This is a genomic window from Tenacibaculum sp. TC6, from assembly GCF_050606265.1.
Classification (GTDB): domain Bacteria; phylum Bacteroidota; class Bacteroidia; order Flavobacteriales; family Flavobacteriaceae; genus Polaribacter.
Window position 1 is genome coordinate 1 of the sequence record NZ_JBOCUK010000010.1, and the last position, 57,671, is coordinate 57,671.

The 57,671-nt window shown below is 31.0% G+C and carries 53 protein-coding genes (1 of these 53 running past the window's edge); 27 read left to right on the top strand and 26 right to left on the bottom strand.

Annotated features, from left to right (window positions below):
- Positions 1-127 precede the first annotated feature (127 nt).
- Positions 128-2,251, bottom strand: coding sequence for a carboxy terminal-processing peptidase (locus ACQY1Q_RS07475; protein WP_431004679.1), 2,124 nt, complete (start codon positions 2,249-2,251; stop codon positions 128-130).
- Positions 2,252-2,330: 79 nt separating this feature from the next.
- Complete coding sequence (locus ACQY1Q_RS07480; protein ID WP_431004680.1) at positions 2,331-2,843, bottom strand: hypothetical protein; 513 nt, start codon at positions 2,841-2,843, stop codon at positions 2,331-2,333.
- Between the two features lie 115 nt (positions 2,844-2,958).
- On the opposite strand from ACQY1Q_RS07480, the gene surE reads away from it, so the two are divergent.
- Genes surE through ACQY1Q_RS07505 form a run of 5 tightly spaced genes read left to right on the top strand, consistent with a single transcriptional unit; the run spans position 2,959 to position 6,227 of the window.
- A complete protein-coding gene (surE, locus tag ACQY1Q_RS07485) occupies positions 2,959-3,729 on the top strand; it encodes a 5'/3'-nucleotidase SurE (protein ID WP_431004681.1) in 771 nt (256 codons plus the stop codon).
- Complete coding sequence (locus tag ACQY1Q_RS07490; protein WP_431004682.1) at positions 3,717-4,004, top strand: hypothetical protein; 288 nt, start codon at positions 3,717-3,719, stop codon at positions 4,002-4,004. The genes surE and ACQY1Q_RS07490 overlap by 13 nt, the downstream gene beginning before the upstream one ends.
- A 56-nt stretch (positions 4,005-4,060) precedes the next feature.
- Positions 4,061-5,179 (top strand): lipid-A-disaccharide synthase, encoded by a 1,119-nt coding sequence (gene lpxB / locus ACQY1Q_RS07495; protein ID WP_431004683.1) that lies wholly within the window; start codon positions 4,061-4,063, stop codon positions 5,177-5,179.
- Positions 5,180-5,692 (top strand): C40 family peptidase, encoded by a 513-nt coding sequence (locus ACQY1Q_RS07500; protein WP_431004684.1) that lies wholly within the window; start codon positions 5,180-5,182, stop codon positions 5,690-5,692.
- A 43-nt stretch (positions 5,693-5,735) separates the two neighbouring features.
- Positions 5,736-6,227, top strand: coding sequence for a C40 family peptidase (locus tag ACQY1Q_RS07505; protein ID WP_431004685.1), 492 nt, complete (start codon positions 5,736-5,738; stop codon positions 6,225-6,227).
- Positions 6,228-6,333: 106 nt separating this feature from the next.
- On the opposite strand, the gene obgE is transcribed toward ACQY1Q_RS07505, so the two are convergent.
- The 3 genes from obgE to secDF form a co-directional block, all read right to left on the bottom strand.
- A complete protein-coding gene (obgE, locus tag ACQY1Q_RS07510) occupies positions 6,334-7,323 on the bottom strand; it encodes a GTPase ObgE (protein ID WP_431004686.1) in 990 nt (329 codons plus the stop codon).
- Between the two features lie 47 nt (positions 7,324-7,370).
- Positions 7,371-8,489, bottom strand: coding sequence for an adenylate kinase (locus ACQY1Q_RS07515; RefSeq protein ID WP_431004687.1), 1,119 nt, complete (start codon positions 8,487-8,489; stop codon positions 7,371-7,373).
- An 87-nt stretch (positions 8,490-8,576) separates the two neighbouring features.
- The gene (gene secDF / locus ACQY1Q_RS07520; protein ID WP_431004688.1) at positions 8,577-11,594 is read right to left on the bottom strand and encodes a protein translocase subunit SecDF; all 3,018 of its coding nucleotides are present in this window, start codon (positions 11,592-11,594) and stop codon (positions 8,577-8,579) included.
- Positions 11,595-11,802: 208 nt separating this feature from the next.
- On the opposite strand from secDF, the gene ACQY1Q_RS07525 reads away from it, so the two are divergent.
- On the top strand, positions 11,803-13,503 hold the full coding sequence (locus ACQY1Q_RS07525; RefSeq protein ID WP_431004689.1) for a formate--tetrahydrofolate ligase: 1,701 nt from the start codon (positions 11,803-11,805) through the stop codon (positions 13,501-13,503).
- A gap of 84 nt (positions 13,504-13,587) precedes the next feature.
- Here the strand turns inward: ACQY1Q_RS07525 and ACQY1Q_RS07530 are convergent, their stop codons facing one another.
- Positions 13,588-14,382: a DUF2797 domain-containing protein gene (locus ACQY1Q_RS07530; protein WP_431004690.1), complete on the bottom strand. Its 795-nt coding sequence runs from the start codon at positions 14,380-14,382 to the stop codon at positions 13,588-13,590.
- A 116-nt stretch (positions 14,383-14,498) separates the two neighbouring features.
- On the opposite strand from ACQY1Q_RS07530, the gene ACQY1Q_RS07535 reads away from it, so the two are divergent.
- The 3 genes from ACQY1Q_RS07535 to ACQY1Q_RS07545 all read left to right on the top strand — a co-directional run bounded on the left by ACQY1Q_RS07535 (position 14,499) and on the right by ACQY1Q_RS07545 (position 17,167).
- Entirely contained in the window at positions 14,499-16,007 is a 1,509-nt protein-coding gene (locus ACQY1Q_RS07535) for a GH3 auxin-responsive promoter family protein (protein WP_431004691.1), read from the top strand.
- A 1-nt stretch (position 16,008) separates the two neighbouring features.
- Positions 16,009-16,569, top strand: coding sequence for a Crp/Fnr family transcriptional regulator (locus ACQY1Q_RS07540; RefSeq protein WP_431004692.1), 561 nt, complete (start codon positions 16,009-16,011; stop codon positions 16,567-16,569).
- 67 nt (positions 16,570-16,636) lie between these two features.
- On the top strand, positions 16,637-17,167 hold the full coding sequence (locus tag ACQY1Q_RS07545) for a hypothetical protein (protein ID WP_431004693.1): 531 nt from the start codon (positions 16,637-16,639) through the stop codon (positions 17,165-17,167).
- Here ACQY1Q_RS07545 and ACQY1Q_RS07550 read toward each other — a convergent pair.
- Genes ACQY1Q_RS07550 through ACQY1Q_RS07565 form a run of 4 tightly spaced genes read right to left on the bottom strand, consistent with a single transcriptional unit; the run spans position 17,136 to position 20,822 of the window.
- Positions 17,136-17,612: a hypothetical protein gene (locus ACQY1Q_RS07550; RefSeq protein WP_431004694.1), complete on the bottom strand. Its 477-nt coding sequence runs from the start codon at positions 17,610-17,612 to the stop codon at positions 17,136-17,138. The genes ACQY1Q_RS07545 and ACQY1Q_RS07550 overlap by 32 nt on opposite strands.
- 36 nt (positions 17,613-17,648) lie before the next feature.
- The gene (locus ACQY1Q_RS07555) at positions 17,649-18,902 is read right to left on the bottom strand and encodes a tetratricopeptide repeat protein (RefSeq protein ID WP_431004695.1); all 1,254 of its coding nucleotides are present in this window, start codon (positions 18,900-18,902) and stop codon (positions 17,649-17,651) included.
- A gap of 25 nt (positions 18,903-18,927) precedes the next feature.
- The gene (locus ACQY1Q_RS07560) at positions 18,928-20,457 is read right to left on the bottom strand and encodes a M56 family metallopeptidase (RefSeq protein WP_431004696.1); all 1,530 of its coding nucleotides are present in this window, start codon (positions 20,455-20,457) and stop codon (positions 18,928-18,930) included.
- 5 nt (positions 20,458-20,462) lie between these two features.
- Entirely contained in the window at positions 20,463-20,822 is a 360-nt protein-coding gene (locus ACQY1Q_RS07565; protein ID WP_431004697.1) for a BlaI/MecI/CopY family transcriptional regulator, read from the bottom strand.
- Between the two features lie 148 nt (positions 20,823-20,970).
- Between ACQY1Q_RS07565 and ACQY1Q_RS07570 the strand changes: the two genes are divergently transcribed.
- The 6 genes from ACQY1Q_RS07570 (at position 20,971) to ACQY1Q_RS07595 (ending at position 27,580) form a co-directional block, all read left to right on the top strand.
- Positions 20,971-21,474 carry a DUF456 domain-containing protein gene (locus tag ACQY1Q_RS07570; protein WP_431004776.1) on the top strand — a complete coding sequence of 168 codons (504 nt, stop codon included), beginning with the start codon at positions 20,971-20,973 and terminating at the stop codon, positions 21,472-21,474.
- 257 nt (positions 21,475-21,731) lie between these two features.
- Positions 21,732-23,429 carry a lysine--tRNA ligase gene (lysS, locus tag ACQY1Q_RS07575; RefSeq protein ID WP_431004698.1) on the top strand — a complete coding sequence of 566 codons (1,698 nt, stop codon included), beginning with the start codon at positions 21,732-21,734 and terminating at the stop codon, positions 23,427-23,429.
- Positions 23,430-23,594: 165 nt separating this feature from the next.
- A complete protein-coding gene (locus ACQY1Q_RS07580) occupies positions 23,595-24,713 on the top strand; it encodes a hypothetical protein (RefSeq protein WP_431004699.1) in 1,119 nt (372 codons plus the stop codon).
- A 96-nt stretch (positions 24,714-24,809) separates the two neighbouring features.
- Complete coding sequence (locus ACQY1Q_RS07585) at positions 24,810-25,886, top strand: ABC transporter permease (protein WP_431004700.1); 1,077 nt, start codon at positions 24,810-24,812, stop codon at positions 25,884-25,886.
- 441 nt (positions 25,887-26,327) lie between these two features.
- On the top strand, positions 26,328-26,774 hold the full coding sequence (locus tag ACQY1Q_RS07590) for an acyl-CoA thioesterase (protein WP_431004701.1): 447 nt from the start codon (positions 26,328-26,330) through the stop codon (positions 26,772-26,774).
- Positions 26,771-27,580, top strand: coding sequence for a DNA/RNA non-specific endonuclease (locus ACQY1Q_RS07595; RefSeq protein WP_431004702.1), 810 nt, complete (start codon positions 26,771-26,773; stop codon positions 27,578-27,580). Before ACQY1Q_RS07590 ends, ACQY1Q_RS07595 begins: the two co-directional genes overlap by 4 nt.
- A 63-nt stretch (positions 27,581-27,643) precedes the next feature.
- Here ACQY1Q_RS07595 and ACQY1Q_RS07600 read toward each other — a convergent pair whose 3' ends face one another.
- From ACQY1Q_RS07600 to ACQY1Q_RS07615, 4 genes are all read right to left on the bottom strand, one after another.
- Positions 27,644-28,894, bottom strand: a complete 1,251-nt coding sequence (locus ACQY1Q_RS07600) for a hypothetical protein (protein ID WP_431004703.1) — start codon at positions 28,892-28,894, stop codon at positions 27,644-27,646.
- A 365-nt stretch (positions 28,895-29,259) separates the two neighbouring features.
- Positions 29,260-30,435, bottom strand: coding sequence for a hypothetical protein (locus tag ACQY1Q_RS07605; protein ID WP_431004704.1), 1,176 nt, complete (start codon positions 30,433-30,435; stop codon positions 29,260-29,262).
- A 105-nt stretch (positions 30,436-30,540) separates the two neighbouring features.
- Positions 30,541-33,267 (bottom strand): TonB-dependent receptor domain-containing protein, encoded by a 2,727-nt coding sequence (locus ACQY1Q_RS07610; RefSeq protein WP_431004705.1) that lies wholly within the window; start codon positions 33,265-33,267, stop codon positions 30,541-30,543.
- A 135-nt stretch (positions 33,268-33,402) separates the two neighbouring features.
- Positions 33,403-35,736, bottom strand: coding sequence for a TonB-dependent receptor (locus tag ACQY1Q_RS07615; RefSeq protein WP_431004706.1), 2,334 nt, complete (start codon positions 35,734-35,736; stop codon positions 33,403-33,405).
- Positions 35,737-35,839: 103 nt separating this feature from the next.
- On the opposite strand from ACQY1Q_RS07615, the gene ACQY1Q_RS07620 reads away from it, so the two are divergent.
- Both ACQY1Q_RS07620 and ACQY1Q_RS07625 read left to right on the top strand, forming a co-directional pair.
- Positions 35,840-36,496 (top strand): metal-dependent transcriptional regulator, encoded by a 657-nt coding sequence (locus ACQY1Q_RS07620; RefSeq protein WP_431004707.1) that lies wholly within the window; start codon positions 35,840-35,842, stop codon positions 36,494-36,496.
- 15 nt (positions 36,497-36,511) lie between these two features.
- A complete protein-coding gene (locus ACQY1Q_RS07625; RefSeq protein WP_431004708.1) occupies positions 36,512-37,348 on the top strand; it encodes a ZIP family metal transporter in 837 nt (278 codons plus the stop codon).
- Positions 37,349-37,537: 189 nt separating this feature from the next.
- Here ACQY1Q_RS07625 and ACQY1Q_RS07630 read toward each other — a convergent pair whose 3' ends face one another.
- Positions 37,538-37,798, bottom strand: coding sequence for a hypothetical protein (locus ACQY1Q_RS07630; RefSeq protein WP_431004709.1), 261 nt, complete (start codon positions 37,796-37,798; stop codon positions 37,538-37,540).
- Positions 37,799-37,905: 107 nt separating this feature from the next.
- Positions 37,906-38,043: a hypothetical protein gene (locus ACQY1Q_RS07635; protein ID WP_431004710.1), complete on the bottom strand. Its 138-nt coding sequence runs from the start codon at positions 38,041-38,043 to the stop codon at positions 37,906-37,908.
- Between the two features lie 70 nt (positions 38,044-38,113).
- On the opposite strand from ACQY1Q_RS07635, the gene ACQY1Q_RS07640 reads away from it, so the two are divergent.
- A protein-coding gene (locus ACQY1Q_RS07640; RefSeq protein ID WP_431004711.1) for an IS3 family transposase occupies positions 38,114-39,234 on the top strand; the annotation gives its coding sequence in 2 pieces (ribosomal slippage) (positions 38,114-38,366 and positions 38,366-39,234; 1,122 coding nt in all).
- Between the two features lie 38 nt (positions 39,235-39,272).
- On the opposite strand, the gene ACQY1Q_RS07645 is transcribed toward ACQY1Q_RS07640, so the two are convergent.
- From ACQY1Q_RS07645 to ACQY1Q_RS07675, 7 genes are all read right to left on the bottom strand, one after another.
- The gene (locus ACQY1Q_RS07645) at positions 39,273-39,695 is read right to left on the bottom strand and encodes a hypothetical protein (protein ID WP_431004712.1); all 423 of its coding nucleotides are present in this window, start codon (positions 39,693-39,695) and stop codon (positions 39,273-39,275) included.
- A complete protein-coding gene (locus ACQY1Q_RS07650; RefSeq protein ID WP_431004713.1) occupies positions 39,695-41,308 on the bottom strand; it encodes a hypothetical protein in 1,614 nt (537 codons plus the stop codon). Before ACQY1Q_RS07650 ends, ACQY1Q_RS07645 begins: the two co-directional genes overlap by 1 nt.
- Before the next feature lie 578 nt (positions 41,309-41,886).
- Positions 41,887-42,273 carry a hypothetical protein gene (locus ACQY1Q_RS07655; protein WP_431004714.1) on the bottom strand — a complete coding sequence of 129 codons (387 nt, stop codon included), beginning with the start codon at positions 42,271-42,273 and terminating at the stop codon, positions 41,887-41,889.
- A gap of 2 nt (positions 42,274-42,275) precedes the next feature.
- Positions 42,276-43,070: a hypothetical protein gene (locus ACQY1Q_RS07660; RefSeq protein ID WP_431004715.1), complete on the bottom strand. Its 795-nt coding sequence runs from the start codon at positions 43,068-43,070 to the stop codon at positions 42,276-42,278.
- Positions 43,071-43,074: 4 nt separating this feature from the next.
- On the bottom strand, positions 43,075-43,473 hold the full coding sequence (locus ACQY1Q_RS07665) for a hypothetical protein (RefSeq protein WP_281979685.1): 399 nt from the start codon (positions 43,471-43,473) through the stop codon (positions 43,075-43,077).
- 2 nt (positions 43,474-43,475) lie between these two features.
- On the bottom strand, positions 43,476-44,342 hold the full coding sequence (locus ACQY1Q_RS07670; RefSeq protein WP_431004716.1) for a hypothetical protein: 867 nt from the start codon (positions 44,340-44,342) through the stop codon (positions 43,476-43,478).
- A 102-nt stretch (positions 44,343-44,444) separates the two neighbouring features.
- Positions 44,445-45,035 (bottom strand): hypothetical protein, encoded by a 591-nt coding sequence (locus ACQY1Q_RS07675; protein WP_431004717.1) that lies wholly within the window; start codon positions 45,033-45,035, stop codon positions 44,445-44,447.
- Positions 45,036-45,409: 374 nt separating this feature from the next.
- Between ACQY1Q_RS07675 and ACQY1Q_RS07680 the strand changes: the two genes are divergently transcribed.
- The 9 genes from ACQY1Q_RS07680 to ACQY1Q_RS07720 all read left to right on the top strand — a co-directional run bounded on the left by ACQY1Q_RS07680 (position 45,410) and on the right by ACQY1Q_RS07720 (position 56,405).
- Complete coding sequence (locus tag ACQY1Q_RS07680; RefSeq protein ID WP_431004718.1) at positions 45,410-46,102, top strand: hypothetical protein; 693 nt, start codon at positions 45,410-45,412, stop codon at positions 46,100-46,102.
- 26 nt (positions 46,103-46,128) lie between these two features.
- On the top strand, positions 46,129-47,235 hold the full coding sequence (locus ACQY1Q_RS07685) for a helix-turn-helix domain-containing protein (protein ID WP_431004719.1): 1,107 nt from the start codon (positions 46,129-46,131) through the stop codon (positions 47,233-47,235).
- A 1-nt stretch (position 47,236) separates the two neighbouring features.
- Positions 47,237-48,064, top strand: a complete 828-nt coding sequence (locus ACQY1Q_RS07690; protein ID WP_431004720.1) for a DUF2911 domain-containing protein — start codon at positions 47,237-47,239, stop codon at positions 48,062-48,064.
- Positions 48,065-48,148: 84 nt separating this feature from the next.
- A complete protein-coding gene (locus tag ACQY1Q_RS07695; RefSeq protein ID WP_431004721.1) occupies positions 48,149-51,283 on the top strand; it encodes a UvrD-helicase domain-containing protein in 3,135 nt (1,044 codons plus the stop codon).
- 47 nt (positions 51,284-51,330) lie between these two features.
- On the top strand, positions 51,331-52,524 hold the full coding sequence (gene kbl / locus ACQY1Q_RS07700) for a glycine C-acetyltransferase (protein ID WP_431004722.1): 1,194 nt from the start codon (positions 51,331-51,333) through the stop codon (positions 52,522-52,524).
- 121 nt (positions 52,525-52,645) lie between these two features.
- Positions 52,646-54,004, top strand: coding sequence for an OmpA family protein (locus tag ACQY1Q_RS07705; RefSeq protein ID WP_431004723.1), 1,359 nt, complete (start codon positions 52,646-52,648; stop codon positions 54,002-54,004).
- A 177-nt stretch (positions 54,005-54,181) separates the two neighbouring features.
- Positions 54,182-55,693, top strand: coding sequence for a F0F1 ATP synthase subunit beta (gene atpD / locus ACQY1Q_RS07710; RefSeq protein WP_431004724.1), 1,512 nt, complete (start codon positions 54,182-54,184; stop codon positions 55,691-55,693).
- A 40-nt stretch (positions 55,694-55,733) separates the two neighbouring features.
- Positions 55,734-56,027: a FoF1 ATP synthase subunit delta/epsilon gene (locus ACQY1Q_RS07715; RefSeq protein WP_431004725.1), complete on the top strand. Its 294-nt coding sequence runs from the start codon at positions 55,734-55,736 to the stop codon at positions 56,025-56,027.
- 96 nt (positions 56,028-56,123) lie between these two features.
- Positions 56,124-56,405, top strand: coding sequence for a Sec-independent protein translocase subunit TatA/TatB (locus ACQY1Q_RS07720; RefSeq protein ID WP_431004726.1), 282 nt, complete (start codon positions 56,124-56,126; stop codon positions 56,403-56,405).
- A 2-nt stretch (positions 56,406-56,407) separates the two neighbouring features.
- Here ACQY1Q_RS07720 and ACQY1Q_RS07725 read toward each other — a convergent pair whose 3' ends face one another.
- The 3 genes from ACQY1Q_RS07725 to ACQY1Q_RS07735 all read right to left on the bottom strand — a co-directional run.
- Complete coding sequence (locus tag ACQY1Q_RS07725; protein ID WP_431004727.1) at positions 56,408-57,049, bottom strand: O-methyltransferase; 642 nt, start codon at positions 57,047-57,049, stop codon at positions 56,408-56,410.
- A 108-nt stretch (positions 57,050-57,157) separates the two neighbouring features.
- Positions 57,158-57,418, bottom strand: a complete 261-nt coding sequence (locus ACQY1Q_RS07730) for a hypothetical protein (protein ID WP_431004728.1) — start codon at positions 57,416-57,418, stop codon at positions 57,158-57,160.
- 7 nt (positions 57,419-57,425) lie between these two features.
- Positions 57,426-57,671 carry the end of a sigma-70 family RNA polymerase sigma factor gene (locus ACQY1Q_RS07735; RefSeq protein ID WP_431004729.1) on the bottom strand. The gene runs 327 nt beyond the window's last position, so 246 of the gene's 573 nt are visible here — the last part of the coding sequence; its start codon lies beyond the right edge, outside the window; its stop codon occupies positions 57,426-57,428.

The following is a 57,671-nucleotide window of genomic DNA, read 5'->3' on the forward strand; positions in this document are numbered from 1 at the left end:
GTCTTTTTGAGTACGTTTTACATGTTTGTTTTTCATGACACTTAATTTTTAGTGTAACGCTATTTCAGGACGGGACATATACTCTATAAAAAAACTCTTAACTGTTCAGTTAAGAGTTTTTTTATAATTAGTGTTTTACAATTGAATATTCTTTTTTCATTTGTAGCTCACTCAATACATTTAGAGCTTCATTCATATAAATATCTTTTTTAAGATTTTTATGCCATGCTACTCTTTTATCTTTTAACACGGTATCTTTTTTAAACAACTGATATTCATATTTAGGTGAGTTGAACGTTAAGTTAGATTCAAACTTAAATACTTCTTGAAACTTCTTTACCTCTTCTTCTCTTCGTATACTTTCCTTTTTAAATTCACGGTAGTCTAATGATAAAATATTATCGTCTTGGTTAGATTTTAGCCATTTTGCATATTCATTAATCTTTTGAAATCTTTGATCATTAAGAACTCTCTGATTACTATTATATACCACATCTGCAAAATTACTATACGAATTTTTAGGGGTATAACTTGCTTGTTTTACCTTATCCCAAGGTAAGGCTCCATCTAAATCTCTTTCTCCAAACTCCATATAACTATATCTAGAGGGTAACGATATATCTGAATACACTCCTTCTTTTTGAGTTGAACCTCCGTTAATTCTATAAAACTTTTGTATAGTCATTTTTAAAGCTCCAAGATCTGTTGGATATTGCTCATAAAAACGATTGATAGGAAGTATGTTTTGAACTGTTCCTTTACCATACGTTTGTTTACCTCCTATAATAACAGCTCTTTTATAATCTTGCATGGCTGCAGCAAAAATTTCAGAAGCAGAGGCTGAAAATTCGTTTACCATAACAACTAATGGCCCGTCCCATTGTATTTTTTCATCAGTGTCATTTTTTACTAAAGGTTCTTCTCCTCTATATTTCACCTGCACAATTGGTCCTTTATCTATAAACAACCCTCCTATTTCAATGGCTGTTTTTAATGATCCTCCTCCGTTATCTCTTAAATCTACAATTAAACCGCTTACATTTTCAGCTTTTAATCGCTCAATTTCTTTCTCCATATCTTTAGCAGCATCTCTACTGTCTAAGTCACTAAAGTCAATATAGAATTTTGGCAGGTTTATAATACCATATTTCTTCCCGTTTTTTTCAACTATACTAGATTTTACAAATGTTTCTTCTAGCTCCACTACATCTCTAATAATTGAAATTACTTTTGTTGAACCATCTATTTTTTTCACCGTTAACTTTACCTCGGTTCCTTTATTCCCTTTTATAAATTTTATGGCGTCATCTAATCTCATTCCAACAATATCCAAAGGTTCTGCATCACCTTGAGCCACTTTTAAAATAATGTCTCCGGCTTCTAACTCACCTTGTTTCCATGCCGGTCCTCCAGAAATCAGCTCAACAATATGTGTGTACATTCCTTTTTTTTGTAATCTCGCTCCAATTCCTTCTAATTTACCTGACATATCTTGATCAAAACGTGATTTTATTTTTGGCGACATGTATGAAGTATGCGGATCAAATCCTGTTACAATACTATTTAAGAAAGTAGAATACCAATCTGAATTTTCAAGTTCATCAATACGAACATATAAGTCGTCCATATTTTCCAATACTTTGGTTCTGGCTTCTTTTTCAAGTTCTGTAAAACTCTTTTTCTTAAATGTTTTATCTTTTTCTGCTTTCTCAGCCTGATCACTTTCAGCACTTTCAATTCTGCTTATGATAGATAATTTTAATTGTTTTCTCCAGTAATCTAACAGCTCATCTTCATTTTTTGCAAATGGTATCTTTTCATAATCAACATCTATTATCTCATTTTTGTTGTAGTTAAAAGGCTTTTTCAACAACGTTCTATAAGTTGTTTTTGCTTTTTTTAGTTTCTCTAAGAATCTACCATAAACCAACTTGTAAAAATCAATATTTGATTCTCTTATCTGATCATCAATTAAATATTTATACTGTGAAAATTCTTTTAAATCATTTTGAGTAAAATACCTTTTACTTGGATCTAAACCATCAATGAATGTGTTATATACATGTTCAGAAAAATTATCATCTAAATCTTTTTGAACATAATGGTACCTACTTAGTATATTTTTTAACACATAAACAATAATCCTATCTTTGTCAGGATCTTCTTTTTGATTTTTATAAACTGATGCAGTGGCTACATTGGTAAATAAAATTGCGGCTGTTAAAAAATGAATAATATATTTCGTCTTCATAAATCGTCTGTCGTTTAATTTAGGGTACAATTACACTAGTTGCTAAACTACTAAAATAATGCCAGTTTTACTAACTCTGTTATTTTTTATAAATCCCTTTAAATAGTTTTTTAATTTCTTTTCCTTTTTCATCAACCCAAACCCATTCCTGAGTTACAGATTTGTCTTTATTTAATTGCCAAGAAATCTTATTCCGATATTTTTGAATTTTATCTTGCACAAAATCGCTCATCAACACCATCACTCCTTTTTCAAACTTTCCTTTTAATACAAGAGAGCCTCCTCCGTTATCAATCCAAACCTGATGCCATGAATTATCTTTTTTATCAAAATAATTATAACTGGTTCCTTTACTTTTAGAGGTTTCAGAAGTCCAATTTTCTTGAATAGCACATGCATTTGGCATTTTAACAACGGTATTATTCCCTATAAGCTTACCTGTATCATTGTAAACTTTCCATTTTCCTACCCAAAAATCAAATTGTGAATATTCTATTGAACTACATGGTGTTTCAACTTTATTTTGTGCGAATAGAATAGAAAAAAAAGTTGAAACAATAAAAACTGTTAGATAAACAATAACGCGAATCATATTTTTCTAATTGATAACTACAATTTTACGCAATAATTCACCACTACTATCTTTACAAAATGTTAAAAATAGTATCCTTTTTTTATCTTACATTTGTTCTAAAACTAGATTTCACATGGAAGACAGACCCTTAATTTTAGTAACCAATGATGATGGTATTACCGCTCCCGGTATACGAATGTTAATTGAAATCATGAATAAAATAGGTGATGTTGTAGTGGTAGCTCCTGATAGTCCGCAAAGTGGAATGGGACATGCTATTACCGTAAACAACGTACTTCATTGTAATCCTATAACTATTGACGATGGCCCTCAAATTGAATATAGCTGTTCCGGTACTCCTGCCGACTGCGTAAAGATGGCCAAAAATGAAATATTAAACAGAACTCCCGATTTATGTGTTTCAGGAATTAACCATGGTTCAAACTCATCAATAAATGTAATTTATTCAGGAACTATGAGTGCTGCCGTTGAAGCCGGGATTGAAGGAATTCCTGCTATTGGTTTTTCTTTATTAGATTTTGATTGGCATGCTGATTTTAGAGCGGCCAAAAAGTTTATTGAAAAAATTGTTTTAAATGTTCTTTTAAACGGACTACCGGAAGGAGTGGTTTTAAATGTTAATATTCCTAAACTAAAAGAACAAGATATAAACGGCATTAGAGTTTGCAGACAAGCCAACGGGTATTGGAAAGAAAATTTTGACAAGCGTAAAAGTCCTTACGGAAAAGAATATTACTGGTTAACCGGTGAATTTGTAAATAAAGACAAAGGGCAGGATACTGATATTTGGGCTTTAGAAAATGGTTTTATTTCTGTAGTTCCTGTTCAATTTGATATGACAGCGCATCACGCGATACAAAAACTTAACTCATGGGACATATAAGAAAAGAAATAGCAATTGGTTTTTTAATATCTCTTTTTGCTACTGCTTGTGGTTTTTTTATCTATTTACATTATATATCACAATCAGATATAAGCACAACTCTTACTCAGGTAAAAGAGGGTGGAGTGTTAGGAACTGTTATCGCTTTAGCTACAATACCTAACTTATTTGTTTTTTTCGTTTTTCTAAAAAAGAAACAAGATTACAGAGCAAGAGGAGTGTTAATTGCAACCATTATGATTGCTCTGCTTACCTTTATTTTAAAATTTGTGTAACTAAAAAACATTCTTTTTACTATTAGCAAGCATAAAACTTCAGTATTTTTAATGTAATGAAATATTATATACTAGCCGGTGAAGCATCCGGAGATTTACATGGCGCTAATCTTATGAAAGCGTTACTTAAAGAAGACCCAGAAGCTGAAATACGTTTTTGGGGTGGTGATTTAATGGAAGCGGTTGGAGGCTCTTTAGTTGTACATTACAAAGAAAGGGCTTTTATGGGGTTTTCTGAAGTTATTACGAACCTTAAAAAGATTTTAGGTTTTATTTCTTTTTGTAAAAAAGATATTGCTCAATTTAACCCGGATGTGCTTATTTTTATTGATAATTCCGGTTTTAATCTTCGTATTGCTAAATGGGCTAAACAGCATAATTTTACAACTAATTACTATATTTCTCCTCAAGTTTGGGCCAGTAGAGCAGGAAGAGTTAAAAGTATAAAACGTGATATTGATGCCATGTTTGTTATTCTTCCTTTTGAAAAAGAGTTTTATAAAAAATATGATTATGAAGTTCATTTTGTAGGACATCCTTTAATAGATGGTATTGAAAACAGAAAACAGATTGATGAACAAACATTCAGAGAAGAATACAATTTAGGTTATAAAAGAATTATAGCACTATTACCCGGTAGCAGAAAGCAAGAAATAACCAAGATGTTATCTGTTATGCTTTCTTTAGTTGATGATTTCCCTGATTATCAATTTGTTTTAGCAGGAGCTCCCAGCCAATCATTTGATTTTTACAAACCTTTTATAGCGGAAAAAAACATTCCTTTTATTCCTAACAAAACATATGATTTACTAAGTATTTCTTATGCCGCTCTTGTGGCTTCAGGAACTGCTACTTTAGAAACTGCTTTGTTTAAAGTGCCGCAAGTAGTATGTTATAAAGGAAGTGCTGTTTCTTATCAAATAGCTAAACGAATTATAACACTAGAATACATTTCTTTGGTAAATCTTATTATGGATAAAAAGGTAGTTACCGAATTAATTCAAAATGATTTTACCCGTAAAAACCTTAAGAAAGAATTAGAATTTATTTTGGACGAAAAACACCGTGAAGAAATTTTTTTAAATTATTTTGATTTAGAAAAAAAATTAGGCGGTAGAGGAGCTTCAGAAAAAACCGCTAAATTTATTGTTGAAGGTTTAAAAAATAATGCATAGATGATAAAAAAAATACTTACCCTACTTTGTTTACTTTTCCTTATTTCATGTGGTTCTGCCTCAAAAACTGTTAGAAACACTAAACAAAGTAGTACTTCTTCTCCTACATCATCTACTGAAAAAGAACCTACACTGGCCGACAAGGTAGTTTGGACTGCTGTTTCGTATAAGGGAATTCCTTATAGGTTTGGTGGATTAAATGAAGACGGCATGGATTGTTCGGGATTAGTTTATGTGTCTTTTAAAAAAAGAGACATTGATCTTCCACGTTCATCAAGGCTTATGTACACTAAAGGACATCCTATTTCTTTAAATGAAGTGAAAAGAGGAGATTTATTATTTTTTAAAACCTCCAGTAAAAGCGGAAGTGTTAATCATGTAGGATTAGTCACTTCGGTAAAAAGAGGCGATATTCGTTTTATTCACTCTACTACTTCTAAAGGAGTATTGGTTAGCTCATTACGTGAACGATACTGGAAACGAGCATTTATAAAAGCAAAAAGAGTTTTATAATTCTTTTCTTATATTAAGGGAGTCATAACGAACCCTTTACTTTATGAAAAGACAACTACTCTTGTTTTTTAGTATCCTAAGTTTCATTCTATATTGTTTTATAAAAACAAACAGCTCTTCTAACAAGACTGTTACTAAAGAAACTACACCACCTCGTGAAAAAGTTGTTTCTATAGCTACTTCTTATTTAGATGTTCCATATAAAGCTGGCGGCACCAGTAAAAAAGGCATGGATTGTTCTGGTTTGGTTCAAACTTCCTTTAAACAAATTCATATTCAACTTCCTCGTTCTTCTGCATTAATGAGTAACTACGGAAAAATAATTACCATTGAAAATGCACGTATTGGCGATTTAGTATTTTTTAACATTGATCGTCTTCAGGGAGCTATTAATCATGTAGGGCTTATTAGTAAACTGGAAGATAAAACAGTTTATTTTATTCATTCTTCTACTTCAAAAGGAGTTGTCATCAATTCTTTAGATGAGGAGTATTGGAAAAAAGCGTACGTAAAAGCTTGCCGTGTGATTAATTAATAAGGTATTGTTATAATTTCACACTAAAATTTTAGTAAATGATATTTCTGAACAAGACAGTTACATAAACAAAACCCCAACTTTTCAAGTTGGGGTTTTGTTTAGTTTAATTTAGCATTTTCCAGAGTTTATCTTTTAGTTCTGTTAAACCTGTTTGTGCTACTGAAGAAATAAATACGGTATCAATTCCTTCAGGTAATTCTTGTTGTATTTCTTTTTGAAGCTCGTCATCTAACATATCACATTTAGAAATTGCCAATAAACGATGTTTATCTAACAATTCAGGATTGTGTTTTCGGAGTTCATTTAACAAAATTTCGTATTCCTTTTTAATATCATCACTGTCTGCCGATATTAAAAACAACAATACAGAGTTACGTTCAATATGGCGTAAAAAGTAATGTCCTAAACCTTTGCCTTCCGAAGCTCCTTCTATAATTCCAGGTATATCAGCCATCACAAAACTTTGATGGTTTCTGTACTCTACAATTCCTAAGTTAGGTTTTAATGTTGTAAAAGCATAATCAGCAATTTTAGGCTTTGCTGCTGTTATAACCGATAATAGGGTTGACTTTCCTGCATTAGGAAATCCTACTAATCCAACATCTGCTAATATTTTTAACTCTATGCGATACCAACCTTCTTCTCCTTCCAATCCCGGTTGTGCATAACGCGGTGTTTGGTTAGTTGCTGATTTAAAATGCCAGTTTCCTTTACCTCCTTTACCTCCTTTTAGTAAAATTACATCTTCATCGTGTTGAGTAACTTCAAACAGCACTTCATTGGTTTCGGCATCTCTAAAAATAGTTCCTAAAGGTACAGGTATAACAATATCTGCACCGTCGTGTCCGGTACTTCTACTGCTACCTCCTTCTCCACCATGTTCAGCTCTAAAATGACGTTTAAACTTTAAATGGAAAAGTGTCCACATATTTTTATCTCCTCGAACAATTACGTGTCCTCCTCTTCCTCCATCACCTCCATCTGGTCCTCCTTTTGCAATATATTTTTCTCTATGCAAGTGAGCAGAGCCTCTTCCTCCTTTTCCTGAAGATGCATATACTTTTATGTAATCGACAAAATTTCCTTCAGTCATTTTTACTTGTTTACTGTAAAAGACACTAAAAAAAGTATCTTTTTAAATTATAATGTATCAAAAATATCTGATAAACGTTGTGTAATTTCTTCTATAGTTCCTACACCGTTTACTCCGTAATAGCTATCTTGTTCTTGATAATACTCTTTTAAAATCGCAGTTTTAGTATTGTATTCATTAAAACGATTTCTAATTTTTTCTTCATCCGTATCATCAGATCTTCCACTGGTTTTTCCTCTTTCTAAAATTCTTTCAACCAATAAATCTTCCGGTACTTCTAACGCTACCATTCCGTTGATTTTCTCTCCTTTTTCAGCTAAAAAAGCGTCTAGTGCTTCTGCTTGAGACTGTGTACGAGGAAATCCGTCAAAAATAAATCCGTTAACTCCTTCATTTTTTTCAACCTCTTCCTTAAGCATGCTAATCGTTACTTCATCCGGAACTAAATCACCGGCATCAATATATTTTTTTGCTAACAATCCAAGTTCAGTTTCGTTTTTAATATTATAACGAAATACATCCCCGGTTGAAATATGTACTAAATTGTACTTATCCTTTAAAATAACGGCTTGTGTTCCTTTTCCTGCTCCCGGAGGGCCAAATAATACAATGTTTTTCATTTTTGGTTGTGTTGTTAATTGATAAACAGCCGGTAAATTTCTTCCTAAACCATCGTAATCCAGACCATACCCAACAATAAAAGTATCCGGAATACTCTTTCCGATATAATCGATAGGCAGTTCTTTTCTATATACATCCGGTTTGAAAAAGAGGGTGGCTATTTTAAGCTCTTTTAGGTTTTTTGTTTTAAATATTTCGTAAATTTCTTGTAGGGTAGTTCCTGTATCGATTACATCTTCTAAGATAACAACAGTTCTTCCCGTTAGGTCTTCATTAATACCAATTAACTTTTTTACCTTTTCAGTTGAGCTTGTTCCTTCATAAGAAGCTAGTTTTACAAAAGAAATTTCACAATCTCCTTTGTAAGCTCTTAAAAAGTCGGCAGTAAAAACAAAGCACCCGTTTAGTATTCCTATAAAAAGAGGCACCTCATTTTTAGGCATTTCATTTTTAACTTGTATAGCTAATTCTTTAACTATATCTGCGATTTCGTTTTTTGAAACGAATTCTTTAAAATATAAATCGTGAAGTTTTGTAATTCTCATCAGACTGCAAAGATAGTTGCTTGATATTAAATGAAAAAACCGTTTTGAATTTAGTTCAAAACGGTCTTATTTTGATTTATTCTTTTTTTAGTTCTTTTTTCCTTTTCTAACTGAATCAAACATGATTGGCGTAGCTACAAATAAAGATGAATAAGTACCTACAACCACCCCTACAATTAATGCAAACATAAATCCTTTAATACTATCACCTCCAAAGAAGAAGATAGCTAACATTACTAATAAGGTAGTTAATGACGTATTGATTGTTCTTCCTAAAGTACTACTCAATGCTTTATCAACTAAGTTTGAAGTTAATGAATTATTTGTACTTACATACTCTCTAATTCTATCGAAAATAATTACGGTATCGTTTAACGAGTATCCAACCACTGTTAAGATTGCTGCGATAAATGACTGACCGATTTCCATGTCAAACGGCATAATTTTATAGAATATTGAGAATACTCCTAAAACAACTAACACATCGTGGAATACAGCTACAACTGCTCCGATAGAGAATGCCATTTTTCTAAAACGTAATAAGATATATAAGAACACTACTAATAACGATCCTAATACTGCTAAAAAGGCAGCTTGCTTAATATCATCAGCAATTGTAGGGTCTACTTTCATGTAACTCATGATACCACCTCCGTTATTTACTTTTTCAAAACCTGGTTTAAAGCTTTCGTAAGAAACGCCCTCTAAATATGGTTTTAATCCTTTATATAAAGTGCTTTGTACTTCTTCATCAACTTGTTTACTCTTATCATCAATTTTAAAAGCTGTTGTTATTTTTAACTGGTTGTCTGCTCCGTAGGTTTTAACCTCAGGCGCTGTACCAAATACATCTTTTAAAGCTCCTGCAATCTCATTTGCTTTCATTGGCTTATCAAAACGAACAACATAAGAACGACCTCCTTTAAAGTCAACTCCTTGTTTTAATCCTATAGTAGCCATTGAAACTAATCCGATAACAATTAATGTTCCTGAAACAATATAAGCTAACTTACGTTTCTTCATGAAATCGAAACTAATGTTATTAAACCAGTTCTTAGAAAGGTTGGTATTAAATGTTAACTTAGTTCCTTTTTCAACCGCTCTATCAATAAATAAACGTGTAATAAATACAGCTGTAAATAATGAAGTAGCAATACCAATCATTAAAGTTAAAGCAAAACCTTTGATTGGTCCTGTTCCAAATACATATAAAATAATACCTGTTAATAATGTTGTGATGTTAGCGTCTAAAATTGCTGATAAAGCTCCTTTAATACTAAATCCTTCATCTACAGCTAAACCTAATCCTTTTCCTTCTGCTAAACCTTCTTTAATTCTTTCAAAGATAATTACGTTTGCATCTACAGACATACCAATAGTTAAGATGATACCTGCTATTCCCGGTAATGTTAATACCGAATTAAACGATGCTAAGATTCCGAAGATAAATAAGATGTTTACCAATAAAGCTATGTTAGCGTATACTCCGGCTTTTCCGTAGTATAAAATCATCCAACCTAATACTAGTAAAATAGCTAATGCAAACGACCACATACTTGCGTTGATAGATTCTTTTCCTAAAGATGGTCCTACAACCTGTGCTTCAATCATTCTTGCCGGTGCCGGTAATTTACCAGCTTTTAATACAGTAGCAATATCTTTTGCTTCGTTAACAGTCATATTTCCTCCTGAAATTTGAGTACTACCACTAGTGATAGGCTCGTTTACAGATGGAGCTGTGTACACATAATCATCTAATACTACCGCTACAAATTTACCTGCATTTTCAGTAGTCATTTTACCCCATAACTTAGTACCTAATCCATTCATTTGCATATTTACAACTGGTTGATTAGCTTTTGTTGGGTGGAAATCTTGTTTAGCATCAGCAATTACATCTCCTTCAATAGGTGCTTCGTCATTTCTGTTTGACTTAATTGCATACAATCCGATAATTGGAGTTAATTCTGTATCTTCAGGAGTTTGAGCTGTTCTTTCCGGTGTAAATGGTTTATAATCCCATAAGAACTTAGCATATCTTAAGTTACTAGGCAATAATGCTCTAATATCTTTATTTTTCAATAATTTATTTACAACTGCTGTATCTTGTAATTTAGCATACGCAATTGTTGAGCTGATTTGTTGTTGATTAGGACTTAAGTAAGTAAACAACATTTTTTGTGCATCAGCAGTTTTAGTAGAATCAGCAGACTCTCCTAATAAATCATCAATATCACTTCCTTTTTTAGTAGTATCTTTTGCTTGTTCAGTAGTACTTCCTTCAGTAGTTTCTTTTAATAATTCAATTGACTTTGCATTCGCTTGAACAAAAAACGGAATAACATCAGCATTGGTGTAAACTTCCCAGAACTGTAATTTAGCAGTACTTTGTAATAATCTTTCTACACGATCTATATCTTTAGCTCCCGGTAATTCTACTTGAATTCTTCCAGAAGTACCAATACGTTGAATATTTGGTTGTACTACTCCGAATTTATCAATACGGCTACGTAATACTTCAAATGCAGTATTAATTGATGAATCTATTTCTCCTTGTAAAACTTCTTTTACTTCAGCGTTCGTTTTCTTAAAGTCGATTTTTTCGCGTAACGCTTTAGTTCCAAAAATAGATGGATCACTTAACTTTACACTTCCCTTGCTTAATTTTTCAAATTGATCAAAAAATAAATCCAGGTAGTTATCTTGGCTATCTTTCTGAGCCTCATCGGCTTTTTCTAAAGCCTCAAGAAATACAGCGTTTTTAGAATCGTTAGATAATCCAATTAAGATATCTTTTACAGATACTTGTAAAATTGCATTAATTCCTCCTTTTAAATCTAAACCAAGGTTCATTTCTTTATCCTTGATGTCATTATAAGTAAATTTAGTAACTACTAAATTTACTACCTCTTTATTTCCTACGCTATCTAAATACTTACTTTCAGCTTTAGCTATTTCTTTACCATTGTGGTCTTTAACATTCTTTAAAGCGTACTCTTTAGCACTATCTTCTACCTTGTTGGCAAAAAATGTAAACGACAATTGGTATAAACTTACTAATCCAAAAAGAATAGCAAATAATTTAATAAGACCTTTGTTTTGCATTTTCAATAATTTAAATCGACTTTTTTTTAAAACGTGCAAATATAGTATTTCAAAAAAGAAAAGCCAATTCTTTTAGCATATTTATGTTTCTAGCAGTGATTTAGCAAAGACTTACTAACAAAATAGTACATCTTTAGTATATATATTACGTATATTTACCTGCTTTTTTGAAGCGTATCAAACAACAAATTAAATTCAAAACAATATAATGGCACAAACATCTGAAACTGAAACAGTGTACTTAACAGATATTGAAATTGCACAAGCAAAAGAATTGCAACACATTAAACACATTGCAAAGAAATTAAATGTAGAAGAAGATGATATGGAAATGTATGGAAAATACAAAGCCAAATTACCTTTACATTTAATTGACGAAGAAAAAATAAAAAACAACAACCTAGTATTAGTAACTGCGTTAACTCCTACTCCTGCCGGAGAAGGTAAAACCACGGTTTCTATAGGATTAACCGAAGGTCTTAATAAAATAGGTAAACAAGCAACTGTTGTTTTACGTGAGCCTTCATTAGGTCCTGTCTTTGGTATTAAAGGTGGCGCTGCCGGTGGAGGATATTCTCAGGTAGTACCAATGGAAGATATTAACTTACATTTTACCGGTGATTTTAATGCCATTGAAAAAGCGAACAATTTATTATCAGCCTTAATTGATAATAATTTACAAAGCTCAGTTAACAATCTAAATATTGACCCGAGAACCATTTTATGGAAACGTGTTATAGACATGAATGATCGTGCTTTACGTCAAATTACAATTGGGCTTGGCGGTACCGCTAACGGAATTCCTCGTGAAGATGGTTTTAACATCACTCCTGCTTCAGAAGTAATGGCTATTCTATGTATGGCTACAAGTTTTGATGATTTAAAAGAACGACTAGGAAATATTTTTATTGGATTTACTTTTGATAAAAAGCCTGTTTTTGCTCGTGATTTAAAAGCACAAGATGCTATGGCCATTTTACTTAAAGATGCCATTAAGCCTAATTTAGTACAAACATTAGAAGAAAATCCGGCTATTATTCATGGTGGCCCTTTTGCAAACATTGCACAAGGAACTAATACTATTTTAGCTACTAAAATGGGGTTATCTTTATCTAATTATGTGGTTACCGAAGCTGGGTTTGGTGCTGATTTAGGTGCTGAAAAATTCTTAGATATTAAATCGGCTTATGCTGGTTTAAATCCTAAATGTGTTGTTTTAGTGGCTACTATACGAGCACTTCGTCATCATGGAGGTTCTTCTAAAGAAGAATATAATACTCCAAGTATAGAACGTGTTGAAAAAGGGTTTAAAAATCTTGAAAAACACATTGAAAATATTAGAAAGTTTAATATTGAACCAGTAGTAGCTATTAATTCTTTTGTTTCTGATTCTGAAGAAGAAATTAACTATGTAATTGATACTTGTGAAAAATTAGGTGTACAAGCTGTTGTTTCAGAAGGATGGGCAAAAGGTGGAGAAGGCACTAAAAATCTTGCTAAAGCTGTAGTGGATGTTGTTGATAACAAAGCTACTCAATACAAACCTTTGTATGACTGGAATAGTCCGGTTAAAGAAAAAATAGAAACCATAGCTAAAGAAATTTATGGTGCTGTTGGAGTAACTTATGATAAAGAAGCTGAATTAAATTTACGAAGAATTGATCGTTTAGGGTTTAACAATTTCGCTATCTGTATGGCTAAAACCCAAAAGTCATTTTCTGACAATGAAAGTTTAATTGGTAAACCTGAAGGTTTTACAGTTAATGTTCGTGAAATAGAAATTGCTGCCGGGGCTCAATTCATCATTCCTATTTTAGGTAAAATGATGCGTATGCCCGGATTACCTCCTGTACCTGCATCTGAAGGAATGAGTATTGACAACAATGGAAAAATTTCCGGTTTATCATAAATTCCTATAATCAAAAAATGTATCAAAAGTTAAAAAACTTTTGATACATTTTTTTTTACGACAACCAGACTTTTATTAAAGAAGTTATTCTACAGTAATTTTCACTACCAATCCTTCATTTGCTCTTATATTAAAAACAGTTTCATCTTCAAAAATTAAATACTGTCCTTTAATTCCAACTAGCTTCCCAGTATAGGTTTGGTCTTTTACTAAGTTTAAGCTTTTAGGTTTTTCCGGATATCTTTTTACCGGAAAATTAATAGTGGTTTCTTTATTATTTTCAATAAAATACTCTTGTACTTCCTTCGGGATAAATTCACGTAATTTATGTTGCCAAGCTACTAAATCTTCATCTTCAACCTCATTTTTTAACATTTTTCTCCAATTAGTCTTATCTGCAATATGCTCTTTTAATGCTACTTCGGTTATTCCTGCTAAATATCTGTTAGGAACCTCAACAATTTCAATTGCTTCATGCGCTCCTTGATCAATCCAACGTGTAGGAACCTGACTTTTTCGGGTAACTCCTACCTTTATATTGCTTGAATTTGCTAAATACACAATATGGGGTTGTAATTGAACTTGTTTTTCGTAAGCTAAATCTCTATCCTCAATATCTAAATGTGCTTTGCTTAACTCCGGACGCATAATCCAATCACCGGCACTAGCCGTATCAAAAAAGCAGCTTTTACAAAACCCTTGCCTGTAAATTTCTTTTTCTAAACCGCACTGTAAACATTCATAAGTAACAAAACTAAGTTCTAGTGTTTTATTTAGTAATTGATTCATACTTAAAAAATCAGTTTTCATATCTAAATAATACTGTACAGAATCTAAATTTTCAGTAGACATTTTTTTTAATACTCCTTGATATTGCATAACCTAAATTTTATTACTTTTAGCTAAATTTTTTTTACCCCATTTAGTTAAAATAACAGAGATATCTGTTATCAATTAAAAAATAGCAACGATAAACTACAAACTTAAAAAATATTATGGCGTTTCCGTTTATAAATTCTATCATTTCTTGGTTTTTAAAAAAACGTAAACATCAGGTAGAACTTTTTTTGAAATACCCTATTGATGTTCAGAACGAAGTATTACTAAAGCTGATAAACACTGCTAAAAACACAGAGTTTGGAAAACAATATGATTTTTCAGCGATTATTTCATATGAAGATTTTTCTTCAAAAGTACCTATTCAAAAGTATGAAAGTATTGAGCCTTCAATTGAACGTTGCAGAAAGGGTGAACAGAATATTTTTTGGCCTACTCAAATACGATGGTTTGCTAAATCTAGCGGTACCACCAATGCTAAAAGCAAATTTATTCCTGTAAGTGATGAAGCTATTGAAAACTGTCATTTTAAAGCAGGAAAAGATATGTTGTGCCTTTATATCAATAACAATGAAGATGCCCAACTTTTTACAGGAAAAGGCTTACGTTTAGGAGGTAGCTCTGCGGTATATGAAGACAATAATTCTTATTTTGGTGACTTGTCTGCTATTATTATTGAAAACATGCCTTTTTGGGCAGATTTTAGTTCGGCTCCTAAACAAGAAGTGGCTTTAATGAGCGAATGGGAAACCAAAATGGAGGCTATTATTAATGAAACTATTCATGAAAATATTACAAGTTTGGCCGGTGTACCTTCTTGGATGTTGGTTTTACTTAATAAAGTTCTAGAAAAAACCGGCAAAGAAAACATATTAGAAGTATGGCCTAATTTGGAAGTGTATTTTCATGGAGGCGTTAATTTTAGTCCGTATATAGATCAGTACAAAAAACTTATTCCTAAAAAAGACTTCAGGTATTATGAAATTTATAATGCTTCTGAAGGATTCTTTGCCATCCAAGACAGAAACAATTCTGACGAACTTTTATTAATGCTTGATTACGGTATTTTTTACGAGTTTATTCCTATGAGTGAGTACGATGGTGAAAATTCAACAGCTATCCCTCTATCAGAAGTTACCACTGATGTAAATTATGCGCTAGTTATTACCACCAATGCTGGATTGTGGAGATACTTAATTGGCGATACGATAAAATTTACCTCAATTGACCCGTATAGAATAAAAATTACAGGACGTACCAAGCATTATATTAATGTTTTTGGAGAAGAATTAATTATTGAAAACGCTGAAGAAGGATTAAAAGCTGCTTGTGAAAAAACAAACGCATCCATTAAAGATTACACCGTAGGTCCTATTTTTATGAACGATACTGCCCAAGGTGCTCATGAATGGATTATAGAGTTTGACAAAGCTCCTGATAATTTAGATTTTTTTACGGAATTACTTGACAACTACCTAAAAAATTGTAATTCTGATTATGAAGCCAAACGTTATAATAACATGACTCTTTCAATGCCCAAAGTTCATAAAGCCCGTAAAGGGTTATTTTATGATTGGTTAAAGGTTAAAGGTAAATTAGGAGGTCAGCATAAAGTACCTCGTTTATCTAACAAACGTGAGTTTATTGAAGAATTATTAAACTTATAAAATGTTTGATTTTTCTTTATTTAAAAACCTGAATTTACATGAAAGCTCTGATTTTATTAGTGCCTTAAGCGAAATTGCTGAGTTTAAAACGTTTCCTAAAAATCATATTATACATGCTTCCGGTAGTATTTGCAGTCATTTTTATATTATTACTAAAGGTATTGCCCGAGTTTTTTATTTTAAAGAAGAAAAAGATATTACAGTTCATTTTGCTGCCGAACATGATAGTATTACTGCCATAGACAGTTTAATTCAGCGAAAAAAAAGTAAGTATAGTATAGAAACTATTGAAGAAACCGAAACTATTGCCGTTAACATTAACAGCTTAGAACTTTTATTTGAAAAAGAACCTCAATTTGAACGATTCGGCAGGCTTTTTTTACAAGATTTATATATTGATTTGGTAGAAAGAATAGACGATCTACAACTACACACTGCACAGGAAAGATATGATACTTTATTAAGTAAAAAACCTTATTTATTTCAACGAGTTCCGTCGAAACACTTAGCTTCTTTTTTAGGAATGACGGCTGAAACGTTAAGTAGAATTAAAGGAAAATAATTTCTTGACAATTATCAAGTGTTAATTTGTTTTCTGAAAGTAGCTTTGTATTCTATACAATCAGAACATGACAATTTCAGCAAAGCTTAAAAAATTTTACCTCGATAATAATTTACCGGAAAACGGAGGCACAGAAGAAGATTATTTTAATCTTAAATTCCGTTTTTTTTCCTTAAAAATACCAAACTACGAGTTCCGAAAGAACGTATTATATATTCATGACATACAACATATATTATATGATTGTGATATTACTTGGAAAGGCGAAGCTTTTATAGCCGGATGGGAAATAGCCACCGGTTTTTGGAAGCATTTACCTATTGGTTTTGCAAGTATATGGGCCATGGGAGTTTCTCTTTTACTTCACCCAAAAGAAGTAGTAAACGGATATAAGGCAGGATTACAAGTTACCGGGCTTATTGATTTAAAAATAGACAAGGAGCAACTTTTATCTTATACCGTTAAAGAAGTTGAGACTCTACTTAGAAGGGATACCGTTTTATCATTTAATCCTTACATTTTTGTAATGTGGATTCTTATAAGTCTATTTATTGTTTTCTCTCCTCTTATTGTTGGTCTTCTACTTGTATTTTTATAGGTAATTTATATTGAACAGCTACCGGAATACCTCTTTTAAGTGCCGGATCTAAATTGGGCAATTGTTTTATGGATGCTTTTAACAGGCTATCTAAAACAGGTAGCTTTTCTAAAACAAGAGTTGAGGCTTCTATTTTTTTAAGTTCAACTTTTCCGGTTTTACTTACTACTAAATACACATTAACTTCTTCATCGATATCTTCATCAGTCATAAAGTCAACCACATTCAAAACATTTACTATTTCTTTTTGAAGTTCCTGTCTAAAACAATCTGCTCTTTCTTTTCCTAGTAATTGTTTACAATTCTGAAAAGCAGGTGACTCATCTACTCTTGAATAGTTAACAATAGTGTCTAATTCTTTTTTTGCCTCTTTGTTTCTAAAAGGCAGATAATTACAAGAATTTAAAAAAAATAATAAAGAAAGAAGAATATAATTAAATCTCACTACTTTGATTTTGACATGAAAATACAAAAAATAAGATTACTCTAATATTTCTCCTTTTTGAAAATAAAATTTCTTTATTTCTTTCAGCCTTTTTGTTACTTGATTAGTTAATACAGAATCTTTACTTTCAAACCTGTCTATATAATTTTTATAATGTTTATACGCATTTTTTTTGTCTTTATAATAATGTTCTGAAAGAGTTGCTAACTGGTATAAAGCTTTGTAATTCTTATAATTTTCTCTTAGTGCATTTTCATAAGCTGTAAGCGCTTCTTTAGTTCTGTTCAACTTCTCTAAAGTTTGCGCTAACCGATAATATTCATCATCTCTTGATTCTTTGCCAATAAATGTTGCCATTCTATAATGCAAATGTGCCTCTTTGTAATCTTCCTCTTCAAAATCCATATCACCAAAATACGTGTACACTTTGTAATCAGTTTTATCTATACGTAATGCTTGTTTAAAATACTTTCTTGCTATTTCAAAGTCTTTTAAAAGAAAATAACAACGTCCTAACATTTTTTTAGTGTAATGTTCATTAGGTTCAATAGAGTCTATTTTCTGAAGTAACTCAATTGCTTTGTTATAATTTTTATCTCTGTACAAAGCATTAATTTCTAATTTATTCAGTTCAATATGGTTCGGGTTTATTTGTAATCCTTTTTTTATAAATATTGAAGCCGAATCAGCATCTCTTAAAACGGTATAATCGTAAGCTAAGTTTTCAATAGATTTTATATGCTTATCATCTTTCTCATAAGCTTCTAAAAAACTATCCATTCTCAAGTTTCTTTTACCTAACAACTTATAAGCAATTCCTTTATAATAGTAATAATTAGCATTTGTAATATCTCTCTCAATCAACCCTTTAAATAATTGCAATGCTTTTTCTGCTTCTTTTATAGTAAGGTGCAGTTTTCCCAGTTCATAGGCAATAAATAAATTGTCTTTATCTTCTTCATGTAACTTTTCATATACTGTAATGGCTTTTCTATACTTTTTTTCTTTTTTATACGAATTCGCTAGTTTAACTTTTACCGTATAATCATCTTGAAATGCTAATGCTTTCTCATAATGCAAACTAACTAATGATTGTTGGTCTAAATTTTCATTGATTTGCGCTTTTTTTACGTTCTTTTCAAAAGAATCCGGAAACTTTTCTAACAATTCAATTGCTTTATGATATCTACCTCTATTTAATAAAGTATCTACCGCTACAAAAGTTGATGTTTGTGCATTTATTTTTAAAACTCCCAACACTACTACCAAGTATAAAATTTTCTTTTTCATGTATTATATTGATTTTTTATTTCTATTATTCCACAGTAAACGTAATAGGCAACGTATATCCTACCCTAACTACTTGTCCATTTTTTTCTCCGGGTACTATTCTAGGTAATTTCTCAAGCATTTTACTCACCATTTTTTTGAGTTCAGGATGCGGGGCTCTCACCTGTATGTCAGTAATTAAACCTGTTTTATCAATTTTAAAAGCAGCATAAATTCTTTTCTTCCCGGGAGTTAAATCAAGATTTTTGACAAACGACATATCAAGTTCCTTTTGTGCAAAGTCATTTATACTTTGATTAAAACATGATTTATCACCCTCATCACATCCAGGAAAAGTTGGTGCTTTATCTATCATAGAAAAAGGCACGTCGTCGCTTTTAGTTAAGTTTACGTCCTTTACTGTTGATTTGATCTTTTTATTATGCAAACCAATAACCTTTCTACCTTCAAAATCATATAATTTATAGTAAAAAGCATCCTTATTATCACTTTTTATTTTTATTCCTTCCAAAAAATTATCTCTAAACTCTGAAAATTCCTTCTCTTCATTTTTATTTAATTCCTCTGTTGAAATTTCTTTTCCTAAAAATTCTTCATCAAATGAGATAAACAAATCAAAATATGATTCTTTTTTAGTTTCTTGGTATTTCTCTTTAGATCCGAAATACACTTTTTGCAATTGTTTTGTTTCAATACCTTCCAATTGATTTTCACTACATGAAGCATAAAAAAGCATACTAACTAAGATAGGCACTAGCAATAGATATTTAAGTTGTTTAATTTTTTTTGACTGCCTTTTCGTTATCATGATAATTCGTTTTTTGATTAATGAATGTTTATAAAACTGATTAACGAAGGAGATATTCTCTACCTTAAAGACATCAGATAATAGATTGTTTATATAGTTGTTTTTTTCAATTTCTTTACTTGCTTCTGCATCAGAAATATACTCATGAATAAGCGACACTCTCTTTTGATACACATAAATCATAGGGTTAAACCACATTATAACTCGTAACAACTCAAAAAACAATAAATCAAGCGTATGCTTTTGTGAGCAGTGTACTAGTTCATGCTTAATTACTTTTTCTCTTCTATTTTCAGGAAGATCTTTACCAATAAAAATATAATTGAAAAAAGAGAAGGCTTTAGATGATCTTTTTAACAAAACCAATGTATACCCCATTTTAACGACAACTTCATTTTCTTTAACAAGACTAACTACTTTAAATACTTTACGAAGAAAAATTAGCAAAAAAAATAGACTACCCAAGACAAACAAAACATCTAGGTAATTAAGAGATTGATACCATGAAGATTGCTCTATAACATACTGAGGAGATAATATTACTTCGGGCAACATTATTGTATACTCTTGAGGAACTGCTTTTTTAACTGAAGATACTTTTATCAATGGCAATACAAATGAAAGCAATGCAGTGCCTAATAAGTACCATCTGTTTTTTGTAAAAAAAGTTTCTTTACTTAAAAAGAGATCATACATTGCCACAAAAAGCACCTGAAATAGGACTACCTGAATACAATAGTTTATCATGATTTCTAACTTTTATTTACTTCTTTTAAAATACTTTCAAGTTCTTGAATATCCATTTTGTTTTCTTTCATAAAAAAAGAAACCATACTTTTAAATGAGCCTTCAAAATATCCGTTAACCAACTTATGTAAACTTTGATTGCTGTATGCTGATTTTTCAATTAAAGGAAAATAAACATAACCACGTCCTTTGGGTTTATGCCCTACAAATTCTTTTGTTTCTAAAATTCTGATAATTGTAGACACGGTATTATAGGCTGGTTTAGGCTCTTCCATTTCATCAATAACTTCTTTTACCGAAGCCTCTCTAAGCTGCCATAAAACGTGCATTATCTGCTCTTCTGCTTTTGTTAACTGCTTACTCATAATACAATAGATAAAAAGTTTTGCTTTGTAAATATAACTAAAAAACTAGTTTAAACTAATTTATTAGTTGAAATGTAACAAAGTTTAACATTTGTCGTCATATTTCTACATTCTATGTATGAATGTATATTTATCAATAAAATTAACTATGGATACTTTTTTACTTATTGTTGGCTTTTTATTCGCTTGTTTGGGAATTATCGGCTCTTTTTTACCCGTTCTGCCCGGACCTATTACCGGATGGGTAGGTTTATTACTTCTTCACTTAACAAAAGCTGTACCTTCAAATACTTCCTTTTTAGTTATCACTTTTATTATTGCTATAGTAATTTTTATTTTAGATTATTTTATTCCTGCAATAGGCACTAAAAGATTCGGAGGTTCAAAGTATGGTGTTTATGGTACAACCATTGGTCTTATTGTAGGTTTGCTCTCTCCCATTCCGTTTGGAATATTGATTGGCGCTTTTGTAGGTGCTTTAATAGGTGAGCTTATATACGACAGTAAAGATACAAACAGAGCTCTTAAGGCTTCTTTTGGAGCTTTCTTAGGATTTCTTGCCTCAGTTACTATAAAATTCTCAGTAGCCGTAGTATATTTAGTATTATTTATTGTTAAGTTTTGGGAATACAAAGGTAATTTCTGGAGTTAAATTTTGCGCAAAAAAAAAGCAACCCATCTCAGGGAAGCTTTCCATTGGTAACAAAACCACGGTGCTTCTCAGCACCTTAACAACACAACTAAACACTGCCTTTTAAAACAAGACAGCCTGCAAATATACAAACTTTCACCATACACACAAATTTTTTTTGTTTTTTTCAAAAAAACTGACACTTCATTGCGTTGTTTAATTCTGTAATTGATTGTATCTTTGCGCTTTTAAATTTAAAATAACTTAAAAGTTACACAATGCAATTATCAGAACAAGAAGTTGTACGTAGAGAAAAACTTACCAAATTAAGAGAATTTGGTATTAATCCTTATCCTGCAAATTTATATCCGTTAACTACCAATTCTAAAGAAATTAAAGACGACTTTAAAGAAGGTAAAAAAGTTGTAATTGCTGGTAGATTAATGTCTCGTCGTATTCAAGGAAAAGCTTCTTTTGCTGAATTGCAAGATAGTTACGGACGAGTACAAGTTTATTTTAACAGAGATGAAATTTGTACCGGAGAAGATAAAAATTTATACAACGAAATCTATAAGAAATTATTAGACATCGGTGATTTTATCGGAATTGAAGGAGAGTTATTTACTACTCAGGTAGGTGAAAAAACGGTATTGGTTAAAAACTTTACTTTACTAAGTAAATCTTTAAAACCTTTACCTCTTCCAAAAGTTGATGCTGAGGGAAATACTCATGATGGTTTTACTGATCCGGAATTACGTTATCGTCAACGTTATGCTGACTTAGTGGTTAACCCACATGTTAAGGAGGTATTTGTAAAAAGAACAAAGTTATTCAATGCCATGCGTCAATTTTTTAATGATGCCGGGTATTTTGAAGTAGAAACTCCGGTATTACAACCAATTCCGGGAGGTGCTGCTGCCAGACCTTTTATAACTCACCACAATGCGTTAGATATTCCTCTTTATATGCGTATTGCCAATGAACTGTACCTAAAACGTTTAATCGTTGGTGGTTTTGATGGTGTTTATGAATTTTCTAAAAACTTCCGTAATGAAGGAATGGATAGAACTCATAACCCTGAGTTTACAGCTATGGAAATCTATGTTGCTTATAAAGACTACAACTGGATGATGGAGTTTACAGAAAAGCTTTTAGAGTATTGTGCTATTTCGGTAAACGGAACTACGAAGGCTACTTTTGGTGAATATGAAGTAGATTTTAAAGCTCCTTATGCTCGTGTTACCATGGCTGATTCTATTAAGCATTTTACCGGTTTTGATATTTTAGGAAAAACGGAAGATGAAATTAGAGAAGCTGCTAAAGGCATGGGTATTGAAGTAGATGATACTATGGGGAAAGGAAAGTTAATAGATGAAATTTTTGGTGAAAAATGTGAAGGTAATTACATTCATCCAACCTTTATTACTGATTATCCTAAAGAAATGTCTCCTTTATGTAAAGAGCACAGAGATAATCCGGAATTAACTGAGCGTTTTGAGTTAATGGTTTGTGGTAAAGAAATTGCCAATGCGTATTCTGAATTAAATGATCCTATTGATCAACGTGAACGTTTTGAAGCTCAATTAAAATTAGCGGAACGTGGTGATGATGAAGCCGGACAGTTTATAGATCAAGACTTTTTAAGAGCTTTAGAATACGGTATGCCTCCTACTTCTGGTTTAGGTATTGGTATGGATCGATTAATTATGTTTTTAACTAATAATCAATCTATTCAAGAGGTTCTTTTCTTCCCTCAAATGAAGCCTGAGAAAAAAGCTCCTACAGTAGAGCTTAATGATGATGAAAAGGCTGTTTTAGCGTTAATTGAAAAGGCTGAGAAAATTGACTTAAACGAGTTAAAAACTCAAAGTGGTTTAAGTAATAAAAAATGGGATAAAACGATTAAGCATTTAACTAAAAACCAACTAGCTAAAGTTGAAAAAACAGATGATGGTTTGTTAGTTGAAATCATCTAAATTTTAAATTCAATTTTTAATATAGTAAAGAGCACTTTAAAAGTGCTCTTTTTTTATGCTTTTCAAAAAATGGCTTCCCATTTAAAAATACTTATTTATAGGCAAACGCTTACTCTCAAAAAATATGTAACTTTAACACTATTAATTAACTAAACAAAAAAAATTATGGCTGCCATTTACTACGTAAACGATGTTCCGGTATTTGAAGATGAAGTAAAAGAAAAATTATATTCCGGTGAACTTTTTTTATTTGATAAAGCTGTGAATTCCGGCGATGAGATGAATATCAATTTTGAAAACGGATCTATTAATTCTAACGAATTAGGTTCTATTGATTTTACTCCTATAGGAATTGGAAAACCTTTAAGTATTGAAATTTTAACCATATACTCGGGGGATGCTCCTGAGCGTTTTTTGGGTAAAAAAGATATGCTTGTTACTACCGGCGTTAAATCAATAGGAACCTATGATTCTGCTCCTAAAGCTATTAACCAAATAGTACGTAAGGTTAATGATAATCAATATTACGAGCCTTCTGCTTTTAATGAAGGTTCACCTATTGTATATTATACACCTGCTCTTGACATGAATACTATTTTATGTTCATTTCATTTAGTTGCCGATACTTTTAATGAAAGTATCTTTGAAGATGTTTCCAGTTTATTAGCCAAAGCCGGAGGCATTCCTGTTTTTGCGCCTGCTGCAAGTGTTTTATTGGCTGGTAGTACTTTAGCTTCTATTGCTTCAAAACTAGGTAAGGCTATTTTTGAATCTAAGCCTTTCTTTAAAGGAGATTTTAATATCAGACTAGATACCCCCGGACAAATCCCGACAAAGGCCAAGTATGTTTTAATAACTGATAATAAGTTTGAAAAAGAGTTTATTAATTACAAACCCGGCAATATTGTAATTGATGATTCTAATCATACTAAAGTAAGATTGGTTCATAAAACAACCAACAAAGAATATAGCGGAGATGCTCCTTATATATTAATTTCTTTAGATGGTAGAGAACGTGAGGATTTAAAAAACTTTAAACCTACTCATGCTTCTGCTGCTATTATGGAACAGTTTTACGGAACCGAAACTAATTCACAATCTATAGAAGTTGTTCAAGATGCTTTAATGCTTTATAATGACTTTCATTATTTTGAAAAGGCTAAAAAACAAAAGGAAAAGTTAGAGGGGCTTGCTGAAGATAGTGAAGCCTACAAAAGTATTAAACTTCTTTATGATGCTTATGTAAAAAACATAAACTCAGATATTTTTACTAATAATATATAAATGTTTATTCAAAAAGAACTGTTATAAAAAAACAGTTCTTTTTTTTATCCTTAAAAAGTTTTGTACAAAAGCTATCTTATCAATAGCTTTGACTTAATGAAGTATTCAAATTCTCTTTGGCAAATAGCTATTAAAAAATTTAAGCAAAGTAAAACCGGAATGGTGAGCTTTGGCTATATTTTGCTTTGTGGTTTCGTAGCTGTTTTTTGCTACATTCTTGCTCCTGACAATAGCAATTCTGCCAATCAGATGCATTTAGAAATACATTCAAAACCACCGGGGTTTTCTACTCAATTATTAGAAATTCCTTCTCTTGAAAAAGACAAACAGCATTGGTTTTCTATTTTTTTACAGGGAAAGAAAAACTCCTCAACAGAAATTCCTATTCAATCTTACACTATTTTAAAAGATGAGTTAGAGGTTATTAATCTTTCTGATGGACTTCCTAAAAAGTTTTCATTACAGCTATTTAATAATCAACCGGAACACTATATTAAACACAAAACTTTTTGGTTAGGCACTGATAAATATGGACGTGATTTGTTTAGCAGGCTTCTTATAGGCGCCAGAATTTCATTTTTTATTGGTTTTATTGCTGTTTTTATATCCTTACTTGTGGGTATTCCTATTGGTGCAATTGCCGGTTATTTTGGTGGTAAAACAGATGCTTTTATTATGTGGCTTATTAATATTACCTGGTCTATTCCTACGTTATTATTAGTTATTGCTATTACGCTTGCCTTAGGAAAAGGGTTTTGGCAAGTTTTTATAGCTGTTGGGTTAACTATGTGGGTTGAAGTTGCCCGTGTTGTTAGAGGACAGGTGATTACTACTAAACAACAACAATATGTTGAAGCGGCAAAAGCTCTTGGTTTTTCTGATCTTAGAATTATTTTTAAGCATATTCTTCCTAATATTTTAGCGCCTATTATTGTTATTTCTGCTGCAAATTTTGCTGCTGCTATTCTTATAGAAAGTGGATTGAGCTTTTTAGGTATTGGTGCTCAGCCTCCAACTCCGTCATGGGGTGCCATGATAAAGAATCATTATAACTATATTATTTTAGGAAAACCTTATTTAGCCTTAATTCCCGGTATGGCTATTATGAGTTTGGTTATGGCTTTTATGTTATTGGGGAATACACTTCGTGATACGTTGGATGTAAAATCTTAGATTACTTTTACCTTGTTTTCTTTTATTTGATAACGATTATTATAATCTTACGGCAAATATTTTAACTATTAAGCTGTGCTAGACGATGCTAAACTCGTGTTAAACAATCCTTCTTCTTTGTTATGAAATGTATTTGCCTTGTTAAACAATCCTTTTAGCTTGTTATGCTTTTACCTACTCTTGTTATGGAATTCTTCTTTTATGTTATTCAATCCTCTCTGCTTGTTAAACGTTCTTAATCGCTTGTTAAGACATCCTCTTCTTAGGTTATGCAATTCTTTTAGTTTGTTAAATATATTCTTATCCGCCTTAACCTCTAAATACCTGTTAGAAAGCAACAAAAACTATTTGCTTCTTTTTATATTTCACTGTCTTAACAAAGTATTATGCTTTTCTTCTTAGATTTTAATTAATTTCGTTGTTTCTAAAAAATAATATTCAATGAGTTTTACGGTTAAATTTACCACACGATGGGCTGATTTTGATGCTAATATTCATATGCGACATACTGCTTATAACGATTATGCTGCTGAGGCCAGATTGCGATTTTTTAAAGAACATAATATTACTATTCATGATTTTTCAAAAGAAAAAATAGGTCCTATTTTATTTGAAGAAAACACTAAGTTTTTAAAAGAAATTCATTTGGGTGAAGATATATCGGTTAATTTAAAAGTAATTGGTTTATCAAGTAACGGTGAGCGTTGGAAAATTCAGCATGAAGTTTTTAATAATGACGGAAAGCTTTCAGCAATTATAACTGTTTATGGTGCTTGGCTTGATTTAGTTAAGCGTAAGCTTACTGTGCCTCCCGCAAAGTTTAAAGATATTTTTAATGAAGTAGAAAAAACTCATGATTTTCAGGAAATCTTAGTAAAACAATCATGACAACTGCCAGAACCATAAAAGTCATTATTTTACTACTTACTATTGCGGTAAGTTTTTGGTTAAATCATTCAAAAAACAATAGTGTTTCTGATGATATTGAAACGGTTGTAAAGAATGATTTTTCGTTTAATTATACACCTAGTTCTACTACCGGTGTAATTATTAAGCATTCCGGTTACCAATTATCTTATAGCGAAAAACATGAACAGGCTGAATGGGTTGCCTATTCTTTGCACAAAAATGATATTGTTTATACAAATCATGAGCGCCCGTTTTTTATTAACGACCCAAAAGTGCGTACACAATCTGCTGACTGGAGAAGTTATAAAAATTCCGGTTACGACAAGGGACATCTTTGTCCGGCCGGTGATAAGCGTTATTCTAAAAAGGCTCATGACGAAACTTTTTTTACCTCTAATATTACGCCTCAAAAGCACAATTTTAATGCAGGTATTTGGAATAAGCTAGAGCAAAAAACTCGCTATTGGGCAAAAAAGTACCATCATTTATATGTTATTACCGGGGGAGTTCTTGAGCCTAATTTAAAAACGATTGGAAATGGCAAAAATAAAGTGAGTGTACCTAATAAGTTTTATAAGATTTTATTGGATTATACCGAACCGGAAATTAAGGCCATTGCTTTTTTAATACCTCATCAAGACAGTACAAAACCTTTGTCTAGTTTTGTTGTTTCTATAGACAGTATTGAGCAATTAACCGGTATTGACTTTTTTCCTCAGTTACCGGATTCTATAGAGAGCAAACTTGAAGCTTCAACTAATTACAAAAATTGGAGTTTCAGATAAAAATCTATAAATAATAAACCCGAGTTTTATACTCGGGTTTATTTATTCTACTATAAGGTTGTATTAATTTTCTTTGTAAATTTTTGTTCTTTTACCATCTTTATTAAGGATATAAAATCCTTTTGGTAACCTATTTAACAGTTCTTTTTCTTCTTCACTATTTTTAATAGTTTCTCTTTTTATTTCAATTCCCTGAAAGTTATTTACGCTAATTATTGCGGTTTTTGATGAATAACCTATTGATTCTACTGTTGTGTTATTATTTTCATCAGACTCAGAAACTCTTTCATGGTAATCAGCTATTGCATGAATATAATGGAAACTTGATAAACTATATCCTAAATAGTCATTCCAAATATAAAGTTCTGCACACATTTCTTTAACTTCATTTGGGGCTATCGTCAGAGAAGTACTTGGGTAAGGTAAGTTAGCAACAATACTCGAGTTGGTTAACCCCGCATTATTTGTTAAGATTAATGCTGTATTATCAATTGTTCCTGTAGCTGAACCTATATTTTTTATACTTACACAAAATTTGTTATTACTATTGGCTTTCAACTTTAAGTTAGGAGCTGCTATTCCATTTACTTTTATCTCTGTGATAATAAAATCTGGTTTTCCTTGTTGAACAGGACATCCGTTATTTGAAGCCGGACCTGCTTGGTTTGGACAATTATCCTGACTATCAGGCACTCCATCTGAATCAGAATCACAATCAAAAGAAATAGATGAATTATTAAAAGAAGAACCCAATATTTCATAATCTGGATCACTTGAAGTATACGCCGAAAGAATTAAATAATAGTATTTTAAACCATTACCGTCTCCAAGATCTAAATGATATACTTTATTTATAACTAATGGAGCACCAATATAAATATTTGTTTTAAACTGCATACCTTTTATGTCACTTGAACATATTTTAGATTGAGCTTCAGATAAACTTCCAAGTCTAATAAATTTGTGGTATTTCCATGAAATTGAACTACATGACAAAAGTGTTACTTCTTCTATATTACTGGTATCATCAACCTCTAAACCCGCATCTGAACATGTATCTTGAACATATATAACCTTGTAGAAGTAATCACCATCTCCTAAATTAGCTCTATAAATCTTATTCAATTCCAGTTTTAACCCAAAAAGATTTGCTTTTTCAATTCCAAAGTTTGTCCCTAAGCAATTACTTTCAAAAGCAATCTCATAACTTCGACCTAATTTTAAGAATTTATGGTAACGATATTTTTGACACATCTGAGCAAAAAAACTAGTTGATATTAAAATAAATAAAATTGTAATTGTAATTTTTTTCATAATTTAATTTTTAGAGTTTAAGACAAATCTACCTCCAAAAAACCATTCCTTATTACGCAATCATTAAGAATGCATTAAATATAAACACAAAAAAACTATGTTAGAATTTGAAACTTTTTCAGAAACTTAAGAAAGTTCTTACTTTCCTATACATAAATCTAACACTTCATTTTTTACCATCTGTTCTTAATTATATAATAATGTAAATAACTTTATCTTTTATTAAAGAGTATTCCCTTTATAACAAGCTCCTATGATTATTAAATATTAAAAAAAAAATCAGGATTAAATTTCTTCAATCCTGATTTTTAAATTCACATAATTTATGAGATCCTTCTCAAAAGTATTTTCTTACTTAATTCTATTTAGAATTTATATCCTGTCCAAGAAAAAACAGAAGCATCAGCTCCTCCGGTTGTTCCCTCTGTTAAATTAACAGTAGCCCCTCCGGTTGTTGTATTTTTAATACTAGTTACATCCAATCCGTTTGCAGGATTTCCTATTGCTGTGATGTTGGTTGCATCATTAGCATCACCTCTTGAGTCTGTTAAATCTACAACATCAGAAAAAATAGCTCCAGAGCCTAATACTAAATAAGCATTGGTAATATTGGCCGTTGCTCCTCTTCTTATTTTAATGCCATCAGTCATTTTAACACCATCAGCATTATTAATAATGGTAAGACCATTGATCGTAAAGTTTGACTGATTGATATCAGACGGAGTATTTCCATCTAAGTTACCATCCGCTTCTACTCCTCTAGGATCTCTAGTTACTGCAGTAAAACCATTTTCTCTTATCCCATATAAGTTAGTACAAGTTCCTACGTATCCCTGAGTAAAATCAAACATATCGTCTTTAGCATTTACTGCTAAAATATTGGTTACATTTACAGTACCTCCAAAAAATTCGATAGCATCGTCATCACCATTTAAAATAGCAATGTTTGAAATAGTTGTTCCACTTCCTACAGCATTTAATGTAAGTCCATTATGTTCTGCCTCATCATCAATTCTAGCACCTGTATACTCAAGTTTTATATAGTTTAAAACTCCTGAGTTATCATTTGCTACATCTCCACCGTACTCAATTGCAGTATTAACTTCTGTAGTTGAATTACTATTTGCCCCGTTTTGTCTACTTAAAGGTGCTTTACCGTTTAAGATAAGCCCTCCCCAATCTCCTGATTTAGGGCTTGTTGCATTTGAAGTAAAAACAATTGGGTTAGCAGCTGTACCATCAGCCATAATTTTCCCTCCTTTTTCTACTAATATATAAACATCTGTTCCTCCAGCTAAAGCTTTAACTCTAACTCCTGGCTCAATGGTTAAGGTTGCTCCGCTTTTCACTAATAAAGCCCCTGTTAATGTATAGTCTAACCCTGACTTTAATGTTAAATCTGTAGTTAAATTCCCAGCTAAATTTTGAGCTGTTACTTCACCTCCTGTATTTCCCCCAGAAACTTCATCTTCATTACTTAATGAACATGAACCTAAAAATAAAGATGAAACTACTATTGCCGATAAAATAATTTTTTTCATTTTGTTTATATTTCTATTTTAATTTAGTTACCGCAAAATTGCATTACCAATATTTCTTTATCTACACTTATTTCTTAAAGAATTGTTACGTTTTTAAAGCTTTTATTAAAAATCGTAAGAAAACCCTAAACTTATATTTACTCCTTTTTTATAATTTCTTAACACAACGTTTTCCTTATTAACAGAACCATTCCTACTTGTCTGAAATTCAGGGTTTAACAAGTTTTTAACCTTGAATTTTAAATTGTATTTTTTGGCTACTCTAAATGATGAAACAAAATCTAAGGTTGGAATTCCTTTTTCAATAATATTTTCAAATCCTCTTGTACCAATTGAATACACTCTATCACTAAAATAATTTAAAACAACAGAAGAGGTTAATTCACTATTATCATATTTTTTATTTAAAGATATGTCAGCATTTAATAAAAACGGTGTCGCTCCTTCTAGTTTACTAGATACCTGTTGAAATTGGGCAATGGAATTTTTATCTAAATTAACTTTTGAATATAAATAAGAAGCATTAACCCCTCCATTTAACGTATAATTTTCATCTTCATTTTCAAGTATTTTTTTGCGAGCTTCTAACTCTACCCCATATACATAGGCTTCTTTTCCTACATTCAAATACGTTAACACATTTCCTGCGCTTGATATTTCACTTCTAGAAATTGGGTTTTTTATCAATTTATAAAAACCTGTTAAAGCTATCAATTCTCCAGAAGACATATAATGCTCATATTTTATATCTAAATTATAATTATCTGATGGTTTTAAGTTAGGATTACCTTGACTGGCAAAGTTAATATCTTGATACTTAAAAGGAGCTGTTTCTTTAAACTGAGGGTATGTATATGTTTGGCTAGCAGCTAATCTGAAAATATCATTCTCATTTAAACTATACTTTATATTTAAACTAGGTAAAAGATAACTCTTGTCTATTAAAGATGGCCCATCTTCCTTACTACTTCCTATATTGGTATTATATGTTACTCTTTGGGCTGCTCTTTCAAATTTTACACCTCCTGAAACAATTAAATTATCGCTTAACTGATAAACTATATTTGAAAAAACACCACTTATTAAACGTTTTCCTCTATAAGTAAACGGAACAAATGTTTCAGCATCTTCGTTTCTTCTACCTCTTCCTGTTTGTAAACTAAAAATATTATTATCAATTGATTCCTGATTAAAAGTTGCATCTGGATTATTGACATCTATAATTGGTCCATTCCCTGTAAAATCATGATTAAATATAGTAGCCGCAAATAAACGTTCCGTATAATGATAATCAGCTCCAAAATCTATTAAACTTTTATTATCATAATCAGAACTTAATTTATAACTCAATTTACCTTTTGCAGCATAGTCATTTTCTTGAAGTTTAGAAAAATATCTTTCATTAGTACCAGCACTACTTGTATTAGGTCTTGTTTCACCGTTTCTTATTAAATACTCATTAGATCTTCTATCCGGTTCATTTCCTCTTACAAAATTTAATGCTCCTTTTCCTTCAAGAGTTAATCTTTCATTAAATTTATAACTTCCTAATAATTGATTAACATATAACTCATTATTATTAGTTTGTTGTCTTCTAAGAAAAACTAAATCTCCTTCTTCTTGTGGATCATCTTTACCAAAATAGTCTCCAATAGCCTGCTTGTTATTATGGATGAATAAATGATTATAGGCAATATCAAATCCTTTATCTGATTTATATTTCAAATTCCCCATTAATAATTGTGATGTATTATAACTGTATTTAGAAAATTCTAAATTTCTAAAAGGTTCTACAACACCATCATTCGTAGTCTGTCTAATATTTCCTTCAGTAAAACTATAATCTCCATTAAAACCTCCTACAATAAAATAACTAAGTGTATTTCCATTTCCTAATTCATATTTTTTACCATAATTAAAAGAAAAAGAATTATTTAACTGAAAATCTTGAGTTCTTGGTTTAAATGAATTTCCAAAAGAGTAACTATTTAAATCAGTTACATTATGGTTCAGTTTTTGGGTTCCTAACCTATTTGTTCCATCAATAGTAAGAAAGTTATTTTTAGTAAGCGTTTGAGTATTACCACTAAAAGAAAAACTCACATTAGCCACTCTCTTTTTATTCAATTCTTTTGAAACTATATCTATATTAGCTCCTCCTACATCACCGTTTATTTCAGATGTAAAAACTTTATTAATTCCAACACTTTCTATAATACTCGTATCAAAAAAGTCTAAAGAAATATTTTTATATTCAGGATCTTCAGAAGGTAATGGTAAACTATTTAAGGTAGTTGAATTATATCTATCTCCTAAACCTCTTACAACAACATTTTTAGTTCCTTTAGACACCCCAGCTGTTTTTGTTACAGCAGTTTCAGCATTTGATACACCTTTTTTTGATAACTCTTGAGCACCTATACTTGTTTTTATAGCAACAGCCTTCTTTTGTTCTAAAAGTAATGCGCTTTCTTTTTCTCTGCTTACAGATGCATTAATTTTAACTTCTTCAAGCTTTACTCCTTCATTAGCTCCTAAAAGCTGGTTAACAGTTGTTGTTTCACCTGCTTTTACTACTACCGCTTTCTCTATAGTTTGATATCCTACAAAACTAAAAACTATAGTTTGATTTCCAGCCGGTACGCTAATTGTATACTTCCCATCAATATCTGTTGTTCCCCCTATTGATGTGCCTTTTATAAAAACATTGGCAAATGGTAATGGTTCTCCATTCATTTCTTTGTCTGTAACAACCCCCATTATGGTACCTTTGCTTTGGGAAAAGACCAAGTTACATAAGCTTAAAAAAGCTATTAAAAATATTTTTCTCATCACTAACTTTGAATTCTGTTTAATTATCGGGCAAAATTCAAGCTATCTTGTAAACCCAATGTTACCTGTAAATTATAGTTCTATTATCAGAATGTTTAGCCAGTGTTAAGAAAGTTTATTTATGTTACTTTAATGTTAATTACTAAATAATTTAAGCCCTATTAAAAATATTCTTGGTGTAGCCGGACCGTAGATAAAGTTACTATCTCTCTCCTTTCCTACATCAAAATGATTCTGATACGCATCAAAAATATTTTTAACCCCTCCATGTATTTCCATATTCGCTTTTAGTGAGTTAAAAGTAAACTTATAAGAAGCATTTATTCCTACATTGAAAAATGTTGGTGATTGAAAGTATTCATCTTTCAATAAATTTTGATTTGACGCTAAATGCAACACCTCCATACTTCCTGTATAAGTACTATTTAAAGCTAATTTAATTTTTTGATTAGGTGTGTAGGTTAACGTTGCATAACCATACGTATTAGGTGTTCTTAAGAACTGTTTTTTAAGAGGTAATTCGTCTGAATTTTTAACAGCTATTTTGTATTGACTGGATTGGTAGGTTAATCCGGTTTCAAACTGTACTATTCCATCATAATTGAATCGGGTTTCTAATGTTATTCCTTTTACCACCGCACCTTTTCCGTTTCTTTTTTCAAAAACTTCTCCAAAAGTATCTTCTCCAATTCCTTCTAAATAAAATGCATCATTCAAATTTGTGTAAAAACTTTCAAAAGTAAATCCATATATATAATGTTCTGTTGGTTTGTCATAATTAAATGATAGACTATAACTATTGGAGCGTTCTCTTTTCAAATCATTTGCTAAAACAACTCTGGAAACACCTCCTCCGGCAAAAGCTATATGTAAATCTGTATCAAATGCTTGCGGAGCTCTAAAACCGGTTCCCCAAGTTGCTCTTAGTTGTCCATTATTAAATGGTTTAAATAGCACAGACATACGAGGACTTACCACATTATTGATTATTTTTTTTGCTGCTCCGTTTCTATCTAGTGCGTCTAATGTATGATTATCGTATCGAAAACCGGCAAGTACATTCCATTGATCATTTAACTCCCAATCACTCTGAAAAAAAACACCTAAGTTCCTTGTTAATTGATCAACTTTATAGGTGTAGGCTTTAATTTCATCATACACATCATCTTGTACAAACTCACCTCCAAGAGTCAGTACATTATTTCCTATTATAAAGTTATCTAATTGATGATTTATCTGAATACCACCTTGTAATGTAGAGGTTGTTGATTTTCCGTATGGCGGATTTAATAAATGTGCTTCATCTTCACTTGTTCCTATATTAGGCCTTACTCCGGTATAGTGATCTCTTCCTGTATATTGTGCTGCGAAATAGGTAATAAATGAACTTTTATTTTCATTGAAATTCACTTGATAATCTACATTTCCTACATATACATCATGAATTCTTTCTTCAGACTGAAATGCAAAATGTGGCTGACTATCTACCATTTCTCCTCCATAACGATGCTCATTCATCTTGCTAAAATTCACTTCAATTTTTTGATTGGTTTCCGGAAGAAAAAAGAGACTGGCTCCAAAAGCATTATTTTTAAGTTCAGGAAGTTCAGAATAGTTATCTCCGTTAGCATCATACCAACCTCTTTTTCTATTATTCATAAAAAAAGAGATTCCTGCATTTTTATCTTCATAAACAATAGTTCCGTTTCCTGAAACGATATAATCATCTGTTCCTTTTACATTTTGATATGTAAAACCTATACTATAATCATTTTTCTTCGGAATTTTAGTTAACACATTTACTGTACCTCCTATTGCACTGGAACCATAAAGAGCCGAACCGCCACCTCTAACTACCTCAATGCGATCAATCATATTTGTAGGTATTTGTTCTAAACCATACAAACCGGTTAACGGACTAAAAACCGGGCGTCCGTTAATTAAAATTTGTGAGTATCCGCCTGCCAATCCATTCATTCGTAATTGTGTATAATTACATGTTTGACAATCTGTTTCCACACGTAGTCCTGTTTGATAATTTAATCCTTCCGATAAATTACACGCTTGAACATTGGCCAACGTTTGGCTATTAATAACAGCAACTATTACCGGGTTTTTAGTATTACGCTTATCTGTTCGGGTTCCTGTTACCGTTATCTGATCTAATAACTCATCGTGTTCAACCAAAGAGAAATTAACCTCTTTTTGTATATGTTTTGTTATCATTACTTGTTTTTTACCAGATACAAAACCGGCAAAAGAAGCCTCTACAACAACTTTCCCTTCCGGCAAACCAGAAAGCCTATATTTTCCGTTTTCATCTGCAGTAATTCCCATTGATGTATGCTTAACAGTAATCGTAGCAAAAGGTAACACCTCTCCTTTTGATGTTTTAACTACCCCATGAATAGTTTGACCGTTTGCTATAAAGCTTATTCCTAAAAATATAATTGTAAAAATTCTGCTCATCACGATTTAAAATTTACGCAAATGTAAAATATTTTTTAGACAAACCTAAAAATATGTTTATGTGAAACAAAATTTGTATGTTTGCTATTGAACCCAACAAAGCATGTTTAGTCAATCCGAAGAAAATTATATCAAAACGATATACCACTTGGGTGGTGTATCTAATAAAGGAATCAGTACCAATGCCATTGCAGAAAAGCTTAATACAAAAGCTTCTTCCGTTACAGATATGGTAAAAAAACTATCTGAAAAAGAAGTGGTTATTTACAAAAAATATCAAGGGGTAAGGTTAACTGATCTTGGTAAAAAAACAGCTGTAAATATTATACGTAAGCATCGTTTATGGGAAGTTTTTTTGGTAAACAAATTAAATTTTTCTTGGGATGAGGTTCATGAAGTTGCTGAGCAGCTAGAGCATATTAATTCGCCTAAACTAATTAATGAATTAGATGCCTTTTTAGAATATCCGAAAAGAGATCCACATGGAGATCCTATACCGGATAAAGATGGAAATTTACAAATTATAGAAAAAAGTTTGTTATCAACTTTACAGGAAGGTGAGAAAGGAATTTGTATTGGGGTTGATGACAGTTCTTCTGAGTTTTTACAATTTCTTGATAAGAATGAAATTGCTCTTGGAAAAAAAATAGAAATTATAGAAAAGGAGCCTTTTGACGGTTCATTCAAAATAAAATTGGAAGATAAATTACTAACTATTTCTAACAAGATTGCTACTAATTTATACATCCAAAAAAATTAATTATACACAATAACTATGAGTTTTTTTGAACAGATAATTGCCTTTTGCAAAGAGCACCCTATACAAGGAGCTTTATATGCTTCTTTATTTACTTGGGGATTAACCGGATTAGGTGCCGCTTTAGTTTTTTTCTTTAAAAAATTAAATCGTGCTGTTTTAGACGGAATGTTAGGTTTTACCGGTGGTGTTATGGTAGCTGCCAGTTTTTGGAGTTTACTGGCTCCTGCTATTGAAAACAGTCCCGGAGAAGGTTTTACAAAGGTTCTTCCGTCAGCATTAGGTTTTGCTTTAGGTGCCTTAGCTTTATTTGGTATGGATAAATTGTTACCTCACTTGCATATAAATTTTAAAGAAAGTGAAGTTGAAGGAGTTAAAACTAACTGGCACAGAACTACTTTACTCGTTCTTGCCATTACACTTCATAACATTCCTGAAGGCTTAGCCGTTGGTGTACTTTTCGGAGCTGCTTCAACCCTAGTTGGGGCTGAACAAACAGAAATGATTATCGCTGCTATTTCATTAGCTATTGGTATTGGAATTCAAAATTTCCCGGAGGGTTTTGCGGTTGCCATGCCGCTTCGTAGACAGGGAGTAAGTCGTTTTAAAAGTTTTTGGTATGGTCAAATGTCGGCAATTGTAGAGCCAATGGCAGCTGTTTTAGGAGCAGTCGCTGTATCATTTTTTACACCAATTTTACCGTATGCTTTAGCATTTGCTGCAGGAGCGATGATTTTTGTGGTAGTAGAAGAAGTGATTCCTGAAACTCAACGAGATAAATATACAGATATAGCTACCTTAGGTTTTATAGGTGGGTTTATAGTTATGATGTCATTAGATGTAGGTTTAGGCTAAAATAAAAGCTGTATATCTATAAAGATTAAAAAGCGCGAAATGAAATTTCATTTCGCGCTTTTTATTTGCTTGTAATTTTAGTTGATTGTTAGTATATAATGAATATTACTTTTTTCATGATTAAATTAATTAGGACAGTTTTTAGTTGTACTATGATTATAAATAAATAGTTTAGTTACGTTCATTGTTTTACTCTTCTTCAAATATTCTACTCTTTACTTTGTATGCATAGCATTTTTTCTGATTTTTTTTAACTAAAACTAAACCAATAAAATTATTAAGTTCAATAAAGTTTTCTAATCCTTTTTGGTATTTATATCTTTCATTCTTAAGAAGCCATTCAAATGATTTGTACTCTACTCTCTTACAACATTTATTAAAATCTATTTTTTCCACCTTAAAGGTTATAGAAGAATTTGAGTTTACATGATTAGAAAATATACTTATCATAGATTTATTTTCATTTATTGAATATGAATATTCTTGACTTTTATCATTTAGTAAAAAATGATTTTCTTGTGAGAAAACAGAAAAATTTATTAATAAGAATAAATAGATTATTTACATTCATTGTTTGTAGATTTTTCATAATTAATATTAACTTTTTTAATTCTGTTTTTTTCTTTATCAGCATAAGCTTTGTCTGCATATTGTTTATCCCAAGCTTTAGTTTCTAAGAGTCCGTACCAAGCCATATTGTAAGCTTCCCTAAAAACCGAACTGTTTAAAAATAGAAAGATTAATTTTAACTTTAAACAGAAAACGATGCGAAAGAGTAAATTTACACCCTCACAAACTACCAAGATTTTAAAAGAATTTGATCAAGGTAAAACGGTTTTAGAGATTAGCCGAGAGCATGGAGTTAGTTCGGCAACATTTTATAATTGGCGTTCCAAATATGCTGGGATGAGTTCTAAAGAGTTACGTCGTATCAAAGAGTTGGAAGATGAGAATCGTAGACTCAAACAGATGTATGCTTCTTTAGCTTTAGATCATCAAATGGCCAAAGAGGTCATTGCAAAAAAGCTTTAAAGCCTTGCCGTAAGAGAGTTATTAGTAAATCTCTTGCTCATTACGGTATCAGCAGGGCGTGCCGAGTATTAAATATGAGCAAAAGTGTTTACTATTACAAACCGTTGCCAAAGGATGATACTGAGATAGAGATTGCTCTACAAGAAAAAGCAGTACAACATTCAGAAGAGGGGTTTTGGAAGGCTTATAGTCGTTTACGTAATGAGGGGAAGCCATGGAATCATAAACGAGTATATAGGGTTTACAAAGCATTAGGACTTGCTCTACGTCGAAAAGTAAAGAAGCGACTGCCAGTTCGAGTGAAAGAGCCATTAGAAGTGCCCAAAAACCTTAATGACACATGGAGTATGGATTTTGTTACCGATACTCTTGAGAACAAGAGGCATTTTAGAGCCTTTACCATTATTGATGACTGCAATAGAGAAGTCCTGCATATAGAAGTGGATTTTTCTTTACCAAGTAATCGAGTAGTTTGGGTACTTAATCATCTTGTCAACAGAAGAGGAAAACCCAATAAGATAAGAATGGATAATGGTCCAGAATTTATCGCTAATATTACTTCTGTATGGAGTCAAATGCACAATATAGAGTTTGTCTATATTCAACCAGGAAAACCAACTCAGAATGCTTTTGTAGAGAGATTTAATGGGACTTATAGAAGGGGAGTTCTTGATAAGTACATCTTTGAGAATATCGACCAAGTAAGAGAACAAACACAAGATTGGATGTATGATTATAACCATCATAGACCCCATGAAGGACTGGGTAGATTATCACCGATAAAATACGCAGAAATTAATTCTCTTGGGGCTAGCCCCAAGAGAATTAAAAACAATAATTTTATGAAATATTAGAAATTTATGCAGTTCTAATTAGGGGAAGTTTACACTGGTTAATATTGTGTTGAATCTGTATTCCATATAACAGGATACTTAATTATTATATCTTTATATTTTTCTACTAAATATATTTTTTCAAATATTGAATTTTTGAATACATATTTTGAAACACCTCTTTTAGATTCCATGGTTTGTAATGTCTCAAACTTTATTTTGTTTAAATATTTAATATCACAAGTGTCTATTTTATCTTTTTTATCTAAAACAAAAGATTCTTTGCATATAAAGAAAGTAATACGGTTTTTTCTTTCCTCTTTTCGATATTTTTTTACGATTTCTCCATATTTATTTGATTCACCTATAATACATGTTTTTTTGTTTTTACTATCAAACAACAAATACACTGTCTCCTTTTTTTCTTGACTATGTATGTTGCAAATAAGTGAATAAATAAATAAATAAATAAATTTTTTCATTATTGACAGTTTTCATTTTTATTAGTCTCAATATAATTATCAATTACATCTTCGATTCTATCTTTTTCTGCTTGAGATAAACTTGTCCATGTATAAATAGCATTGTTTCCTGTAGTTCCATCATATCTTAACCCTTCCCATGCTAAATCCATATACAATTGTTGTGGTTGTTGATTATCTGGCACAATAGTTCCAGTATCAAAAGCTTGCAATATTCTTGCCAAAGTTTCTCTATAATGTGTTGCCATTTGTTGGTGCTGAGCATTATTAGGTGTTGATGTATTAAAATTATATCTTGTATAATAATCATAAAGACCTGGGAAATTATTTTTTACATTCAGAAACTGTTCTTTAGTTATTCCAGCTATATTCCCTCCATTATCTAATACTGATAATAATTTTCTATACATTTCAGCATGTATAACTTCATGCGCAATAGTTTTAGCATTCATAAGATTGGACCTGTAGTTTACTCCATGTTCATTAGTATTATTATTTAAAGCAATAGTAATTACATAATCTGGTGAATTATTTCCTCCTGCACCATCTGGAGCATCAGTTTGTGCTCTTCTAGTACCTAAATCTCTCATTTCAAATTTCAAATGACTTACAGGAAACTCACCATCAAACTTTTGTATCATTGTTTTAAAATCTGTACTTGATTTTGTTAATTTATCATATACACATTTAGCTTTACCGGTTAAGTTATTTATAATTTTATCATCCTCAACATTCATACCTATTATGGGTATACATCTATTATTTATTTTTATAGTACCCGGTGGGCAGTTTGGGGTTATATCCCAAGTGTTATCTTCATTAGGGTCGTGGTATGGCCATTCGGGTTCTTCTTCTAATTTATCCTCTGGGGTCATCCAATCTGGGTCTGCTGGGTTCTTATCTGGGGCTTCTATCACTACTTCATCTAATAAAATAAACTCTTCCGGACAATACTTTCTTACTTCATATTCTTTAGTAAACTCATTATATGTATACTCTATATTGGCTATCTTACATACTCGCTTATAGGTGTTCATATCAAAACAACACATTTGTTGTACTGGACATTGACCATCATGTACACAAAGAGATTGAATTGCTCCTCTTGCATATTTTCCGCTCCGATTCTTATAAGATTCCAATTCATAGTTCATCACTTCTAAGGAACGTTCAGTTATTAAAGTACTTAAAACATACTGCATGGCTTTTCGTGAACCACAATTAATGGCATCATCCATAAAATACGTTTCTTCAATACTCAACGAAAGTTGTAAAAACAAACGAACATCATAAACAATACTTCCTTTTTTAACTCCAGCTTGATCTATAGTATTTTCATATGCTGCACTCTTATTTTTATCTAAAGCAAATTCTCTAAGCTCTTGATAACTGAGTCCTGTTTTATAGGTATAATACTTAATCCGTAATAAAGCTTGACTTAGCAGGGCAAACTCATCGGTTTCTCGTATCTCATCTATGATGGCTTGTTCTTTGGTAGTTAATAATAAAGAGGGTTCTGGTAGTACTTCTTCTTTTTCACAGTTTACTAAAAATAAAGTAGCACAAAACAATAGCAAAATTGTTTTAAGAGGTAGGATTCTCTTGTTTTTCATATAATTCTAATTTTTAAGGTTACTTAGCAATTTTGATAGCTTTAATAAATACTAAATGCAATAATTTAGCTATCAAGCAATTACTAAGACGTAAAAAAATACCTATACCCTAAGTTTTATATGAAAAATTTTAAAAAAAGAGGTTTTTTAGTAAACTACCTCGGGGCAAGCTCACGATACATTGGTCAGGAACAATTTTTTATTTTCGAGGCAAGCCTCGGGGTATTATATCCTTTGGCAATTCCAATAAACCCCTTATTTAAATAATCGTAATCAAATCAGTGTTTTTAATGTACAAATACAGTATGTGTACTTCGTTAGTCTTTGAATAAAGCTATGTTTATAGTTGTTTTACATCAAAATTTAAAACAAATAAAATGAATCAATTATTAATTAAAGTAATTGTATTTTCTTTAGTCAACAATTTTGCTTGGACGCAAGCAAAGCAAAAATCATTTGATTTTAAGAAAGGAGTGTTGAGCTAGTATAATACTACTAGCAAAAAAGCAGTATATAATGAATATTACTTTTTTCATAGTAGTTGATTTGTTTTACTTATACCTAATCACAGGCTATTTTTATTCTATTCCTTCAACTACAACTACTTTTATATATTTATTTCCTTTGACAAGAAAAACAACGTATTTACCTAAATATTCTGCTAATTTCCAATCGTAAAGCTTATCTTTTTTATAATAAGCGTTCGATTTTTTTAAAATAGTTTTAAATTTTTTAACGTTTTTTGGTTTTAAATTAAAACACATACCCTCTTCTAGCAGATATACAAAGTCTTTTTGATTACCAGTTCCTTTAATTACATATATATATGTTTTTTCTCCTCTAAGTTGTTTTTTAGTTAATAAAGAATTATCATATTTAATAAATAGGGTATCTCTTTTTTTCTGTTGAGCTAGTATAATACTACTAGCAAAAAAACAGTATATAATAAATATTACTTTTTTCATGATTAATCATCAATAACATCAATTACTTGCATTTTTATATACGTTTTTTCACACACAAAAAAAATAACATAATTACTTAAGTAACTACTTAATGTCCAATCATCTATTTTATCATTAAAATTATTAACTAAAAAGTCTTGAAAATTGATTGGTTCAGTTTTTTTTGAAATATTAGTATATTTCTTTTTCTCCTCAAAACGAATATATTCGGAAGACCTATACATTCTATCTTTAATTAAGTAGCTAATTTCCCTACTAACTGGATTTCTTCTTTTTAAAAAAATATCTTTATCATATTTAATAAATAATGTGTCTTTTATTTGTTTAGGGTATTTTTTTTTGTTAGCATATTTTATTGGGTAAAATGAATGGTAATAATTTTCATATGGACTTTGTCTTATTTTAATAAAACCATTATCATCCGTAGTAAAAAAAACTTTATATTTATTAAAAAGCTCTTTTTTTAAAATATTAATATCTACTATTTTATTGTATTTTCCAGGATAGTAAAACTTCCTAGTTTCAACATATTTTTTTAATGAAAAGACCTTTTTAGGAAACAAATTATAGAGAGTATCTACTGCTTTTAACATAAAATACCCTTGAGTATTAGTTAAATTAATATTTTTTAAAATTTCGTTTTCATAATCTTTATATGATAAATCCCACCATTTCTTATAATCGTCATAAAAAAGCACATAATTTTTATCATATTTAAAAAAAATAGTGTCCTGTTTTCCCTCTTGTGCTTTAAGAAAGGAACTAGTTAGTAGTAAAATAATAAATAAATTTTTCATATATCTAATTTATTTCATACCATATTTCAACCTCAATAAACGTTTTGTTTTTTACTAAAAAATATACTTTATAACCATCATTTTTAAAGTATGCAAATAACTTAGAATCGATAAGTCTATCTTTTCTATAATAAGCTCCTGATTTTTTAATAATATTTTTTAAACATTGTTGTTTTTTTCTAGTCTTTAATTTTTTTAAAATTCTCTTCTCTTTAAAATAAGTTATTTCTGGTTTTTTATCTAGATCTTTTATCGTATAATAAAATTCCTTCGTTACTGGGTTTTGTAATCTTTTAGATATCGTTTTATCATATTTAATAAACAAGGTATCTTGTTTTTCTTCTTGTGCTCTAATTAATAATGTGTTTATTAATAACAAAATAATAAATAGTGGCTTCTTCATGATTATTGTGGACAGTTTTTAGTTAAACTATGAAAATAGGTGTTTAGCGCTTCAGTTAAAGCTGCTTTTTTAGTGTCTGATAATTCTGTATATGCTTGAACGTCGTGCCCTTTCAACCCTTGCCAAGCCAAAGCTTCGTATAAATTATCGAGTGATTTGGTACCATCTTGTGACAAATAATTGTACTCTCTTAACAAAATAGCTTGGTGTACTTCTTTTAAGGCAGTAGCCATGGAATTTACATACAGTTTTGCCATACTTTCATGTTGGGAGTCAGCTTTAAAGTTCCCTTTTTCAAACTTATTGTATGTTTCTTTAAAGTCTTTTACTTCGGGACTATTGGCTTCATCTTCTGTGTATATTTTTCTAAACATATCGGCATGAATATATTCGTGAAGTATGGTTCGAATACCCGATAATACGGAATTATTAGAAATTTTATCTGCACTAATTTTAATATAAATCATATCATCACCTTTTGTATATGAAGTTTCTCCGTTTACATAATCATTAGCTTTTGTAGAAAATATTTTATCAACGGAAGAAATATTAATATTAAACTCAGAAACTCCTTCAAAATTTGCTAATAAATCTTTCACAAAAGTATTTCTATTTTTTGTTAGATTATCATGCAAACATCTAGCTTTACCCGTTAGATTATTTTCAATTTTATCCTCCTCAACATTCATACCTATTATGGGTATACATCTATTGTTTATTTTTACAGTACCCTGTGGGCAGTTTGGGGTTACATCCCAAGTGTTATCTTCATTAGGGTCGTGGTATGGCCATTCGGGTTCTTCTTCTAAATTATCCTCTGGGGTCATCCAATCTGGGTCTGCTGGGTTCTTATCTGGGGTTTCTATCACTACTTCATCTAATAAAATAAACTCTTCCGGACAATACTTTCTTACTTCATATTCTTTAGTAAACTCATTATATGTATACTCTATATTGGCTATCTTACATACTCACTTATAGGTGTTCATATCAAAACAACACATTTGTTGTACTGGACATTGACCATCATGTACACAAAGAGATTGAATTGCTCCTCTTGCATATTTTCCGCTCCGATTCTTATAAGATTCCAATTCATAGTTCATCACTTCTAAGGAACGTTCAGTTATTAAAGTACTTAAAACATACTGCATGGCTTTTCGTGAACCACAATTAATGGCATCATCCATAAAATACGTTTCTTCAATACTCAACGAAAGTTGTAAAAACAAACGAACATCATAAACAATACTTCCTTTTTTAACTCCAGCTTGGTCTATAGTATTTTCATATACTGCACTCTTATTTTTATCTAAAGCAAATTCTCTAAGCTCTTGATAACTGAGTCCTGTTTTATAGGTATAATACTTAATCCGTAATAAAGCTTGACTTAGCAGAGCAAACTCATCGGTTTCTCGTATCTCGTCTATGATGGCTTGTTCTTTGGTAGTTAATAAAGAGGGGTCTGGTAGTACTTCTTCTTTTTCACAGTTTACTAAAAATAAAGTAGCACAAAACAATAGCAAAATTGTTTTAAGAGGTAGGATTCTCTTGTTTTTCATATAATTCTAATTTTTAAGGTTACTTAGCAATTTTGATAGCTTTAATAAATACTAAATGCAATAATTTAGCTATCAAGCAATTACTAAGACGTAAAAAATACCTATACCCTAAGTTTTATATGAAAAATTTTTAAAAAAGAGGTTTTTTAGTAAACTACCTCGGGGCAAGCTCACGAGACATTGGTCAGAACAATTTTTTATTTTCGAGGCAAGCCTCGGGGTATTATATCCTTTGGCGATTCCAATAAACCCCTTATTTAAATAATCGTAATCAAATCAGTGTTTTTAATGTACAAATACAGTATGTGTACTTCGTTAGTCTTTGAATAAAGCAATGTTTATAGTTGTTTTACATTAAAATTAAAACAAATAAAATGAATCAATTATTAATTAAAGTAATTGTATTTTCTTTAGTCAACAATTTTGCTTGGACGCAAGCAAAACAAAAATCATTTGATTTTAAGAAAGGAGAGGTGCTAGATATCCTCTTGATAAAAACTAAAGCCAATACAAGTGAGTTATTTGATATTTATAAAAAGACAGCTTTTCCTGTTGCTTTTGAATATACATATCAACCACAACCAAATTTTGCTATAAAGAAAATAATTTTGGGACATCATTGTCCGACTAGTATGATTATGGCAAAGTGGGAAAATATGAGAAAAAGAAAAAGTTTTTTAAATAATATAGTTAAAAGAGTTCCTGATTTTCATGAACAAAGAAGAGGTCTTTTTGACTATTTTGGACTAACATTTTATGAAATGGAAAAGGATATAAAGTTTTCTGTAGATGCTAATAAGTTTAATGTAGGAAACGCGTTTTGGGGACGAGATGATAAAAAGTCGTTAGAGTTTTATAAAAAATGGGAACATAAAGTTAAAAAAGCAGGAGGAGAAATTGTGCTAAAATTAGAAAATGGAGTTTCTCCTGTAGGTTATTACTATAACGCAGATGTTTTTTATATCATTGCTTGGAAAAATAAAGATACATTTGAAATGTTTGCTAAAAAGAATCCCTTAAATAGTTATGAGGGTTTGAAAAATGTACATCAATTCATAATTAAATAACTTCTTATCTAAGCTTTAAACTATAAATGAAAGAGATTTTAAATCAACTGGTATATTTTGGACTTTTGCAAAGTGTTTTTCTGATAATGATTTATTTTCTGTCAGCAAAAAGAGGGAAAAATATTAATAAGTATATGTTAATCCTTATAACGATTGTATCGATAGGATTGATAGGAAAAGTAATTCATAGTTCGGGAGTTTATGGAAAGAATTTTAGATTCATAGCTTTTTCTGAGTTTTCAGCATTGCTTTTCGGGCCTACAATATATCTGTTTACTCAATCTGTCTTGCACAAAGCTAAATTCACTTATTTGGATTTAAGGCATTATATACCAGGAATTATTTATTCTTTGTTTATAATAATATATTTTATGATTCCTAGTGATGCTGTTATTTTAAGTCGCATTAAAACAGGAGAGTTGCAACAAGTTATATATGGATGTCACGCAGTAGGTTTGCTAATTAATATAATTTATTGGTATTTAGGACTAAAATTTTTTTTAAACTTTGAAAAGCAGATGAAAAATGAAGCTTCTTTTGAAGTTCATTTTCGCTTCTTACGTAGTTTTTTGTTTTTAACTGGTTTTTGCTTGTTGGTTTGGACTGTACTTTTTGTAACCAGCCTTTTGGGTTTTCCTATGTTAGAACGTAACGCACGTCCTTATATATGGATACTTTTAGTCTTAATAATTCTATTTATTACTTATTATTTAATGTTGCAACCAGAGGTTTTAAGAAGTATTCCTGAAGTAAAAACAAAAAAGTATCAACAGTCTAAACTAAGTCTTAACGATATGGAAAGATTAAAGCTACAATTAGATAAGTTAATGTTAGAAAAAAAGCCATATCTAAATAATAAACTATTAAAAACTGAATTGGCAGAATTATTAGGGGTTAATAGTCCTGAACTAGCCCGATTGCTGAATGAAAATGTAGGAATGAACTTTTTTGAATATGTAAATTACTATCGAATAAAAGAGTTTGTAAACTTAGCCAAAACAGAAAAAGGAAGACAATTAACTTTTTATGGATTAGCCCAAGAAGCAGGTTTTAATTCAAAAACAACATTTAATAAATCATTTAAAAAATTGATGGGAGTTTCTCCGTCAGTTTATTTCAATAAAAATATGTAAGATGAAAAAATATATTGCAATACTAATATTTAGCACTACGGTAGCAAATGCTCAATTAAAAACTCCAAGTTTAAGTCCGGCCTCAAAAATAGTACAAACCATAGGACTCACAGAAGTAGAAGTAGAATACTCAAGACCTAGTGTAAAAGGGCGAGCTGTTTTCGGAAACACAGGATTATTGCCCAATAATAATTTTTGGAGAACAGGAGCAAATACGGCTACTAAAATTTCATTTTCAAAAGCTGTAATAGTTGGAGGAAATGAACTAGAAAAAGGAGCTTATACAATACTAACAGTTCCAAATGAGAAAAAATGGGAGATACGTTGGTATAAATATGAAAGTACTAATTGGAATACTTATATAGAAAAAACACCTTTGTTTACAATAGAAGTTCCTGTAATTGAGAATACAGAGTTAATTGAAACATTAGAAATTCACTTTAAAAATATAACCATGAGTAGTGCTGATTTGGTTATAGAATGGGAACACAAAAAAGTAGTAATACTAATTGAAGTTGATGAGTCAAAAGAAATTTTAAAATCTATAGGACGTCAATTAAATGGACCTAGTGATTTTGATTACTTTAATGCAGCTTTATATCTTCATGAAGCAAAAGGAGACTTAACAAAAGCACTTGAATATATTCAAAAAGTTACCAAATCTGATAAAGCTTTGTTTTTTCAGGTAACTAGAGAAGCTTTAATTTTGAAAGATCTGAAGAGATATAAAGAAGCTAAAGAAGTAGCAAAAAGAGGATTGGAACTTTCTGAAAAAGCTAAGAATAATGATTTTATTCAGCTTAATAAAAAAATGATTGAGGAACTGTAGAATACTTTTAATTTATTTTTATCTGTTTTAAGAAAGTATCTTTAGTTTGTGTAAATTCGTGCAATTAGTGTCTAAAAATTAATTGTGCAACAATCATCAATCTTTCAAGTATATAATGCCTCAGCAGGTAGTGGTAAAACCTTTACTTTAGTAAAAGAGTATCTAAAAGTTTTGCTGCAATCTGAAGATATTTTTCGTTTTCAAAAAATATTAGCAATTACATTCACTAATAAAGCCGCCGGCGAAATGAAAGAGCGTGTCTTAAATAATCTACACACTTTTTCTGAGGGGAACAACAATGATTTATTGACTATTATTTTAAATGAAACTACCCTTGACAAACAAGTTATTGAAAAACGAAGCAAAAAAATAATTGATGCTATTCTACAAAATTATGCCGCTTTTTCAATTACAACCATTGATAGCTTTACTCATAAAATTATTAAAAGCTTTGCCTTTGATTTAGGTTTATCATTAAACTTTGAAGTTGAAATGGACGCCGTTTCTTTATTAAATGAAGCTGTAGATGTTTTAATTTCTAAAATAGGATCTGATAAAGATATTACCCAGTTACTTATTCAGTTTTCATTAGATAAAACCGATGATGATAAGTCTTGGGATATTACACGTGAACTTAACGATATTGCAAAAATTCTTCTTAATGAGGATGATGTTATTCATTTTAACGCTTTATCAAACAAAACTCTTGATGATTTCACACAGTTAAAAAGTAAATTATCTGTTAGTAAAAAAGAATTACTTCAAAAGATAAAAAACACAGGAAAAGAAGCCCTTACTATAATCGAGCAAGAAGGTTTAGAACCTCAAAATTTTACCCGTTCTACCTTTCCTAACTTTCTGAAAGATCTTAGCGAGTTTACTAGTTCTTTTGACTATAAGAAAAGAAGTGAAACTATTGATAAAGCAATAGAAACACATAGTTTTTATACCAAAACAGCAAAACCAGAAATCAGTAGTGCTATAGAACATATTTTACCTAAACTAATTCAGCTTTTTAATGAAAGTAAAACAATTTACGGTAAACTTATTTTATGTGATTTAGCTTTAAAAAGCGTGATTCCGTTAGCTGTTTTAAACAACATTAATACTGAATTAAACACTATAAAAGAAGAAAATAACATACGCCTTAATGCTGAATTTAATCAACTTATAGCTAATAATATAAAAAACCAACCTACTCCATTTATTTACGAGCGTATTGGTCAACGTTTTATGCATTATTTTATTGATGAAATGCAAGACACCTCTACCCTACAATGGAAAAATTTGATTCCATTAATAGATAATGCCTTAGCACAAGAAAACAGTAGTTTGCTATTAGTGGGTGATGGCAAACAGGCTATTTACAGATGGCGAGGAGGAAAAGCAGAACAGTTTATTAATCTGGGCTCTACGTCTGACAATTCTGAAAATCCTTTTCAAATTGAAAAAAGAGCTCAAACTCTCGAAACTAATTTTAGAAGTTTTAGCGAGATTATTACTTTCAATAATTCCTTTTTTAAGCATATTTCATCTTTCTTACAAAATGAAAGCTATAAACAGCTTTTTGTAGAAGGGAATAATCAATTAGAAAATTCTAAAAAAGGAGGTTGTGTTTCTATTTCTTTTTTAGAAAAAAAAGATGATAAAGATGAAGAAAGCATAAAGTACCCTAAGAAAGTATTAGAAACCATAGAGCGTTTACAAAATGAATTCCGCTTGGATGAAATTTGTGTGTTGGTTCGTAAAAAGAGCGACGGAATTGCAGTGGCAAATTATTTAGCAGAAAATAACATTCCTATTGTTTCCTCTGAAACCTTACTACTTCAAAGCAATGCTAAGGTTCTTTTTATTATTAACATCCTTCAACTTATTCAACATCCATCAGATAAAGAAACTCTTTTAGAGGTTTTATATTTTTTATATCATCATTTACAAGTCAAAGAAAGTAAACATTCTTTCTTTGCTAAACACATACAACTTACCAATGCTTCTTTATTTGAATTATTAAAAAACTACCATACAAGTTTTAATATTACAAACTTTCATCATCTTCCTTTTTATGAAAAAATTGAAGAAATTATAAGGGGTTTTAACCTTATTAACTCTTCTGATGCTTACATTCAATTTTTCTTAGATGTTGTGTTGGAGCAACAAAGAAAAGATACAGACATCCAAAATTTTTTGGATTTTTGGAACAGAAAGAAAGATGCATTAAGTATTGTAGCACCGGAAAGTTCAGAAGCGGTTCAAATAATGACTATTCACAAATCAAAAGGATTAGAGTTTCCTGTTGTAATTTTTCCTTGTGATTTAGATATATATCAACAAATTAATCCAAAAATTTGGCTTGACGAACTTCCTGAAGAAAGTTTTGATGGTTTTAATGAAATTTTAATTCCTTTTAATAAAGAACTGAACTTTATTAGTAAAAAAGGAGAAACAATGTACCAACATCAACGTGAGGAATTAGAATTAGATAATTTGAATTTATTGTATGTTGCCCTAACAAGACCTATTGAGCAACTTCATATTATAACTGAAAAGAAAATTACAAAAACAGGTGAAAATACCAGTTTTTATTCCGGGTTATTTATCAACTATCTAAAAAATCAAAACCTTTGGAGTGAAGATCAACTCTATTATAGTTTAGGAACATTGGATAGAATCAGCAACAAAAAACCAAAAGAAAGCTTTACAAAAATTCAACAAGATTTTATTTCTTCCCCTTGGCAAGAACATAATATTTACATGCTTGCCAGTGCTTCTAAATTATGGAACACAAAACAGGAAGAGGCCATTGAGTACGGAAACTTAATCCATGAAATGATGGCTAAAATCATAACACCGAAAGATATTAGTTCTGTTATTGATGAATACCAAAAACAAGGACTCATTCATAAAGATTCTGTTTCATCAATAGAAAAAATACTGAAAAACATCGTAAGCCATCCTATTTTAAGTGATTACTTTTCAGACAATTATTTTATTTACAATGAAAGAGAAATTGTTACTATAGATAATCAGATTATCATTCCCGACAGACTTGTTATCAAAAATAACACCGCAACAATAATCGATTATAAAACAGGTAAACCTTCAAAAAAATACCATCAGCAGCTTTTAAAATACGCTGATGCACTAAAATTCATGAATCTATCTATTCATAAAAAACTATTGGTATATATTGACCAAGAAATTTTGGTTGAAGAAGTTTAACCCACTAACTTTGACACAACAAACATTCAACTTATAAATACAATAAAATGTACGGAAATATTAAAGAGTATTTACAAAAAGAAATCCAAGACATCAAAGATGCCGGACTTTATAAATCTGAACGTATTATCACCTCTTCACAAGATGCTGTTATTAAAATTTCAACAGGAGAAGAAGTTATTAATTTTTGTGCTAATAATTATTTAGGACTTTCAAATAATCCTGAAGTAATTCAAGCTGCAAAAGATACTATGGACACCCATGGTTTTGGAATGTCATCCGTTCGTTTTATTTGTGGAACTCAAGACATTCACAAACAATTAGAAAAAAAGATCGCTGATTTTTATCAAACAGAAGACACCATACTTTATGCTGCTGCTTTTGACGCTAACGGAGGTGTTTTTGAGCCTTTATTAACTGGAAATGATGCTATTATTTCTGATAGTTTAAACCATGCCTCTATTATTGACGGAGTTCGTTTATGTAAAGCAGCTCGTTATCGTTATAATAATAATGACATGGTTTCACTTGAGGAACAATTAATCGAAGCTAATAAACAAAATCATCGTTTTAAAATTATAGTAACCGACGGAGTTTTCTCTATGGATGGGATAGTTGCTAAATTAGACGAAATATGTGATTTAGCCGATAAATACAACGCTATGGTTATGGTTGATGAATGCCATGCTGCCGGTTTTATCGGGAAAACAGGACGAGGGACTTTAGAATTGAAAAATGTAATGGGACGTGTTGATATTGTGACCGGAACACTAGGAAAAGCCTTAGGCGGTGCCATGGGAGGATATACAACGGGGAAAAAAGAAATTATAGAACTCTTACGCCAGAGATCTCGTCCTTACTTATTCTCTAACTCTTTAGCCCCTGCAATTGTTGGTGCTTCATTAAAGGTATTCGACTTACTTTCAAACGATACCTCTTTACGTGATAAACTAGAATGGAATACGAATTACTTCCGTACTGAAATGGAAAAAGCCGGTTTTGATTTGGTTGGAGCTGATGCTGCAATTGTACCTGTAATGCTTTATGATGCCAAATTATCTCAAATTATGGCTAATAAATTATTAGATGAAGGTATTTATGTTATCGGTTTCTTTTATCCTGTTGTACCAAAAGAACAAGCCAGAATACGAGTTCAATTATCGGCAGCGCATGAGAAAGAGCATCTAGATAAAGCTATAAATGCATTTATAAAGGTAGGAAAAGAACTTAATGTAATATAGACAATTACAATAAAAAAACTTGCATTTCTGGGAAGTTTTTGTAGATTTGTTTTTGTAAATAAGTTTTAACAACTTACATTTGCGTTATATATAAACGAACTTTTAATTTAAATTTTTAATAATGAAACAATTAAAATTAGCTGTGATGGCTTTGTTTACGTTCGCAACAGTTGGAACGGTGAGCGCACAGGATTCAGACAATCCATGGGTAGTTGGTTTCGGAGTTAACGCTGTTGACTTTAGAATTCCGCAAAAATTTGGAGACTACGCTAAAGATTACATCGGTACTAGCGACTGGAATATCTTACCATCAGTTTCAAGATTAACTGTTGATAGATATTTAAACGATGGATTCACTTTACAATTAGCGGGTTCTTTAAATAAAATCGAGACTTTCAGAGCTGAAAACGACATGGATGAGTTGTACTGGGCTATCGATGCAAACGTTAAGTATGACTTAAACAACTTATTTGGTAATACAGGATGGTTTGATCCATATGTATACTTAGGGGGAGGTTATGCTAACTTAGGTGACAACGGTGAAGGAACTTTAAACGCTGGTGTAGGTTTCAATACTTGGTTTAACGACAACTTAGGTTTAAACTTCCAAACTGGTGGAAAGAAAGAATTTGCAAACAAAGTTCAAGATCACTTCCAACACTCAATTGGTTTAGTATTTAAATTCGGTGGAAAAGATACTGACGGTGATGGTGTTTATGACAAAGAAGATGCTTGTCCAGAAGTTGCTGGTTTAAAAGAGTTCAACGGATGTCCAGATGCTGACGGTGACGGTATTAAAGATTCTGATGACGCTTGTCCAGAAGTTGCTGGTTTAGCTGCTTTAAACGGTTGTCCTGATTCTGATGGTGACGGTATTGCTGATAAAGACGATGCTTGTCCTACTAAAGCTGGTTTAAAATCTTTAAACGGTTGTCCAGATGCTGATAACGACGGTGTTGCTGATAACAAAGATAACTGTCCAAACGAAGCTGGTCCTGCTGCTAACAACGGATGTCCTTGGCCTGATACTGACGGAGACGGTGTATTAGACAAAGATGACAAATGTCCTAACGTTAAAGGTGTTGCTTCTAACAACGGATGTCCTGAAGTAGTTATCAAAGAAGAAGCTGTTAAGAAATTAAACGATTTCGCAAGAGCTATCTACTTTAACTCAGGAAGATCTACATTCAGAACTGGAGTTACTGGTAAATTAGATTTAATCGCTGGTATCATGAAAGAGTATCCTAAAGCTAACTTCAGCATTGAAGGACACACTGATAGCCAAGGTAAAGAAGCTTCTAACTTAAGATTATCTGAAAGCAGAGCTAAAGCTGTATTAGATTATTTAGTTAGCAAAGCTGGAATCTCTTCAAGCAGATTAAGTTCTAAAGGATTCGGTGAAGCTTATCCAATCGCTAGTAACAACACTAGAGATGGTAGAGCTCAAAACAGACGTGTTGAAATCAAATTAGTAAAATAATTTAATTTCCACTATATAAAATCAAAGCCTCACATATTGTGAGGCTTTTTTTATTATAAAAATTTCAAAAATACTACGAAACATTTTTAAAATTCCCATTAAAAAATTACCTTTGCGCCTTGAAAAAATGAGTTAATACTCACTTAACAAAATAAATAACTTTAATTACACATAGTAATGTCTACAATAACAGGTAAAGTTTCTCAAATTATTGGTCCAGTTATCGATGTTGAGTTTAATACGGAAAATGCTGAACTACCAAAGATTTATGATTCATTAGAAATTAAAAAGGCGGATGGTTCTACTTTAGTTTTAGAAGTTCAACAACATATTGGTGAAGATACAGTTCGTACTATCTCTATGGATGCAACTGATGGTTTACAAAGAGGACAAGAAGTAATCTCTACTGGTAATCCAATACAAATGCCAATAGGTAATGATATCTACGGACGTTTATTTAACGTAACAGGTGAAGCTATTGATGGATTAGGAAATTTACCTAAAACAGGTCAAGATGGTTTGCCTATTCACCGTTCTGCTCCAAAATTTGATGAACTATCTACCTCAACAGAAGTATTATTTACAGGGATTAAAGTAATTGACCTTATTGAGCCATATGCTAAAGGAGGTAAAATTGGATTATTCGGAGGTGCCGGTGTAGGTAAAACTGTATTAATTCAGGAATTAATTAATAATATCGCAAAAGGACACGGTGGTTTATCTGTGTTTGCCGGTGTAGGTGAAAGAACTCGTGAAGGAAACGATTTATTAAGAGAGATGTTAGAATCTGGTATCATTAAATATGGTGATGATTTTATGCATTCTATGGAAGAAGGTGGATGGGATTTATCTAAAGTTGATAAAGAAGGAATGAAAGATTCTAAAGCTACTTTCGTTTTCGGACAGATGAATGAGCCACCAGGAGCACGTGCTCGTGTAGCGTTATCAGGATTAACAATTGCTGAATATTTCCGTGATGGTGCTGGTGAAGCTCAAGGTAAAGACGTTTTATTCTTCGTTGATAACATTTTCCGTTTTACACAAGCAGGTTCTGAAGTATCAGCTTTATTAGGACGTATGCCATCTGCGGTAGGTTACCAACCTACGTTAGCAACTGAAATGGGAGCAATGCAAGAGCGTATTACTTCAACTAAAAAAGGCTCTATTACTTCAGTACAAGCAGTTTATGTACCTGCGGATGACTTAACAGATCCAGCTCCTGCAACAACGTTTGCTCACTTAGATGCTACTACAGTATTATCTCGTAAAATTGCTGAGTTAGGTATTTACCCAGCTGTGGATCCATTAGATTCTACTTCAAGAATTTTAACTCCAGAAATTTTAGGAAATGAGCACTATAGTTGTGCACAAAAAGTTAAGGAGTTATTACAACGTTATAAAGAATTACAAGATATTATTGCCATCTTAGGTATGGAAGAATTATCTGAAGAAGATAAGTTAGTCGTTCACAGAGCTCGTCGTGTTCAACGTTTCTTATCTCAACCTTTCCACGTTGCTGAACAGTTTACAGGTATTCCAGGAGTATTAGTTGATATTAAAGACACTATTAAAGGATTTAATATGATTATGGATGGAGAGTTAGATAAATATCCTGAAGCTGCTTTTAACTTAAAAGGTTCTATTCAAGACGCTATTGACGCTGGTGAGAAAATGTTAGCTGAAGCATAGTTCAATTAACAATTATTAATAAAATTAATCAATTGAAATTATGTTTTTAGAAGTTGTAACTCCAGAAGCTATTTTATTTTCATCAGAAGTTGATTCTGTTACTGTACCTGGTGTTAATGGTGAATTTCAAATGTTGAATAACCATGCTCCAATTGTTTCTATTTTAGATAAAGGAACAGTTAAAATCCACGTACACACACAAAATCATTTATCTTTTGATGATTTACATGGTAGCATTGAAAAGTTACCGGCAGATGATAAAGTTTTAACTTTAAACATCAAGTCTGGTACTGTTGAAATGAAAGACAATAAAGTAATTATTCTTGCAGACTAATTACAATTAATATTACCTAAAAAAGCCAAACTGTTATATAATAGTTTGGCTTTTTTATTTCATAAATAATTAGGCTTTTTATTTATCTTTGCAATAATGAATACAACATTTTTATTTATCGGTGGCCCAGAAATTTTTGTCATACTATTAATAGTAGTAATGTTATTTGGGGCTGATAAATTACCTGAAATAGCACGTGGTTTAGGTAAAGGAATGCGTCAAATTAAAGATGCTACTAATGATATTAAAAGGGAAATTAATGAAAGTGCCCAAAAGCAAGGTTTAGACACTAACATTATTGAAGATTTTAATAAAGAGGTAAACGAGGTTAAGGACAATATAGATGATTTAACCGGACCTATTAAAAGGAATATGTAAAATTACTTTACCCTGCTAATGGTTAATCCATCTCGTATAGGTAATAAAACTGTTTCTAAACGATTATCTTCTTTTAAAAGCTTATTATACTCTAATAATATTTTAGTATCAATATCTTTAGTATCTAACTCTTCAACAACTTTACCACTCCATAGAACATTATCGGAAAGTATTACTCCTCCTTTATTCATTCTCTCTATAATCAAATTGAAGTAGTTCAAATAATTTGATTTATCAGCATCAATAAATACCAAATCAAATGTAACCTCTAATGTTGGTATGATATCCAAAGCATTACCTACATAAGACTTGATTTGATTTCTATATTCAGATTTTTGGAAATACTTATATTGAAGTTCTTCTAATTCTTCATTTTTATCTATTGTAAAGAGAGTTCCGTCATACTGTAACCCTTCAGCTAAACAAAGGGCAGAATAACCTGTATATGTGCCTATTTCCAGAATAGTTTTAGGGTTTATTAGTTTTGATATCATTGACAAAACTCTTCCTTGAAAAGCTCCACTTAACATTCTTGGATTTAATACTTTTTGCCAAGTTTCTCTACTTAACTCTTTTAATAACTGTGGCTCATCTTGCGAATGATTTACAGCATATTCATCAATTAATTCGGGTAAAAAATTCATACTCTTAATTTGAGGCTAAATTAAAAAAACGGAATTCATCTTTACAACAAATTCCGTTTCAATCTAACAAAAAATCAAAAAATGGTTTTTTAAAAAAACCTAAAGCGTTTAACTTATTTCTTTTATTTTTTCTTTGAGCGCCAACTTGTCTTCATCAGACATTGTAAATTTCTTTGCTTTACACTCAATTGCCTTTCCTTTATAAACCTGAGTTAAAATGTTATTTTGTCTTGAATATAACTTGCAAATTTTACAAAATAACACATGCAGGTTTAACTTAATTTTTTCCTTAAGTGAAGCCTCACCATACTGTGCTTTATCACATATAGTTGTTGCCTCGTCACAAGTTATTTTAAATTTTCCAATCATAATAAGATTAATTCTTAAACCAGTTCTTTTCCATACAATTTCTCAATTGGGTTCTAGCTCTGTGAATTATAACCCAAAGATTAGACGGTGTAATATCTAGCTCCTTACAAATTTCCTCGGTTTCAAATTCTTGAATTGTTTTCATTCTAAAAACCATTGCATATTTTTCAGGTAAGCTATCAATACACTTCTCTATTTGTTTTTTTAGTTCCTCGTTTTCTATATTTTCTTCAGCTTCATTTTTCCATGTTTG

What these genes read in the sequence shown, in the direction of transcription:
- ACQY1Q_RS07475 (WP_431004679.1), bottom strand. Translation starts at nt 2,251, where the DNA reads ATGAAGACGAAATATATTATTCATTTTTTAACAGCCGCAATTTTATTT.
- ACQY1Q_RS07480 (WP_431004680.1), bottom strand. Translation starts at nt 2,843, where the DNA reads ATGATTCGCGTTATTGTTTATCTAACAGTTTTTATTGTTTCAACTTTT.
- surE (WP_431004681.1), top strand. Translation starts at nt 2,959, where the DNA reads ATGGAAGACAGACCCTTAATTTTAGTAACCAATGATGATGGTATTACC.
- ACQY1Q_RS07490 (WP_431004682.1), top strand. Translation starts at nt 3,717, where the DNA reads ATGGGACATATAAGAAAAGAAATAGCAATTGGTTTTTTAATATCTCTT.
- lpxB (WP_431004683.1), top strand. Translation starts at nt 4,061, where the DNA reads ATGAAATATTATATACTAGCCGGTGAAGCATCCGGAGATTTACATGGC.
- ACQY1Q_RS07500 (WP_431004684.1), top strand. Translation starts at nt 5,180, where the DNA reads ATGATAAAAAAAATACTTACCCTACTTTGTTTACTTTTCCTTATTTCA.
- ACQY1Q_RS07505 (WP_431004685.1), top strand. Translation starts at nt 5,736, where the DNA reads ATGAAAAGACAACTACTCTTGTTTTTTAGTATCCTAAGTTTCATTCTA.
- obgE (WP_431004686.1), bottom strand. Translation starts at nt 7,323, where the DNA reads ATGACTGAAGGAAATTTTGTCGATTACATAAAAGTATATGCATCTTCA.
- ACQY1Q_RS07515 (WP_431004687.1), bottom strand. Translation starts at nt 8,489, where the DNA reads ATGAGAATTACAAAACTTCACGATTTATATTTTAAAGAATTCGTTTCA.
- secDF (WP_431004688.1), bottom strand. Translation starts at nt 11,594, where the DNA reads ATGCAAAACAAAGGTCTTATTAAATTATTTGCTATTCTTTTTGGATTA.
- ACQY1Q_RS07525 (WP_431004689.1), top strand. Translation starts at nt 11,803, where the DNA reads ATGGCACAAACATCTGAAACTGAAACAGTGTACTTAACAGATATTGAA.
- ACQY1Q_RS07530 (WP_431004690.1), bottom strand. Translation starts at nt 14,382, where the DNA reads ATGCAATATCAAGGAGTATTAAAAAAAATGTCTACTGAAAATTTAGAT.
- ACQY1Q_RS07535 (WP_431004691.1), top strand. Translation starts at nt 14,499, where the DNA reads ATGGCGTTTCCGTTTATAAATTCTATCATTTCTTGGTTTTTAAAAAAA.
- ACQY1Q_RS07540 (WP_431004692.1), top strand. Translation starts at nt 16,009, where the DNA reads ATGTTTGATTTTTCTTTATTTAAAAACCTGAATTTACATGAAAGCTCT.
- ACQY1Q_RS07545 (WP_431004693.1), top strand. Translation starts at nt 16,637, where the DNA reads ATGACAATTTCAGCAAAGCTTAAAAAATTTTACCTCGATAATAATTTA.
- ACQY1Q_RS07555 (WP_431004695.1), bottom strand. Translation starts at nt 18,902, where the DNA reads ATGAAAAAGAAAATTTTATACTTGGTAGTAGTGTTGGGAGTTTTAAAA.
- ACQY1Q_RS07560 (WP_431004696.1), bottom strand. Translation starts at nt 20,457, where the DNA reads ATGATAAACTATTGTATTCAGGTAGTCCTATTTCAGGTGCTTTTTGTG.
- ACQY1Q_RS07565 (WP_431004697.1), bottom strand. Translation starts at nt 20,822, where the DNA reads ATGAGTAAGCAGTTAACAAAAGCAGAAGAGCAGATAATGCACGTTTTA.
- ACQY1Q_RS07570 (WP_431004776.1), top strand. Translation starts at nt 20,971, where the DNA reads ATGGATACTTTTTTACTTATTGTTGGCTTTTTATTCGCTTGTTTGGGA.
- lysS (WP_431004698.1), top strand. Translation starts at nt 21,732, where the DNA reads ATGCAATTATCAGAACAAGAAGTTGTACGTAGAGAAAAACTTACCAAA.
- ACQY1Q_RS07580 (WP_431004699.1), top strand. Translation starts at nt 23,595, where the DNA reads ATGGCTGCCATTTACTACGTAAACGATGTTCCGGTATTTGAAGATGAA.
- ACQY1Q_RS07585 (WP_431004700.1), top strand. Translation starts at nt 24,810, where the DNA reads ATGAAGTATTCAAATTCTCTTTGGCAAATAGCTATTAAAAAATTTAAG.
- ACQY1Q_RS07590 (WP_431004701.1), top strand. Translation starts at nt 26,328, where the DNA reads ATGAGTTTTACGGTTAAATTTACCACACGATGGGCTGATTTTGATGCT.
- ACQY1Q_RS07595 (WP_431004702.1), top strand. Translation starts at nt 26,771, where the DNA reads ATGACAACTGCCAGAACCATAAAAGTCATTATTTTACTACTTACTATT.
- ACQY1Q_RS07600 (WP_431004703.1), bottom strand. Translation starts at nt 28,894, where the DNA reads ATGAAAAAAATTACAATTACAATTTTATTTATTTTAATATCAACTAGT.
- ACQY1Q_RS07605 (WP_431004704.1), bottom strand. Translation starts at nt 30,435, where the DNA reads ATGAAAAAAATTATTTTATCGGCAATAGTAGTTTCATCTTTATTTTTA.
- ACQY1Q_RS07610 (WP_431004705.1), bottom strand. Translation starts at nt 33,267, where the DNA reads ATGAGAAAAATATTTTTAATAGCTTTTTTAAGCTTATGTAACTTGGTC.
- ACQY1Q_RS07615 (WP_431004706.1), bottom strand. Translation starts at nt 35,736, where the DNA reads ATGAGCAGAATTTTTACAATTATATTTTTAGGAATAAGCTTTATAGCA.
- ACQY1Q_RS07620 (WP_431004707.1), top strand. Translation starts at nt 35,840, where the DNA reads ATGTTTAGTCAATCCGAAGAAAATTATATCAAAACGATATACCACTTG.
- ACQY1Q_RS07625 (WP_431004708.1), top strand. Translation starts at nt 36,512, where the DNA reads ATGAGTTTTTTTGAACAGATAATTGCCTTTTGCAAAGAGCACCCTATA.
- ACQY1Q_RS07630 (WP_431004709.1), bottom strand. Translation starts at nt 37,798, where the DNA reads ATGATAAGTATATTTTCTAATCATGTAAACTCAAATTCTTCTATAACC.
- ACQY1Q_RS07635 (WP_431004710.1), bottom strand. Translation starts at nt 38,043, where the DNA reads ATGGCTTGGTACGGACTCTTAGAAACTAAAGCTTGGGATAAACAATAT.
- ACQY1Q_RS07645 (WP_431004712.1), bottom strand. Translation starts at nt 39,695, where the DNA reads ATGAAAAAATTTATTTATTTATTTATTTATTCACTTATTTGCAACATA.
- ACQY1Q_RS07650 (WP_431004713.1), bottom strand. Translation starts at nt 41,308, where the DNA reads ATGAAAAACAAGAGAATCCTACCTCTTAAAACAATTTTGCTATTGTTT.
- ACQY1Q_RS07655 (WP_431004714.1), bottom strand. Translation starts at nt 42,273, where the DNA reads ATGAAAAAAGTAATATTTATTATATACTGTTTTTTTGCTAGTAGTATT.
- ACQY1Q_RS07660 (WP_431004715.1), bottom strand. Translation starts at nt 43,070, where the DNA reads ATGAAAAATTTATTTATTATTTTACTACTAACTAGTTCCTTTCTTAAA.
- ACQY1Q_RS07665 (WP_281979685.1), bottom strand. Translation starts at nt 43,473, where the DNA reads ATGAAGAAGCCACTATTTATTATTTTGTTATTAATAAACACATTATTA.
- ACQY1Q_RS07675 (WP_431004717.1), bottom strand. Translation starts at nt 45,035, where the DNA reads ATGAAAAACAAGAGAATCCTACCTCTTAAAACAATTTTGCTATTGTTT.
- ACQY1Q_RS07680 (WP_431004718.1), top strand. Translation starts at nt 45,410, where the DNA reads ATGAATCAATTATTAATTAAAGTAATTGTATTTTCTTTAGTCAACAAT.
- ACQY1Q_RS07685 (WP_431004719.1), top strand. Translation starts at nt 46,129, where the DNA reads ATGAAAGAGATTTTAAATCAACTGGTATATTTTGGACTTTTGCAAAGT.
- ACQY1Q_RS07690 (WP_431004720.1), top strand. Translation starts at nt 47,237, where the DNA reads ATGAAAAAATATATTGCAATACTAATATTTAGCACTACGGTAGCAAAT.
- kbl (WP_431004722.1), top strand. Translation starts at nt 51,331, where the DNA reads ATGTACGGAAATATTAAAGAGTATTTACAAAAAGAAATCCAAGACATC.
- ACQY1Q_RS07705 (WP_431004723.1), top strand. Translation starts at nt 52,646, where the DNA reads ATGAAACAATTAAAATTAGCTGTGATGGCTTTGTTTACGTTCGCAACA.
- atpD (WP_431004724.1), top strand. Translation starts at nt 54,182, where the DNA reads ATGTCTACAATAACAGGTAAAGTTTCTCAAATTATTGGTCCAGTTATC.
- ACQY1Q_RS07715 (WP_431004725.1), top strand. Translation starts at nt 55,734, where the DNA reads ATGTTTTTAGAAGTTGTAACTCCAGAAGCTATTTTATTTTCATCAGAA.
- ACQY1Q_RS07720 (WP_431004726.1), top strand. Translation starts at nt 56,124, where the DNA reads ATGAATACAACATTTTTATTTATCGGTGGCCCAGAAATTTTTGTCATA.
- ACQY1Q_RS07725 (WP_431004727.1), bottom strand. Translation starts at nt 57,049, where the DNA reads ATGAATTTTTTACCCGAATTAATTGATGAATATGCTGTAAATCATTCG.
- ACQY1Q_RS07730 (WP_431004728.1), bottom strand. Translation starts at nt 57,418, where the DNA reads ATGATTGGAAAATTTAAAATAACTTGTGACGAGGCAACAACTATATGT.